Origin of the sequence: Streptomyces sp. NPDC051172, assembly GCF_040682555.1 — a bacterium.
Lineage (GTDB): Bacteria > Actinomycetota > Actinomycetes > Streptomycetales > Streptomycetaceae > Streptomyces.
On the sequence record NZ_JBFBBE010000058.1, the window covers coordinates 1 to 54986 of the forward strand.

56 protein-coding genes, 3 pseudogenes and 1 riboswitch (1 of these 60 running past the window's edge) are annotated in these 54986 nt (G+C 69.4%); of the genes and pseudogenes, 27 read left to right on the forward strand and 32 right to left on the reverse strand.

The window, feature by feature from the left end:
* Positions 1-190 precede the first annotated feature (190 nt).
* The 8 genes from AB0N07_RS29805 to AB0N07_RS29840 form a co-directional block, all read right to left on the reverse strand.
* On the reverse strand, positions 191-1204 hold the full coding sequence (locus AB0N07_RS29805) for a ribonucleotide-diphosphate reductase subunit beta (protein ID WP_365840270.1): 1014 nt from the start codon (positions 1202-1204) through the stop codon (positions 191-193).
* A complete protein-coding gene (locus tag AB0N07_RS29810) occupies positions 1204-3576 on the reverse strand; it encodes a ribonucleoside-diphosphate reductase subunit alpha (protein WP_365840272.1) in 2373 nt (790 codons plus the stop codon). The genes AB0N07_RS29805 and AB0N07_RS29810 overlap by 1 nt, the downstream gene beginning before the upstream one ends.
* A 146-nt stretch (positions 3577-3722) precedes the next feature.
* A riboswitch (cobalamin riboswitch) is annotated at positions 3723-3805 on the reverse strand.
* Positions 3806-3893: 88 nt separating this feature from the next.
* The gene (locus AB0N07_RS29815; RefSeq protein ID WP_365840274.1) at positions 3894-4394 is read right to left on the reverse strand and encodes a GNAT family N-acetyltransferase; all 501 of its coding nucleotides are present in this window, start codon (positions 4392-4394) and stop codon (positions 3894-3896) included.
* 74 nt (positions 4395-4468) lie between these two features.
* Positions 4469-6106: a monocarboxylate uptake permease MctP gene (mctP, locus tag AB0N07_RS29820; protein WP_365840276.1), complete on the reverse strand. Its 1638-nt coding sequence runs from the start codon at positions 6104-6106 to the stop codon at positions 4469-4471.
* The gene (locus tag AB0N07_RS29825; RefSeq protein ID WP_365840278.1) at positions 6103-6366 is read right to left on the reverse strand and encodes a DUF3311 domain-containing protein; all 264 of its coding nucleotides are present in this window, start codon (positions 6364-6366) and stop codon (positions 6103-6105) included. Before AB0N07_RS29825 ends, mctP begins: the two co-directional genes overlap by 4 nt.
* Before the next feature lie 124 nt (positions 6367-6490).
* Positions 6491-6697, reverse strand: a complete 207-nt coding sequence (locus AB0N07_RS29830) for a YbdD/YjiX family protein (protein ID WP_365840280.1) — start codon at positions 6695-6697, stop codon at positions 6491-6493.
* Complete coding sequence (locus AB0N07_RS29835) at positions 6663-8807, reverse strand: carbon starvation CstA family protein (RefSeq protein ID WP_365840282.1); 2145 nt, start codon at positions 8805-8807, stop codon at positions 6663-6665. The genes AB0N07_RS29830 and AB0N07_RS29835 overlap by 35 nt, the downstream gene beginning before the upstream one ends.
* A gap of 215 nt (positions 8808-9022) precedes the next feature.
* Positions 9023-9787 carry a GntR family transcriptional regulator gene (locus AB0N07_RS29840; protein ID WP_030929017.1) on the reverse strand — a complete coding sequence of 255 codons (765 nt, stop codon included), beginning with the start codon at positions 9785-9787 and terminating at the stop codon, positions 9023-9025.
* Positions 9788-10096: 309 nt separating this feature from the next.
* On the opposite strand from AB0N07_RS29840, the gene AB0N07_RS29845 reads away from it, so the two are divergent.
* From AB0N07_RS29845 to AB0N07_RS29860, 4 genes are all read left to right on the forward strand, one after another.
* Positions 10097-11380: an extracellular solute-binding protein gene (locus tag AB0N07_RS29845; RefSeq protein WP_365840284.1), complete on the forward strand. Its 1284-nt coding sequence runs from the start codon at positions 10097-10099 to the stop codon at positions 11378-11380.
* A 72-nt stretch (positions 11381-11452) separates the two neighbouring features.
* The gene (locus AB0N07_RS29850; protein WP_365840287.1) at positions 11453-12445 is read left to right on the forward strand and encodes a sugar ABC transporter permease; all 993 of its coding nucleotides are present in this window, start codon (positions 11453-11455) and stop codon (positions 12443-12445) included.
* On the forward strand, positions 12442-13305 hold the full coding sequence (locus AB0N07_RS29855; protein ID WP_365840289.1) for a carbohydrate ABC transporter permease: 864 nt from the start codon (positions 12442-12444) through the stop codon (positions 13303-13305). Before AB0N07_RS29850 ends, AB0N07_RS29855 begins: the two co-directional genes overlap by 4 nt.
* 9 nt (positions 13306-13314) lie before the next feature.
* Positions 13315-14802, forward strand: coding sequence for a glycoside hydrolase family 3 protein (locus AB0N07_RS29860; protein WP_365840291.1), 1488 nt, complete (start codon positions 13315-13317; stop codon positions 14800-14802).
* A 160-nt stretch (positions 14803-14962) separates the two neighbouring features.
* Here the strand turns inward: AB0N07_RS29860 and nagB are convergent, their stop codons facing one another.
* Entirely contained in the window at positions 14963-15748 is a 786-nt protein-coding gene (gene nagB / locus AB0N07_RS29865) for a glucosamine-6-phosphate deaminase (protein WP_365840293.1), read from the reverse strand.
* 226 nt (positions 15749-15974) lie between these two features.
* Between nagB and AB0N07_RS29870 the strand changes: the two genes are divergently transcribed.
* Complete coding sequence (locus AB0N07_RS29870) at positions 15975-17045, forward strand: SIS domain-containing protein (RefSeq protein WP_365840295.1); 1071 nt, start codon at positions 15975-15977, stop codon at positions 17043-17045.
* A 39-nt stretch (positions 17046-17084) separates the two neighbouring features.
* Here AB0N07_RS29870 and AB0N07_RS29875 read toward each other — a convergent pair whose 3' ends face one another.
* On the reverse strand, positions 17085-17837 hold the full coding sequence (locus AB0N07_RS29875; protein ID WP_365840297.1) for an SDR family oxidoreductase: 753 nt from the start codon (positions 17835-17837) through the stop codon (positions 17085-17087).
* A gap of 97 nt (positions 17838-17934) precedes the next feature.
* Between AB0N07_RS29875 and AB0N07_RS29880 the strand changes: the two genes are divergently transcribed.
* Both AB0N07_RS29880 and AB0N07_RS29885 read left to right on the forward strand, forming a co-directional pair.
* Positions 17935-18567 (forward strand): TetR/AcrR family transcriptional regulator, encoded by a 633-nt coding sequence (locus AB0N07_RS29880; RefSeq protein ID WP_365840299.1) that lies wholly within the window; start codon positions 17935-17937, stop codon positions 18565-18567.
* A 387-nt stretch (positions 18568-18954) separates the two neighbouring features.
* Complete coding sequence (locus AB0N07_RS29885) at positions 18955-20421, forward strand: PAS domain-containing sensor histidine kinase (RefSeq protein WP_115906007.1); 1467 nt, start codon at positions 18955-18957, stop codon at positions 20419-20421.
* A 208-nt stretch (positions 20422-20629) separates the two neighbouring features.
* Here AB0N07_RS29885 and AB0N07_RS29890 read toward each other — a convergent pair whose 3' ends face one another.
* Entirely contained in the window at positions 20630-20887 is a 258-nt protein-coding gene (locus tag AB0N07_RS29890; protein ID WP_016639615.1) for a WhiB family transcriptional regulator, read from the reverse strand.
* Positions 20888-21206: 319 nt separating this feature from the next.
* Positions 21207-22175 carry a diacylglycerol kinase family protein gene (locus AB0N07_RS29895; protein ID WP_365840301.1) on the reverse strand — a complete coding sequence of 323 codons (969 nt, stop codon included), beginning with the start codon at positions 22173-22175 and terminating at the stop codon, positions 21207-21209.
* A gap of 168 nt (positions 22176-22343) precedes the next feature.
* Here AB0N07_RS29895 and AB0N07_RS29900 point away from each other — a divergent pair, with 168 nt between their 5' ends.
* A complete protein-coding gene (locus tag AB0N07_RS29900) occupies positions 22344-22793 on the forward strand; it encodes a hypothetical protein (protein ID WP_365840303.1) in 450 nt (149 codons plus the stop codon).
* A 37-nt stretch (positions 22794-22830) separates the two neighbouring features.
* On the opposite strand, the gene AB0N07_RS29905 is transcribed toward AB0N07_RS29900, so the two are convergent.
* From AB0N07_RS29905 to AB0N07_RS29915, 3 genes are all read right to left on the reverse strand, one after another.
* Positions 22831-23976 (reverse strand): RNA polymerase sigma factor SigF, encoded by a 1146-nt coding sequence (locus AB0N07_RS29905; protein ID WP_365840305.1) that lies wholly within the window; start codon positions 23974-23976, stop codon positions 22831-22833.
* Positions 23973-24386, reverse strand: a complete 414-nt coding sequence (locus AB0N07_RS29910; RefSeq protein WP_003992877.1) for a hypothetical protein — start codon at positions 24384-24386, stop codon at positions 23973-23975. The genes AB0N07_RS29905 and AB0N07_RS29910 overlap by 4 nt, the downstream gene beginning before the upstream one ends.
* Positions 24387-24656: 270 nt before the next feature.
* Complete coding sequence (locus tag AB0N07_RS29915; protein ID WP_365840307.1) at positions 24657-24917, reverse strand: UBP-type zinc finger domain-containing protein; 261 nt, start codon at positions 24915-24917, stop codon at positions 24657-24659.
* A gap of 62 nt (positions 24918-24979) precedes the next feature.
* Between AB0N07_RS29915 and AB0N07_RS29920 the strand changes: the two genes are divergently transcribed.
* Positions 24980-26584 carry a Na+/H+ antiporter gene (locus tag AB0N07_RS29920; protein ID WP_365840309.1) on the forward strand — a complete coding sequence of 535 codons (1605 nt, stop codon included), beginning with the start codon at positions 24980-24982 and terminating at the stop codon, positions 26582-26584.
* Here the strand turns inward: AB0N07_RS29920 and AB0N07_RS29925 are convergent.
* Complete coding sequence (locus tag AB0N07_RS29925; RefSeq protein WP_365840311.1) at positions 26557-27489, reverse strand: pyridoxal-phosphate dependent enzyme; 933 nt, start codon at positions 27487-27489, stop codon at positions 26557-26559. The genes AB0N07_RS29920 and AB0N07_RS29925 overlap by 28 nt on opposite strands.
* A 61-nt stretch (positions 27490-27550) precedes the next feature.
* Positions 27551-28153, reverse strand: a complete 603-nt coding sequence (locus AB0N07_RS29930; RefSeq protein ID WP_365840313.1) for an N-acetylmuramoyl-L-alanine amidase — start codon at positions 28151-28153, stop codon at positions 27551-27553.
* 294 nt (positions 28154-28447) lie between these two features.
* Between AB0N07_RS29930 and AB0N07_RS29935 the strand changes: the two genes are divergently transcribed.
* The 3 genes from AB0N07_RS29935 (at position 28448) to AB0N07_RS29945 (ending at position 31912) form a co-directional block, all read left to right on the forward strand.
* On the forward strand, positions 28448-29854 hold the full coding sequence (locus tag AB0N07_RS29935) for a family 2B encapsulin nanocompartment shell protein (RefSeq protein ID WP_365840315.1): 1407 nt from the start codon (positions 28448-28450) through the stop codon (positions 29852-29854).
* Between the two features lie 113 nt (positions 29855-29967).
* Positions 29968-31053 (forward strand): family 2 encapsulin nanocompartment cargo protein polyprenyl transferase, encoded by a 1086-nt coding sequence (locus AB0N07_RS29940; RefSeq protein ID WP_365840317.1) that lies wholly within the window; start codon positions 29968-29970, stop codon positions 31051-31053.
* Positions 31054-31306: 253 nt separating this feature from the next.
* A complete protein-coding gene (locus AB0N07_RS29945; protein ID WP_365840318.1) occupies positions 31307-31912 on the forward strand; it encodes a GNAT family N-acetyltransferase in 606 nt (201 codons plus the stop codon).
* Positions 31913-31933: 21 nt separating this feature from the next.
* Here the strand turns inward: AB0N07_RS29945 and AB0N07_RS29950 are convergent, their stop codons facing one another.
* Entirely contained in the window at positions 31934-32428 is a 495-nt protein-coding gene (locus tag AB0N07_RS29950; protein ID WP_365840320.1) for a TetR family transcriptional regulator, read from the reverse strand.
* An 84-nt stretch (positions 32429-32512) separates the two neighbouring features.
* Between AB0N07_RS29950 and AB0N07_RS29955 the strand changes: the two genes are divergently transcribed.
* The 5 genes and pseudogenes from AB0N07_RS29955 to AB0N07_RS29975 all read left to right on the forward strand — a co-directional run bounded on the left by AB0N07_RS29955 (position 32513) and on the right by AB0N07_RS29975 (position 34323).
* Positions 32513-33094, forward strand: coding sequence for a dihydrofolate reductase family protein (locus tag AB0N07_RS29955; RefSeq protein ID WP_365840322.1), 582 nt, complete (start codon positions 32513-32515; stop codon positions 33092-33094).
* Between the two features lie 18 nt (positions 33095-33112).
* Positions 33113-33307: a hypothetical protein gene (locus tag AB0N07_RS29960; RefSeq protein WP_365840324.1), complete on the forward strand. Its 195-nt coding sequence runs from the start codon at positions 33113-33115 to the stop codon at positions 33305-33307.
* A gap of 84 nt (positions 33308-33391) precedes the next feature.
* Positions 33392-33805, forward strand: a pseudogene (locus AB0N07_RS29965) (YciI family protein).
* Between the two features lie 18 nt (positions 33806-33823).
* Positions 33824-34018, forward strand: a pseudogene (locus AB0N07_RS29970) (RNA polymerase sigma factor); the annotation flags it as partial.
* A gap of 59 nt (positions 34019-34077) precedes the next feature.
* Positions 34078-34323, forward strand: a complete 246-nt coding sequence (locus AB0N07_RS29975; protein WP_365840326.1) for a hypothetical protein — start codon at positions 34078-34080, stop codon at positions 34321-34323.
* On the opposite strand, the gene AB0N07_RS29980 is transcribed toward AB0N07_RS29975, so the two are convergent.
* The 3 genes from AB0N07_RS29980 to AB0N07_RS29990 are packed head-to-tail and all read right to left on the reverse strand — an operon-like array spanning position 34320 to position 35908.
* Positions 34320-35078, reverse strand: a complete 759-nt coding sequence (locus AB0N07_RS29980) for a VOC family protein (protein ID WP_365840328.1) — start codon at positions 35076-35078, stop codon at positions 34320-34322. The two genes, AB0N07_RS29975 and AB0N07_RS29980, sit on opposite strands and share 4 nt — an antisense overlap.
* Positions 35075-35488, reverse strand: coding sequence for a VOC family protein (locus AB0N07_RS29985; protein WP_365840330.1), 414 nt, complete (start codon positions 35486-35488; stop codon positions 35075-35077). The genes AB0N07_RS29980 and AB0N07_RS29985 overlap by 4 nt, the downstream gene beginning before the upstream one ends.
* 27 nt (positions 35489-35515) lie before the next feature.
* Positions 35516-35908: a helix-turn-helix transcriptional regulator gene (locus AB0N07_RS29990; protein ID WP_115913281.1), complete on the reverse strand. Its 393-nt coding sequence runs from the start codon at positions 35906-35908 to the stop codon at positions 35516-35518.
* 102 nt (positions 35909-36010) lie between these two features.
* Here AB0N07_RS29990 and AB0N07_RS29995 point away from each other — a divergent pair, with 102 nt between their 5' ends.
* From AB0N07_RS29995 to AB0N07_RS30015, 5 genes and pseudogenes are all read left to right on the forward strand, one after another.
* A complete protein-coding gene (locus AB0N07_RS29995) occupies positions 36011-37165 on the forward strand; it encodes an inorganic phosphate transporter (RefSeq protein ID WP_365840332.1) in 1155 nt (384 codons plus the stop codon).
* Positions 37166-37184: 19 nt separating this feature from the next.
* Positions 37185-37418, forward strand: coding sequence for a hypothetical protein (locus tag AB0N07_RS30000; protein ID WP_365840334.1), 234 nt, complete (start codon positions 37185-37187; stop codon positions 37416-37418).
* 19 nt (positions 37419-37437) lie between these two features.
* Complete coding sequence (gene ppk2, locus AB0N07_RS30005) at positions 37438-38343, forward strand: polyphosphate kinase 2 (RefSeq protein WP_365840336.1); 906 nt, start codon at positions 37438-37440, stop codon at positions 38341-38343.
* A gap of 19 nt (positions 38344-38362) precedes the next feature.
* Positions 38363-39181, forward strand: a pseudogene (locus AB0N07_RS30010) (methyltransferase domain-containing protein).
* Between the two features lie 432 nt (positions 39182-39613).
* The gene (locus tag AB0N07_RS30015; protein ID WP_365840338.1) at positions 39614-39805 is read left to right on the forward strand and encodes a hypothetical protein; all 192 of its coding nucleotides are present in this window, start codon (positions 39614-39616) and stop codon (positions 39803-39805) included.
* On the opposite strand, the gene AB0N07_RS30020 is transcribed toward AB0N07_RS30015, so the two are convergent.
* The 6 genes from AB0N07_RS30020 to AB0N07_RS30045 all read right to left on the reverse strand — a co-directional run bounded on the left by AB0N07_RS30020 (position 39795) and on the right by AB0N07_RS30045 (position 45792).
* Positions 39795-40256, reverse strand: a complete 462-nt coding sequence (locus tag AB0N07_RS30020) for a hypothetical protein (RefSeq protein ID WP_365840340.1) — start codon at positions 40254-40256, stop codon at positions 39795-39797. The genes AB0N07_RS30015 and AB0N07_RS30020 overlap by 11 nt on opposite strands.
* Entirely contained in the window at positions 40253-43132 is a 2880-nt protein-coding gene (locus AB0N07_RS30025; RefSeq protein WP_365840342.1) for a phosphotransferase, read from the reverse strand. The genes AB0N07_RS30020 and AB0N07_RS30025 overlap by 4 nt, the downstream gene beginning before the upstream one ends.
* 234 nt (positions 43133-43366) lie before the next feature.
* Complete coding sequence (locus tag AB0N07_RS30030; protein ID WP_365840344.1) at positions 43367-43720, reverse strand: ASCH domain-containing protein; 354 nt, start codon at positions 43718-43720, stop codon at positions 43367-43369.
* Positions 43717-44832: a hypothetical protein gene (locus tag AB0N07_RS30035; RefSeq protein ID WP_365840346.1), complete on the reverse strand. Its 1116-nt coding sequence runs from the start codon at positions 44830-44832 to the stop codon at positions 43717-43719. The genes AB0N07_RS30030 and AB0N07_RS30035 overlap by 4 nt, the downstream gene beginning before the upstream one ends.
* A 28-nt stretch (positions 44833-44860) precedes the next feature.
* Entirely contained in the window at positions 44861-45337 is a 477-nt protein-coding gene (locus tag AB0N07_RS30040; RefSeq protein ID WP_365840348.1) for a hypothetical protein, read from the reverse strand.
* A complete protein-coding gene (locus tag AB0N07_RS30045) occupies positions 45331-45792 on the reverse strand; it encodes an ATP-binding protein (RefSeq protein ID WP_365840350.1) in 462 nt (153 codons plus the stop codon). Before AB0N07_RS30045 ends, AB0N07_RS30040 begins: the two co-directional genes overlap by 7 nt.
* A gap of 103 nt (positions 45793-45895) precedes the next feature.
* Here AB0N07_RS30045 and AB0N07_RS30050 point away from each other — a divergent pair, with 103 nt between their 5' ends.
* Positions 45896-47236 carry a helix-turn-helix transcriptional regulator gene (locus AB0N07_RS30050; protein ID WP_365840352.1) on the forward strand — a complete coding sequence of 447 codons (1341 nt, stop codon included), beginning with the start codon at positions 45896-45898 and terminating at the stop codon, positions 47234-47236.
* Positions 47233-48051: a class I SAM-dependent methyltransferase gene (locus tag AB0N07_RS30055; protein ID WP_365840354.1), complete on the forward strand. Its 819-nt coding sequence runs from the start codon at positions 47233-47235 to the stop codon at positions 48049-48051. The genes AB0N07_RS30050 and AB0N07_RS30055 overlap by 4 nt, the downstream gene beginning before the upstream one ends.
* A 12-nt stretch (positions 48052-48063) precedes the next feature.
* Here the strand turns inward: AB0N07_RS30055 and AB0N07_RS30060 are convergent, their stop codons facing one another.
* From AB0N07_RS30060 to AB0N07_RS30075, 4 genes are all read right to left on the reverse strand, one after another.
* Complete coding sequence (locus tag AB0N07_RS30060) at positions 48064-49755, reverse strand: mobilization protein (RefSeq protein WP_365840356.1); 1692 nt, start codon at positions 49753-49755, stop codon at positions 48064-48066.
* The gene (locus AB0N07_RS30065; RefSeq protein WP_365840358.1) at positions 49745-50353 is read right to left on the reverse strand and encodes a hypothetical protein; all 609 of its coding nucleotides are present in this window, start codon (positions 50351-50353) and stop codon (positions 49745-49747) included. The genes AB0N07_RS30060 and AB0N07_RS30065 overlap by 11 nt, the downstream gene beginning before the upstream one ends.
* A gap of 318 nt (positions 50354-50671) precedes the next feature.
* Entirely contained in the window at positions 50672-51856 is a 1185-nt protein-coding gene (locus tag AB0N07_RS30070) for a DUF3631 domain-containing protein (protein ID WP_365840371.1), read from the reverse strand.
* A 574-nt stretch (positions 51857-52430) separates the two neighbouring features.
* On the reverse strand, positions 52431-52625 hold the full coding sequence (locus AB0N07_RS30075) for a helix-turn-helix domain-containing protein (RefSeq protein ID WP_126395012.1): 195 nt from the start codon (positions 52623-52625) through the stop codon (positions 52431-52433).
* A gap of 120 nt (positions 52626-52745) precedes the next feature.
* On the opposite strand from AB0N07_RS30075, the gene AB0N07_RS30080 reads away from it, so the two are divergent.
* Together AB0N07_RS30080 and AB0N07_RS30085 are read left to right on the forward strand one after the other, a co-directional pair.
* Positions 52746-53249: a helix-turn-helix transcriptional regulator gene (locus AB0N07_RS30080; protein ID WP_365840360.1), complete on the forward strand. Its 504-nt coding sequence runs from the start codon at positions 52746-52748 to the stop codon at positions 53247-53249.
* 21 nt (positions 53250-53270) lie between these two features.
* Complete coding sequence (locus AB0N07_RS30085) at positions 53271-54425, forward strand: site-specific integrase (RefSeq protein ID WP_365840362.1); 1155 nt, start codon at positions 53271-53273, stop codon at positions 54423-54425.
* 7 nt (positions 54426-54432) lie between these two features.
* Here AB0N07_RS30085 and sodN read toward each other — a convergent pair whose 3' ends face one another.
* The gene (gene sodN, locus AB0N07_RS30090; RefSeq protein ID WP_115905969.1) at positions 54433-54828 is read right to left on the reverse strand and encodes a superoxide dismutase, Ni; all 396 of its coding nucleotides are present in this window, start codon (positions 54826-54828) and stop codon (positions 54433-54435) included.
* A 145-nt stretch (positions 54829-54973) separates the two neighbouring features.
* On the opposite strand from sodN, the gene sodX reads away from it, so the two are divergent.
* Positions 54974-54986, forward strand: the beginning of a protein-coding gene (sodX, locus tag AB0N07_RS30095) for a nickel-type superoxide dismutase maturation protease (RefSeq protein ID WP_030928924.1). Its footprint extends 422 nt past the window's final position; 13 of the gene's 435 nt are visible here — the first part of the coding sequence; the start codon lies at positions 54974-54976; the stop codon falls past the right edge of the window.

The following is a 54986-nucleotide window of genomic DNA, read 5'->3' on the forward strand; positions in this document are numbered from 1 at the left end:
CGATCAATACGGCGGAGACCCCTTGCGGTGCTTAACCCCCCCACCTCATGGTTCCCTACCACCAACCCGCCCCGTAGATCCGCGAAGATCTCCCGGCCGAGATCGAGCTCGGCATCCTCGGCCCGCGGTCCGCTCCAGCACCTCGGTCAGGACGCTGTTGCGGGACAACGCCGAGCGCACGGAGTCGACTTCAGAAGTCCTCGTCCAGGTCGACCGTTCCCTCCACCGCCACCTGGTACGCCGAAGGGCGGCGCTCGAAGAAGTTGGTCAGTTCCTGGACGCCCTGCAACTCCATGAAGGAGAACGGGTTCTCGGAGCCGTACACCGGGGCGAAGCCGAGGCGGGTCAGACGCTGGTCGGCGACACACTCCAGGTACTGGCGCATCGACTCGGTGTTCATGCCGGGCAGACCGTCGCCGCACAGGTCGCGCCCGAACTGCAGCTCGGCCTCGACGGCTTCCCGCAGCATGTCCGTCACCTGCTGCTCGAGCCGGTCGTCGAAGAGCTCCGGCTCCTCCTTGCGGACGGTGTCGACCACGTCGAACGCGAAGGACATGTGCATCGTCTCGTCGCGGAACACCCAGTTGGTGCCGGTGGCCAGGCCGTGCAGCAGGCCCCGGCTGCGGAACCAGTAGACGTACGCGAAGGCCCCGTAGAAGAACAGGCCCTCGATACAGGCGGCGAAGCAGATCAGGTTGAGCAGGAAGCGGCGGCGGTCGGCCTTGGACTCCAGGCGGTCCAGGTTGTCCACCGAGTCCATCCACTTGAAGCAGAACTGGGCCTTCTCGCGGATGGAGGGGATGTTCTCGACGGCCGCGAAGGCGGCGGCGCGGTCCTCCGGGTCGGGGAGGTAGGTGTCCAGGAGGGTCAGATAGAACTGGACGTGCACCGCCTCCTCGAACAGCTGGCGGCTCAGATAGAGCCGTGCCTCAGGGGAGTTGATGTGCTTGTACAGGGTCAGGACCAGGTTGTTCGCCACGATCGAGTCGCCCGTCGCGAAGAACGCGACCAGGCGGCCGATCAGGTGCTGCTCGGCGGGCGTGAGCTTGGCGAGGTCGGCGACGTCCGAGTGGAGGTCGACCTCCTCCACGGTCCAGGTGTTCTTGATGGCGTCCCGGTAGCGCTCGTAGAAGTCCGGGTAGCGCATGGGGCGCAGGGTCAGTTCGAAGCCCGGGTCGAGCAGGTTCTGGTTACGGGTGGTCATTACTGGCAGGCCTCGCAGGACTCGGGGTTTTCCAGGGAGCAGGCGACCGCTTCGGGGTCGGCTGCTTGCTGCACGGGGACGGTCGCCTGTGCGGCTCGGGCGATGCGCGTCGCCGGGCGGGAGCGCAGGTAGTACGTCGTCTTCAGGCCCTGTTTCCAGGCGTACGCGTACATCGAGGAGAGCTTGCCGATGGTCGGCGTCTCCAGAAACAGGTTCAGGGACTGGGACTGGTCCAGGAACGGCGTGCGGGCCGCCGCCATGTCGATCAGTCCGCGCTGCGGGATCTCCCACGCCGTGCGGTACAGGGCCCGTACGTCGGCCGGGATCCAGCCGAAGTCCTGCACCGAGCCGTTCGCCTCGCGCAGGGCCTCGCGGGTGCGGGCGTCCCAGACGCCGAGCTCCTTGAGGTCCTTCACCAGGTAGGAGTTGACCTGGAGGAACTCCCCGGAGAGGGTCTCGCGCTTGAAGAGGTTGGAGACCTGCGGCTCGATGCACTCGTACACGCCCGCGATCGACGCGATGGTGGCGGTGGGGGCGATCGCGAGGAGGAGCGAGTTGCGCAGGCCGACGGTCGCGATGCGCTCCCGGAGGGCCGCCCAGCGCTCCGGCCAGGTGAGTTCGGTGGCGTAGTGGTCGGGGTGCAGGACGCCGCGGGCCGTGCGGGTCTTCTCCCAGGCCGGCAGCGGGCCGCTCCGTTCGGCCAGGTCGGCGGAGGCCTCGTACGCGGCGAGCATGATGCGCTCGGCGATCCGGGTGGACAGGGCCTTCGCCTCCGGGGAGTCGAAGGGCAGGCGCAGCTTGAAGAAGACGTCCTGGAGGCCCATCGCGCCCAGGCCCACGGGGCGCCAGCGGGCGTTCGAGCGGCCTGCCTGCTCGGTGGGGTAGAAGTTGATGTCGACCACGCGGTCCAGGAAGGTCACGGCCGTACGGACCGTCTCGTCCAGCCGCTCCCAGTCGATGTCCCCACCGGCCACGAACGCGCCGAGGTTGACCGACCCCAGGTTGCAGACCGCCGTCTCGCCGTCGTTCGTGACCTCCAGGATCTCCGTGCAGAGGTTGGAGGAGTGGACGACGTGGCCCGGCTCGGCCGTCTGGTTTGCGGTGCGGTTGGCGGCGTCCTTGAAGGTCATCCAGCCGTTGCCGGTCTGGGCGAGGGTGCGCATCATGCGGCCGTAGAGGTCGCGGGCCGGGATGGTCTTCCTCGCGAGCCCCGCCTCCTCCGCCCTGCGGTACGCGGCGTCGAACTCCTCGCCCCACAGGTCGACCAGCTCCGGCACGTCCGCCGGGGAGAACAGGGACCACTGCGCGTCGGCGTTCACGCGGCGCATGAACTCGTCCGGGACCCAGTGCGCGAGGTTCAGGTTGTGTGTACGGCGGGCGTCCTCACCGGTGTTGTCACGCAGCTCCAGGAACTCCTCGATGTCCAAGTGCCAGGTCTCCAGGTAGACGGCGGCAGCGCCCTTGCGGCGGCCGCCCTGGTTCACGGCGGCGACCGAGGCGTCGAGGGTCTTCAGGAACGGGACGATGCCGTTGGAGTGGCCGTTGGTGCCGCGGATGAGGGAGCCGCGGGCGCGGATGCGGCTGTACGACAGGCCGATGCCGCCGGCGTGCTTCGAGAGGCGGGCGACCTGGTGGTAGCGGTCGTAGATGGAGTCCAGCTCGTCGAGCGGGGAGTCGAGGAGGTAGCAGGACGACATCTGGGGGTGCCGGGTGCCGGAGTTGAAGAGGGTGGGGGAGGACGGCAGGTAGTCGAGGCGGCTCATCAGGCCGTAGAGCGCGGTGACTTCGTCCATCGACCGGCTCCCCGTCGTCGCATCGGACACGGCGTCCTCGGCAAGGCCGCTCGCCACCCGCAGCATGAAGTGCTGGGGCATCTCGATGACCTTGCGGGTGATGGGGTGCCGCAGGAGGTAGCGGCTGTGGAGCGTGCGCAGGCCGAAGTAGCCGAAACGGTCGTCGGCTTCGGGGTCGATCAGCGCGTCGAGGCGGTCGGCGTGGACCCGTACGAACTCGGCCGTGCGGTCGGCGATCAGCCCCTCCCGGTGGCCCACGGCGACGGACTCCGTGAACGACGTGACACCCTGCGAGGCGGCCTCCGCGGCGATGCCGATCGTCAGCAGCCTGGCTGCCAGCCTGCTGTACGCGGGGTCCTCCGAGATGAGGCCGGCGGCCGCCTCCGTGGCCAGTTCGCGCAGCTCCGTCTCGTCCGCACGGGCGGACCGGCCGCGCAGCGCGGCGGCGGCGACCCGGCCGGGGTCGGCGTCGGGGAGGTCGGCGGTCAGCTCGGTCAGGGTCCGCAGCAGCGCGGCTCCCAGGCCGTCGTCGGCCACGGCTGCGCTGGCTGAAACCGGGTCTGCTGGCGCGATGGTCACGTGAGGCTCTCCCTCGCTCGGCACGGGGGCCTTGCGGAGGGCAGGGGGGCAGTCACGAGCGCACACGGCGTCGCGTCCACCGACCCACTCCACGAGGCCCGGACGTCAAGGCACCCGGGCCGGATGGGCCGGGCGCACTGTCGGCAGGTCCTCGGACTGACGCCCATATGTGTGCGAACACGTATGGGTACACCGTTGCGGGACAGTTCCGGATTCGCACCGGATTCCCCTGCGGCGACAGCGAGCATGAGCATACATCTAGTGCCGGGTGAGGACAGCACCCCCATATGTTGTGTCGCCTCCGACTTCGGAGCGTGTCAGAGTGTCAACTCATAGGTGAGCAGTGTGAAGTCGTGGCCCGGGATCGGCTTCCAGTCGCGCTCGGGGGCGCGGACGAATCCGGCGCGTTCGTAGATGCGGTGGGCGGCGTGCATGAGCGGTTGGGTGCACAGGACGATGCCGGTGCGCTGCGCGGCTCTCGCCCGGTCGACACAGGCACGTACGAGGGCTTCTCCGGCGCCTCGGCCGCGGGCTGCCCGGTCGACGGCCAGCATGCGTATCTCGGCCTCTCCCGGGCCGGCCAGATCTGCCAGGGGGCCGCCGGACGGGACGTAGGTGACGCCGCCGACCGGCCGGCCGCCCAGCTCGGCCACCAGGACCTCGGCGGCGGCCGCTCGCCCTGCGACGTCCCTCAACTCGGCGAGATACCAGTCGCTTTCCCCGAAGGCGAGCAGGCCGTCCTGCTGATAGGCCTGAGCGGTGATCTCGCCGAGGGCCTCGTATTCATCCGGTTCCGCCTGCCTGATCACGATGTCCATGGCTCCGAGTCTGCCGGACGGGTACGACAACGGGCCGCCGGATTTCTCCGACGGCCCGCCGATCGCCGTAACCGCTAGTGGGCCGCGCCCGCGGTCGCCGGCGGCAGCTCCACCTGGACGCCGGGGTCGCCCGCGTCCGCCGTGTAGTCCTGCGGCTTCGTCTCGTCGACGCCCTCGGGAGCCTTCAGCGCCTTCAGGACGAAGGTGAGTACCACCGTCACCAGCACGTTCAGGACGAACGCCGTGAGGCCGATGTAGCCCATCTCGCCGAGGCCCGGGATGTTCGCGTTGGAGCCGCCGAAGTGCTTCTGGCCCGGGTTGGTCGGAGAGGCGACGCCGTACGCGGCGAGGGTGCCGTAGACCATGCCGACCGCCCAGCCGGCGAGCAGCGCCCAGCGGTGGAACCAGCGCGTGAACAGGCCGCCGACCAGGGCCGGGAAGGTCTGCAGGATCCAGATTCCGCCCAGCAGCTGGAAGTTGATCGCGACCGTCTTGTCCATGGTGAGGACGAAGACCAGGGCGCCCACCTTCACCAGCAGGGACACGAGCTTGGAGACCTTGGTCTCCTGCTGGGGCGTGGCGTCGGGCCTGATGAAGTCCTTGTAGATGTTGCGGGTGAAGAGGTTCGCGGCCGCGATCGACATGATGGCCGCCGGCACCAGCGCGCCGATACCGATCGCCGCGAAGGCCACGCCCGCGAACCAGCTCGGGAACATGTCCTCGAACAGCTGCGGGATCGCCAGCTGGCCGTTGGTGACCTTCACCCCGGCCGCGATCGCCATGAAGCCGAGCAGCGCGAGCAGGCCCAGCATCAGCGAGTACAGCGGAAGGATGGTGGTGTTGCGGCGGATCACGTCACGGCTCTTCGAGGACAGCGTCGCGGTGATCGAGTGCGGGTACATGAACAGCGCGAGCGCGGAGCCCAACGCCAGCGTGGCGTACGTCCACTGGTTCGCCTCGGCCGGAACCAGCGCCCCGCGCGGCTTCCCCGTCGCCGGGTTGGTCGCACTGAAGGCCTCGCCCGCCTTGGCGAAGATGTGGTCGAAGCCGCCCAGCTTGATCGGGATGTAGATGATCGCGACGGCGATGACGATGTAGATCAGCGCGTCCTTGACGAACGCGATCAGCGCGGGCGCGCGCAGACCCGACGAGTACGTGTACGCCGCCAGCACACCGAAGGCGATCAGCAGCGGCAGGTCCTTCACGAACCAGTTGGAGTCCGCGCTGCCGCCGACCCCCATGACGTCGAGGACTGCCTGGATGCCCACCAGCTGCAGCGCGATGTACGGCATCGTCGCCAGGATGCCGGTCACGGCCACCGCCAGCGACAGCCCCTTCGAGCCGAAGCGGCCGCGCACGAAGTCCGAGGTGGTCACGTACCCGTGGCGGTGCGAGACCGACCACAGGCGGGGCAGGAACGTGAAGATCAGCGGGTACACCAGGATCGTGTACGGCACGGCGAAGAAGCCCGCCGCGCCCGCCGCGTAGATCGCCGCGGGCACGGCGACGAAGGTGTACGCCGTGTACAGGTCGCCGCCCAGCAGGAACCAGGTGACCCAGGTGCCGAACGACCGGCCGCCCAGGCCCCATTCGTCGAGGCTCTGCTCGTTCTCGGCCTTGCGCCAGCGCGCGGCCAGGAAGCCCATGACCGTGACGGCCAGGAAGAAGAAGATGAAGACGCCGAGCGCGACGCCGTTCACACCGTGGCTCATTCCGACGCACCGCCCTTCTGTGCGGCGCGGGCGCGCTGGTCACGCTGCCACAGCTTGTACGCCGTCATGGTCAGCGCCGTGGAGATCAGCACCCACAGCATCTGGTACCAGTAGAAGAACGGGATGCCGCCGAGCGCCGGGTCCGTCTTGGCGTAGGAACCGACCCAGAGCATCGCCACGAAGGGCGCCACGAGACAGAGGGCGATGACCACGCGGACCGGTGTCACCACCGGTGGTCTCGCCTCGGACACATCTGACATACCGGCTCCGTCCCCTCGCTGATCACCTGTGTAATGCGCAGGCAATCTAGGTCACGGTGTTGCGGGAGCGGAAGACCTCGCCCGCATATCGGTATGTCGATTCCGTGAAAGCCCGACATCGCTGTCAGCAGCAGCGGAGACCCCGGCGTGGGTCCTCCTCCTGACGGTCCGTCCGCATCCGCTCGAACTCGCGCCGGGACGGTACCCGCGCCCCCGGACGGGTCTTGCGCAGATGCGCGACATAACGGTCGTACGCCGACTCGTCCGTCAGCTCCCGCACGTACCAGCGCACCCCCCTAATCGCCCGGCGCAGCAGTACCGACGGCCGCACGGCGCTCCTCCTCCTTCTCCTGGCGGGTCGGGATCAGCCCCGCCGGGGCGGTGATCCTCGACTCGACGTACGGCGACTCGCTCAGCGAGGAGAGCGCCGGCCGGCGGACGTGCCGGACGCAGACCCGCAGGGCGTCCGCGATCACCACGACGATCAGGACGGCCAGGACCGCCGAAAGGACACCGTCCACCGTGGAGTTGGTGACCACGGTGTGCATGTCGTCCATGCTCTTGGCGGGCGGCAGCACCTTCCCGGCGTCGATCGCGTCCTGGAACACCGACCGCTGCTCGAAGAAGCCGACCTTGGGGTCGCTGGAGAACGCCTTCTGGTAGCTGGCCGTCAACGTCACGGTCGCGTCCCAGGCCAGTGGAATGCCGGTGATCCAGGCCCACTTGAGGCGCCCCGACTTCACCAGCAGGGTCGTGCAGACGGCCAGCGCGACCGCGGCGAGCAGCTGGTTGGAGATGCCGAAGACCGGGAACAGCTGGTTGATGCCGCCGAGGGGCTCGTGGACGCCCACCCACAGGAAGTACCCCCACAGCGCGCACACGGCCGCGCTGGTGATGACCAGGCCCGGCTTCCAACTCACGTTCCTGAACGGCCGGACGACGTTGCCCAGCATGTCCTGCAGCATGAACCGGCCCACCCGCGTACCGGCGTCCAGCGCGGTCAGGATGAACAGCGCCTCGAACATGATCGCGAAGTGGTACCAGAAGGCCCTGAGGCTCCCGCCGGTGACCTTGGAGAAGATCTCCGAGACGCCGACGGCGAGCGTGGGCGCGCCGCCGGTGCGGGAGAGCAGGGTCGACTCCTCGACGCTCTTGGCGGCCTGCGCGAGGTCGGCCGGGGAGATGTGGTAGCCCCAACCGGTCACCACCTGCGAGGCGTTCTGCACGGTGGTGCCGATCGCGCCGGACGGTGCGTTCATCGCGAAGTACAGCCCAGGATCGATGATGCTCGCCGCGACCAGCGCCATGATCGCGACCGACGACTCCATCAGCATGGAGCCGTAGCCGATCATCCGGACCTGCGTCTCCTTCTGGATCATCTTCGGCGTCGTACCGGAGGAGATGAGCGAGTGGAAGCCCGACAGCGCCCCGCAGGCGATGGTGATGAAGACGAAGGGGAACAGGGACCCGGCGAAGACCGGGCCGTCGCCGCGCGAGGCGAAGTCCGTCACCGCGTCCATCTTCAGCGTCGGCAGCGCGACGACCACACCCAGCGCGAGCAGCGCGATCGTGCCGATCTTCATGAAGGTGGACAGGTAGTCGCGGGGCGCGAGCAGCATCCACACCGGCAGGATCGAGGCGATGAAGCCGTACCCCACCAGCCAGACGACCAGGGTCGAGGGCGCGAGGGTGAACGCGCCGGCCCACGAGGACTCGGCGACCCAGCGGCCCGCGACCAGCGCGAGCAGCAGCAGCGCCACACCGATCAGGGAGACCTCGGCGACCCGGCCGGGGCGAAGCACCCGCAGGTAAAAGCCCATCAGCAGGGCGATCGGGATGGTCATCGCGATGGAGAAGGTGCCCCACGGCGAGGCGGCGAGCGCGTTGACGACGACCAGCGCCAGCACACCCAGCAGGATGACCATGATGGCGAATGCGGCGATCAGCGCGGCCGCACCACCGAAGGGTCCGATCTCCTCGCGGGCCATCTGACCGAGCGAACGCCCGTCCCTGCGCGTGGAGAAGAACAGCACCACCATGTCCTGGACCGCGCCCGCGAAGACCACCCCGGCGATGATCCAGATCGTGCCGGGCAGATAGCCCATCTGCGCGGCCAGCACCGGCCCGACCAGGGGCCCGGCACCCGCGATCGCCGCGAAGTGGTGGCCCAGCAGGACGCGACGGTCGGTGGGGTGGAAGTCGATGCCGTTGTCGAGGCGTTCGGCCGGGGTGGCCCGGGTGCCGTCGACCTTGAGCACCTTGTACGCGATGAACTTCGCGTAGAAGCGGTAGGCGATCGCGTACGAGCCGAGGGCCGCCGCGACCATCCAGGCGGCCGAGACACTCTCACCCCGGGAGAGCGCGAGCACGGACCAGCCCGCCGCTCCGACCAGGGCGACGAGGGTCCAGATGACGATGGAGCGGACGTTCGCGGTACGCACGAGGCGGTCCTCCCGTCCAGACGGAGTCGGGAGGACCGTAGAACAGGAGTCGCGCGGGCGCTACACCGCGTGCAGTGACGCTCCGCTGGGGGGGGGGGGGCGCCGTGGAGTTGTTCTTTGTCCGCGGCGCCGTTGTGGCTGGTCGCGCCCACGCGGCGGAGCCGCATATCGGACACAGCCCCGCGCCCCCTTTGGGGGCGCTGCCCCGCCCCCGCTCAATCGGCAGGGCGCTTCAGCCTCGCCACGAACTTGTACCGGTCCCCCCGGTACACCGACCGCACCCACTCCACCGGCTCGCCCGTCTTGTCGTACGAGTGGCGGGAGAGCATCAGCATCGGCAGGCCCACGTCCGTGCCGAGCAGGCCCGCCTCGCGCGGGGTGGCCAGCGAGGTCTCGATGGTCTCCTCCGCCTCGGCGAGATGGACGTCGTAGACCTCGGCCAACGCCGTGTAGAGGGACGTGTACTTCACCAGCGAGCGGCGCAGCGCCGGGAAGCGCTTCGCGCTCAGGTGGGTCGTCTCGATGGCCATCGGCTCGGCGTTGGCCATGCGGAGGCGCTCGATACGGAGCACCCGGCCGCCGGCCGTGATGTCGAGGAGCTCGGCGAGGCGGTCGTCGGCGGTGATGTAGCCGATGTCCAGCAGCTGCGAGGTGGGTTCCAGTCCCTGGGCGCGCATGTCCTCGGTGTACGAGGTGAGTTGGAGCGCCTGGGAGACCTTCGGCTTGGCGACGAAGGTGCCCTTGCCCTGGATGCGTTCGAGGCGGCCCTCGACGACCAGCTCCTGCAGCGCCTGCCGCACCGTCGTGCGGGAGGTGTCGAACTCGGCGGCGAGGGTGCGCTCGGGCGGTACCGGAGTGCCGGGCGACTGCGTCTCCGTCATGTCGAGCAGATGTTTCTTCAGGCGGTAGTACTTGGGCACGCGCGCGGTACGGACACCTGCCCCGCCCTCGGTCTCCGCACTGCTGACGTCGCTGCTCATGCTCTGCCTTCCCGGCTCCGGATGCGGGTCACTTCGTGATCCCTTCTGTATACCGTCGCCAGCTCTTTTGGTCTAGTCCACGGAGGCCTAAGTGGTCTAGCGGACGAGAGTACTCCGGCACCGGTGATTTCGCTGCCTTCTTACTTAAAGGTTCTTGCATATGTAGCTCGTATAACGGCTGGTCAGGGCCGTTTCGAGCACTCTTGACAGGCCTCGTGGTCTGGTCCAAGCTCCCGGTACTGGTCTACACCATTGGTTCAGGTCCCGGCGCATGAGCGGGGAGGTGTGGGCATCCCTGAGGAGGGTGGCGTGAAGCGCAAGCTCATAGCCGCGATCGGTATCGCGGGCATGATGGTCTCCATCGCGGCGTGTGGCAGCAGCAACGGCAAGGGTTCTTCCAACAGCGGCGCGGACGCCAAGGAGCTGACTGTCTGGCTCACCGTCGACGCCCAGAACAACTGGCCGAACCTGGTGAAGGCCGCCGACGCGGCCGTCCAGAAGAAGCACCCCGGCATCAAGATCAACCACGAGTACTACGGCTGGCCGGACAAGAACACCAAGCTCGACGCGGTCCTCGCCACCGACAAGGCCCCCGACGTGGTCGAGATGGGCAACACCGAGATGCTCGGCTACATGGTCAAGGGCGCCTTCGCCCCCCTGGACCCGGCGAAGTTCAGCAACTCCGCCGCATGGCTCGACGGCCTCAAGGCCTCGGTGACGTACGGCGGCAAGACCTACGGCGTGCCCTACTACGCGGGCGGTCGGGTCGGCAACTGGCGCAAGGACGTCTTCGCCTCGGCGGGCGTCAAGTCCACGCCGAGGACCTACGCCGAACTCACCGCCGACCTCGACAAGGTGCAGGCGAAGGAGGGGAACAAGTTCTCCGCCTGGTACCAGCCCACCCGCGACTGGTACGCGGCCATGTCGTTCGTCTACGACGCCGGCGGCTCCATCGCCAAGGAGGAGGGCGGCCAGTGGAAGGCCAACCTCTCCTCGCCCGAGTCGGTCAAGGGCCTCACGGAGTTCAAGAACGTCATCGACAAGTACATGCACGGCGACAAGACCAAGGACGAGTCCGACCGTTACATCGTCTACGGCCAGGGCAAGTCCGGCATGATCTTCGGTGCCGCCTGGGAGGGCGCGACCTCCGCCGACCCGAAGAACGACAAGACCGGCAAGCTCAAGAACAACCTCGAGAACTTCGTGGTGCCGGGTCCGTCCGGCAAGAACCTCCCGGTCTTCCTGGGCGGCTCCGACCTCGCCGTCCCGGTCAAGTCCAAGGCGCAGGCCCTCGCCGCCGAGTGGATCGACGCGTTCACCGGCCCCGCCGGCCAGAAGGGCCTGATGGCCAAGGGCAATCTGCCCAACAACAAGACCGACCTCGCGACGCTGAAGAACGACCCCGCGACGGCGGTCCCGGCCACCGCCGCCGAGTCCAACTGGTTCGTCCCGATGGCACCCGGCTGGGGCCAGGTCGAGAAGGCGCAGGTCCTGCAGACCATGCTGCAGGACATCGGCACCGGCAAGAAGTCGGTCGAGGCCGCCCCCCCGCCCGCGCCCCCCGCCAACCAACCGCACATCACCCCCAAGTGACCTGCAAGCGGGGTTCCGCCCGGGCGGAACCCCGCTCTCCGTACGACCTGAGGGACCGCTGAGGAGCGCGCGATGAGTGCCGCAGACACGACCACCCCTGCCAAGGTGCCGCCGCCGCGGCAGGCGCCGCCGCCACCGCCGCCGGTCGCCAAGAACCCACGCAGAGCCCGGACGCCGGGCGGCGCGGCCACCCCTTGGCTGCTGCTCGCCCCCTGTCTGCTGATCCTGGCGCTGGTCCTCGGTTATCCGCTGGTCCGTCTGGTCACCCTGTCCTTCCAGAAGTTCGGACAGTCCCAGCTGTGGGGCTTCCTGCCGGCCCAGTGGGTCGGGTTCGACAACTTCACCGGAGTGCTGGGCGACGGCGAGTTCTGGCAGGTCGTGCTGCGCACGATCGTCTTCGCGGGCGGCTCGGTCGTCTTCACGATGGTGCTCGGCATGCTGATCGCCCTGCTTCTGCAGCGGGTCTCCGGCTGGATGAAGACGCTGGTCAACATCGTGCTGGTGGCCAGCTGGGGCATGCCCATCATCGTCGCCACCACCGTGTTCAAGTGGCTGTTCGACGCCGACTACGGCATCCTCAACGCCCTGCTCAGCAAGCTGCCCGGCGTGGATCTCATCGGCCACAACTGGTTCGCCAGCGGGCCGCAGGGCCTCGCCGTGATCATGCTGCTGGTGGTGTGGGGAGCGGTCCCGTTCGTCGTCATCACCCTATGCGCCGGCCTCACCCAGGTCCCGGCCGAACTGGAGGAGGCGGCCCGCCTCGACGGCGCGGGCTCCTGGGGAGTGTTCCGCTACGTCACCCTGCCCATCCTCAAGCCGATCATCGTGATGCTCACGACCCTGTCGGTCATCTGGGACATGGGTGTCTTCCCACAGGTCTTCGTGATGCGCAACGGCCATCCCGAGCAGGAGTTCCAGCTCCTGACCACCTACTCGTACGACCGTGCCTTCGTGGTCAACGACTATGCGCAGGGCTCCGCGATCGCCCTGATCACCGTGGTGCTGCTGCTCGGCGTGGTCGCCGTGTACATGCGCCAGATGCTGAAGATCGGAGAGGTCGAATGAGCGCGATCACCACCGGGGGGCCCGCGAGCACCACGGGGCAGCCCCGGAAGTCGAAGGCGGGCTGGAACCTCCTCGGCCTCCTGGTCTTCCTCACCGCCGGATTCCCCGTCTACTGGATGCTCAACACGGCCATCAAGCCGGCCAAGGACACCATCGACCCCGACCCGAGCCTGTTCCCGACCGGCTTCACCCTCGACAACTTCCGCCGGGCGCTGGCCATCGCGGACTTCTGGGGCCCGGTCGGCCGCAGCCTGATCGTCTCCCTCTCGGTCGTGGCGATCGGCATCGTCGTCGGCCTGCTGGCGGCGCTCGCCATCTCCCGGTTCGCCTTCCGCGGCCGCAAGATCGTGATCGTCGGCATCCTCGCGGTCCAGATGGTCCCGCTGGTCGCCATGATCATCCCGATCTTCCTGCTCCTCAACGACCTGGAGCAGTACGACAAGCTCTCGGGCCTGATCATCACGTACCTGACCTTCATCCTCCCCTTCACGGTGTGGACGCTGCGCGGCTTCATCGTCAACATCCCCAAGGAGCTGGAAGAGGCGGCGATGGTCGACGGCTGCAGCCGCACGGGCGCCTTCATCCGCGTCGTTTTCCCGCTCCTGGCCCCCGGCATGGTCGCGACCTCGGTCTACGGCTTCATCCAGGCCTGGAACGAATACCTCTACGCCCTGATGCTGCTCAGCCAGCAGCACCAGACCGCGACCGTCTGGCTCGGCAACTTCACCACCAAGCACGGCACCGAATACGCGCCGATGATGGCCGGAGCCACGATGATGGCCGTGCCGATCGTCGCCCTGTTCCTCCTCGTCCAGCGCAAGATGGCCGCGGGCCTGACCGCCGGCGCAGTGAAGGGATAACGCCACCCGATGACGACATTCGCCAGCGGCACCGACACTCTCACGCGCGACGCCCTCACCGTCCTCCAGCCCGGCTTCACCGGGACGACCGCCCCCGACTGGCTGCTGCGCCGCCTGGGCGAAGGCCTCGCCTCGGTCGGCCTCTTCGGTCGCAACATCGCCTCGCCCGAACAACTCGCCGCCCTCACCGCCCAGTTGCGCGCCGAACGTGACGACGTCCTCGTCGCCATCGACGAGGAGGGCGGCGACGTCACCCGCCTCGAGGTCCGCACCGGCTCCTCCTTTCCCGGCAACAACGCCCTGGGCGCGGTCGACGACGTCGACCTGACCCGGGACGTGGCCGCAGAACTCGGACGCCGCCTCGCCGCCTGCGGGGTGAACCTCAACTGGGCCCCGTCGGCCGACGTGAACTCCAACCCGTCCAACCCCGTGATCGGCGTACGCTCCTTCGGCGCCGACACCGACCTGGTCGCCCGGCACACGGCCGCCTATGTCACCGGCCTGCAGTCCGCCGGAGTCGCCGCCTGCACCAAGCACTTCCCGGGCCACGGCGACACGGCCGTCGACTCCCACCAGGCGCTCCCGCGCATCGACGTGGACACCTCGGTGCTCCAGTCCCGCGAACTGGCCCCGTTCCGCGCAGCGATCGCGGCCGGCACCCGCGCGGTGATGAGCGCACACATCCTGATTCCCGCCCTGGACCCGGACCGGCCGGCGACCCTCTCGCCGCGCGCGCTCACGGAGTTGCTCCGCGGCGAACTCGGCTACGACGGCCTCATCGTCACCGATGGCATGGAGATGCAGGCCATCGCCGGTACGTACGGCATCGAGCGCGGCAGCGTCCTCGCCGTGGCAGCCGGTGCCGACGCGATCTGCGTGGGCGGCGGCCTCGCCGACGACGAGACGGTACGGCGCCTGCGCGACGCCCTCGTCTCCGCGGTCCGCGCCGGCGAACTCCCCGAGGAACGCCTGGCGGACGCGGCGGAACGAGTCCGTGCACTGGCCCGCTGGACCGCCGCCGCGGCGGCAGCGGACACGGAACGCACCCCCGACGCCGAAGTGGGCCTCCGCGCAGCCCGCCGCGCCTTGAGGACGACCGCGGCGGGGCCCTTCACCCCGCTCACCGAACCGCCCTACGTCGCCGCACTCACCCCCGTCGCCAACATCGCGGTCGGCGATGAGACCCCCTGGGGCGTCGCGGCGGAACTCTTCCGCCTCCTGCCCGGCACGGAGACGGGCAGCTTCGCCGGTGAGAACGCGGCCGGCACCGCCCTGGCCGCGGCGGGCCCCCGCCGCATCGTGGCCGTGGTCCGTGACGAACACCGCCACCCCTGGATGGCATCCGCCCTCGACACCCTGCTGTCGGCCCGCCCCGACACCATCGTGGTCGAAATGGGCCTCCCCCAGGCGCCCCCCAGAGGCGCCCTCCACATCGCCACTCACGGCGCGGCCCGGGTGTGCGGGCGAGCGGCGGCGGAGGTCATTGCGGGGGTGTAGCGACTACGACGAGTCAGGCGCCGGTCCTTTCAAGGGACCGGCGCCTGCACGTTTTTCAGGGGCGCGGGGCTGTATCGATGTGCGGCTCCGCCGCGTGGGCGTGAGCAACCCACCACGACCCGCAGCCCGAAGATCACAGATCCCGGCAGACGAAACCGACCTAAATCCCCTGCCACTCCGGCTTGTTGACATACGTGTACCGGAAGTACTCCGCAAACTTCAGCTTGGAAGCCGCCCCCTCATCGACCACAACCGTCGCATGCGGATGCAACTGCAACGCCGAAGCAGGACACACCGCCGCCACCGGCCCCTCCACAGTGGCGGCAACCGCGTCGGCCTTCCCCTCCCCGGTAGCCAGCAGCACCAGATGCCGTGCCTCGAGAATCGTCCCGATCCCCTGAGTGATCACGTGATGCGGCACCTGACCGATGTCCCCGTCGAAGAACCGCGCGTTGTCCACCCGGGTCTGCTCGGTCAGCGTCTTGATCCGGGTCCGCGAGGCCAACGAGGAGCACGGCTCATTGAACCCGATGTGCCCGTCGGTCCCGATCCCGAGCAACTGCAGATCCACCCCGCCGGCCTCGGTCAACGCCCTGTCGTACGCGGCGCACGCCAACTGCACGTCCTCGGCCGTCCCGTCGGGCCCCATGAACGCGTCCATCCCGATCCCGAGCGGCTCCAGCACCTCGCGCGCGAGCACCGAACGGTACGACTCCGGATGCTCGGCCGGCAGCCCCACATACTCGTCGAGCTGCGCGATCCGCGCCCGCGAGGCGTCCACGGCACCGGAGCGCACCTTGGCCGCGAGCGCCTCGTAGACGGGCAGCGGGGTGGAGCCGGTGGCCACGCCGAGCAGCGCCGCGGGCTTGCGCCTCAGGAGTTGCGCCATGGCCTCGGCGATGAGCTCGCCGCCCGACTTGGCGTCCGGAACTATGACAACTTCCACGCTGGCCTGCCGATCTGAAGAAACGGTCCGAAGAGGGGGGCTCAACCGGTACCCGAAAGGGGCTATGTGGTTTAGACCAATCTAACAGAGCTGCCCCTTGTGGCCCAGGTGGAGTGGGGTCATCGTCTTTCCATGCGGAGGACAGGCGCCATTCGCCATGGGGGAGTGGAATGGGTGCGGCGCCGCCCCGCGCAGCACTCCGCACCCCACCCGCAGGGAGCCCACCATGACCTCCGAGACACCGGACCCCCGGAGCGACGTCCCGGGCCGGATCATGGCCCGTGAGATGGCCGAGCAGCCCGCCGTGCTGCGCCGCCTCCTGGAGGAGGGCGCCCCCGGCATCCGGCAGGTGGCCCAGGACATCGCCGCCCGCAAACCCCGCTTCGTCCTGCTGACCGCTCGCGGCACCTCGGACAACGCCGCCCTCTACGCCAAGTACCTCCTGGAGATCCGCCTCGGCCTGCCCTGCGGCCTCACCTCGATGTCCACCACCACCGCCTACGGCGCCCGCCCGGACCTCACCGACGTCCTCGTCGTCACCGTCAGCCAGTCCGGCGGCTCCCCGGACCTGGTGGCCTCCACCCGCGCCGCCCGCGAGGCCGGTGCGATCACCCTCGCCGTGACCAACAACCCGGGCTCACCGCTGGCCGGCGTCTCCGAGTATCACGTCGACATCATGGCCGGGCCGGAGAAGGCTCTCCCGGCGACCAAGACCTATACGGCCTCCCTCCTCGCCCTTTACCTCTTCGCCGAAGGCCTGCGAGGCGGCGACGGCGCCCCCGCGAAGGTACTGCCGGACCTCGCCGAGCAGTTGCTCGCCCGGCAGGACGAGGTCCGCGCCCTCGCCGCCCGCTACCGCTTCGCCGAACGCATGGTGATCACCTCCCGTGGCTACGGTTACCCCACGGCCAAGGAGGCCGCCCTCAAACTGATGGAGACCAGCTACATCCCCGCCCTCTCCTACTCCGGCGCCGACCTCCTGCACGGCCCCCTCGCCATGGTCGACAACGTCTCCCCGGTCATCGCAGTCGTCACCGACGGCAAGGGCGGCGAGGCCCTGCAGCCCGTCCTCGACCGGCTGCGCGGTCGCGGCGCCGACCTGTTCGTCGTCGGACCCAGGGACCAGGTCGAGCAGGCCTCCGCCGGCTTCGTCCTGCCCACCGAGGGCGTGGCCGAGGAGGTCCAGCCGATCCTGGAGATCATCCCGCTCCAGCTCCTGGCCCACGAGATCACCATCGCCCGCGGCCAGGACCCGGACGCACCGCGCGCGCTGGCCAAGGTGACCGAGACCCACTGAGCCTGCCTGCGGGCGGCCGCCACGGCCGCGCAGGAACCCTTACGTCAGTGAACCCCCTGTCGCATCCACCCAGCTCCCCGTCACCCACCGGCCGGCGTCCGACGCCAGGAACGCCACCACGTCGGCCACATCGGCCGCCTCGCCCACCCGTCCCAGCGCGGAGAGCCCCGCCCCCCACTCCCATGCGCCCGGGCTGCCGTGCAGCACCTCGTACGTGTTGTCCGTGTCGATGAGCCCCGGCGCCACCGAGTTCACGGTGATGCCCCGGGGACCCAGCACCTTGGACAGGTCGCGGGAGAGAACGTCCAGCGCGCCCTTCGTCATCGAGTACGCCATGTTGTCCGGCATCGCAGCGCTCCTGGCCAGCCCCGACGAGATGTTGACGACCCGGCCTCCGTCCCGCAGCCGCGTCGCGCCCTGTTTGACGATGAAGAACGGCGCCTTCACGTTCACCGCGAAGAGCTTGTCGTACTCCTCCTCGGCTATCTCCTCGATCGATCGCGACTTCCCGATCCCGGCGTTGTTCACGAGGATGTCCAGCCCGTCCGCATGCCGGTCGAACTCCTCCCACAGGGCATCCACGTCCCCCGGCCGCCCCAGCTCCACCCCGATCGGGAAAGCCGAGCCGCCGGCCTCCTCGATCGCGGCCACCGTCTCCTTCGCCGCCGCCCCGTTCCTCCCGTAGTGGACGGCGACCCGTGCGCCCTCGCGCCCCAGCCGCTCGGCGATTCCGCGCCCGATCCCCCTGCTCGCCCCCGTGACGAGTGCCGTCCTGCCTGCAAGCACGCCCATGTCGGCGCCCCCTTCGTGCAATATCTAGCGGTCGCTACAAAAAGACCGTACAGCAGTCCGCCGACATTTCTCTAGCGCCCCCTATACAATTCACTCCATGGTGGGCAGCGAGGGCATGAAGACGAACGCGCAGGCCGCACCCAAGCCCCGCGGTCGACCTCGTTCCTTCGATCGCGAGACCGCGCTGGAGAAGGCGGTCATGGCCTTCTGGGAGCACGGATACGAGGCGACCTCCGTCTCCGACCTGACCCGCGTCATGGGCATCGGAGCGCCGAGCCTGTACGCGGCCTTCGGCGACAAGCGCGCGCTGTTCGACGAGGTCGTGACCGTCTACGGCGCCCGCTACGGCTCCTTCGCCGACCGGGCCCTCGCCGAGGAGCCCACCGCCCGCGCCGCGGTGGAGCGGATGCTGCGGGAGGCCGCCGCCGAGTACACGGCACCCGGCCGACCGCACGGCTGCCTCGTCATCCATGCGGCCACGAACTGCACGAGCCCCGAGGTCGAGGCGTCCCTGCGCGAGCGGCGCAATGCCAACATCGCCGCCTTCGAGAGTCGTATGAAGGCCGACATCGCATCGGGGGAGCTGCCACCCGGCACCGATGCCGCCGCCCTCGCCCGCCACACAGGCGCGATCATCCAGGGCATGTCCCAGCAGGCGCGCGACGGCGCGAGCCGTGAGGAGTTGGAGGCGCTCGCGGAAATTGCCATGTCCATCTGGCCCCGCACATGAACCCACACGGGTTAGGCTGCGTGGTGGATGCCAGGGCGTCCAGCCGGTTGGAGACCGTCCGAGAAATAACAACAACGAACAGGCTCCAACGCATGGACACGGATAGTGGTCTAGTCCACAATTGAACTGATGAGACTTCCGTCTTCCCCGCACAGGAAGACGGACGGAGGATCCGGAGCTCTCTGCCCTGACTGCCCCGGCTCCTCATCCTTCGGCCATCCGGGACCGCACACCCCGCGGCCGATATTGCTCCGGGCTGCGGTGCCGGGAGGGTTGAGGGTCCCTCCCAGGCGCCGCGGCCCGCGGGTGTTCTCGGGGCCGGTGCGGCCCTCCGGTCGTATTTAGGACCAGCACATACCCCCAGGTACGCTCGCACACGTGCCCTCCATGAACGAACTGGTCCGCCAGCACACCGCCCTCGACGACTCCGACCTCGAGTGGCTCCATCTGCTGGTCTCGGAGTGGCAGCTGCTGTCCGACCTCTCCTTCGCCGACCTCGTCCTGTGGGTCCCCACCCGCGACGGCACGCGCTACGTCTCCGTCGCCCAGATGCGTCCCAACACCGGCCCCACCTCCTACCAGGACGACATGGTCGGTCACCTCGTCCCACGCGGCCGCCGCCCCATGCTGGACGCGGCCCTGGACGAGGGCCGGATCGTGCGCGAGGGCGATCCCGAGTGGCGCGAGGAGGTCCCCGTCCGGGTCGAGTCGATCCCCGTGAGACGGGACGGGCGGGTCCTCGGCGTCATCGCCCGCAACACCAACCTCCTGACCGTGCGCACCCCGAGCCGCCTTGAGCTGACGTATCTGCAGAGCGCCTCGGACCTGGCGCAGATGATCGCGGCCGGCTCCTTCCCGTTCGCGAACCAGCAGATGGACATGGATGCCGCGCCGCGCGTCGGCGACGGCCTGATCCGCCTCGATGCGGACGGCATCGTCCAGTACGCCTCCCCGAACGCCCTGTCGGCGTACCACCGCATGGGCCTCGCCTCCGACCTCGTCGGCCAGCACCTCGGCAGGACCACCGCCGAACTCGCCCCGACCCGCGGCCCGGTGGACGAGGCGCTGTCCAAGGTGGCCAGCGGCTGGGCGCCCCGCGAGTTCGAGATCGAGGCCAGGGACGGGGTCATCCAGTTCCGCGCGATCCCGCTCAAGCCCAAGGGCACCCGCATCGGTTCGTTGGTCCTGCTCCGTGACGTCACCGAACTGCGTCGCCGCGAGCGCGAGTTGATCACCAAGGACGCGACCATCCGGGAGATCCACCACCGGGTGAAGAACAACCTCCAGACGGTTGCCGCGCTGCTGCGCCTGCAGGCCCGGCGCATCGAGTCCGACCGCGGCCGGGAGGCCCTCGAAGAGGCCGTCCGCCGCGTCGGATCGATCGCAATCGTGCACGAGACGCTCTCCCAGAATCTGGACGAACGCGTGGAGTTCGACGAGATCGCCGACCGGGTGCTGGCCATGGTCGCGGAGATCTCGCCGGGTAAGGTCACCGGCCGGCGCAGCGGTCGCTTCGGCATCCTGGACGCCGAAGTGGCCACCCCGCTCTCCATGGTCCTGACGGAGATCCTGCAAAACGCGCTCGAACACGGCTTCCGCGAGGGCGACACCGGCACGGTCGAGGTCTCCGCGGTCCGCGGCGGGACCACAAAGGAGGCCCGCCTCCTGGTCACCGTCCAGGACGACGGCGTCGGACTGCCCGAGGGCTTCGACCCGCACACCGACGGCAATCTGGGTCTGCAGATCGTACGGACCCTGGTGGAGGGGGAGTTGGGCGGTACGTTCGACATGGTCCCGGCACCGGAGCGGGGGACCCGGGTGATCCTGGACGTGCCGGTGCGGGCGAACAAGTAGTGCTGTACCCAAGCAGGGCCTTACAACAGGCCCGTACCGCGGGACACCGTCCACAGCAAGAAGCCCCGGACCGTTCCCAGGTCCGGGGCTGAAATGCTCGTTGCCAGCTTGTGCTGCGCATCGGGGGTACTGCGCGCTGCGGCTCGGGGGCGGGAGATGCGTACTCGCTGTACGCGCCGCCAAGCTCAGGCTGTTGCGGGGCGGGTTGTCAGGCGGAGGCCTGACGGGCCCGGTTGCGGGCGGCACGGCGCTTCATGGCGCGACGCTCGTCCTCGCTGAGACCACCCCAGACGCCGGAGTCCTGGCCGGACTCGAGCGCCCACTGCAGGCACTGCTCCATGACGGGGCAGCGGCGGCAGACGGCCTTGGCTTCCTCGATCTGCAGCAGCGCAGGACCGGTGTTGCCGATGGGGAAGAAGAGCTCGGGGTCTTCCTCGCGGCAAACGGCGTTGTGACGCCAGTCCATGGCTGCTACCTCTCCTTGGTATTACATGCAGGTTGCTTGTGAATGTGAACGCTTTCACGAATCCCTCAACAAGTGAAGGGCCGAGCGCCAGGTTCCCTGGCGAGGTCCTGTGATTTGAAGAGGGGTTCCGGTGATCTGTGGAGGCCGGTGTTGCGGGCCGTCCCGATCGCCACATAGAGACTCGCAAACCTCGGCGGCGGATACAACCCCTTCCGGAAAGTTTTTTTTGATTCCTCGGTGTCGACTAGGTCACAGCCGTACTTCCATGGGGTGGATCCTGGCCTAAACGTTCGAGTGAAAGGACTTCGGCCCTTTCTGCTCACACAATCACACGCAGTGCACGGCGTACGCCTGTGAACGTCACGCTCGTACGCAGCCCGAGGTGGTCGCCGTCCATCTGGAGGGGCAGGGGCACCTTCGAATGCAAGGTGAACCGGTCCAGGTCGTGCAGGGACACCACGTGCTTGCCATGGGGGCCGCGCTCGGGGGACGAAGTGAGCAACTGCGTGGCATACCGGGCAGCCGAGACCATGGACATACGGCTGGGACCCAGCAGGTCGAGCCCGGTATCGAACGAGGCCTTAGGCGCCGCGTACACCGGACGATTGCCCAGATACGTCCACGGTGACGTATTGCAGATTATCGACATCACCAGCCCGGTCACCGGCTCCTCGCCGGGTCGCTCCAGAGTGATCGACCCGTGCAGCCGGTTGGGTTCCTGCAGGAACTGGCGTGCGACCTGGCGCAGATACAGGGCGTGGGTGGACTTCCGCCCCTGCTCGCGCTGCTGCTCCACCCGCCCGACCACGCCCGCGTCGAAGCCGAGCCCCGCGCAGAAGGTGAACCAGCGGGAGGGCACCGCCTCGTCCTCGGTGCCCGGCGTGCCTTCGGCGAGGCCCATGCCGACCATGCGTTCGCTGCCCTCGCGCAGCGCGTCCAGCAGTGCGCCGGTCGCCTCGACGGCGTCGTTGGGCAGGCCCAGCGCGCGGGCGAAGACATTGGTGGAGCCGCCGGGGACCACGGCGAGACGGGGGAGGCCCTCCGGGGCGGGGCCCGCGTACAGCAGGCCGTTGACCACCTCGTTGACCGTGCCGTCTCCGCCGAGCGCCACGACCAGGTCGATGTCGTCGCTCTCCGCCGCCTGCCGGCCGAGGTCGCGCGCGTGCCCCCGGTACTCGGTGGTGACCGTCTCGAGCTTCATCTCGCTCGCCAGGGCGTGGATCAGGACATCGCGCGTACGTGCGCTTGTGGTGGTTGCTGCCGGATTGGCCACGAGAAGTGCACGCATGGGTTGCAGCGTACCTACTGGGAAGTACCGGGCACAGTTCGAGGTAGGGATCAGGTAAGAGGCGGGGGCGTGAGGCTCACCACGGGGTTGTGTCTCAACCTCGACCTGGCCGTCCGCGTCCGCCGGGCTCGCCACGGAGGCGCACATCCCCAGGGCTACCCTTCAGTGGTGACCAGTGCGCAGACCCCCGCCACCGAGGAAAACAACGGCCCCCGCCCGCGCCGCCTGACGTATGCCGCGGGGCTCGCCGCGTTGGAGGGGTTCGCGCTGGCCGTCGGAGGCCTCTGGATGCTCGTGGAGGGCCTCACGGGCGCCCCGGACGACCGCCGGTCCGCCGTCACCGGCGGTATCACTCTGGTCGTCCTCGCCCTGCTGCCGCTGCTGGCCGCGCGAGGGCTGCTCAAGCAGAAGAGCTGGAGCCGGGGCCCGGCGGTGATCACGCAGATCATGGCGCTGCCGGTGGCCTACAACCTGCTCCAGGCCGACAGTGCGGCGATCCCGGCGGGCATCGCGCTCGCCGTCGTGGCCGTCGTCGCGCTGGTGCTGCTGGTCAATCCCGCGACGACCCAGGCCCTCGGGATCAAGGGTCCGGGCCGTGCGCAGGACGGCAAGCAGTAGTCGTACGGGGCCGCAGTCGCCGTAGGGCGACGGGGTCCTACTCCTCCACCAGCAGCTTCTCCCGCAGCTGGGCCAGTGTGCGGGCCAGCAGACGGGACACGTGCATCTGCGAGATGCCGACCTCCTGTGCGATCTGCGACTGGGTCATGTTGCCGAAGAAACGCAGCAGCAGGATCCGCTTCTCACGGGGCGGGAGGTCCTCCAGGAGCGGCTTGAGCGACTCGCGGTACTCGACGCCCTCCAGGGCCTCGTCCTCGGCGCCGAGGGTGTCGGCCACCGCCGGGGACTCGTCGTCCGTGTCCGGGACGTCCAGGGACAGCGTGGAGTACGCGTTGGCGGACTCCAGGCCCTCCAGGACCTCCTCCTCGGAGATCGCCAGTTTCTCGGCGAGCTCATGGACCGTGGGGGAGCGGCCGTGCTGCTGCGAGAGCTCCGCGGTCGCCGTGGTGAGCGCGAGGCGCAGCTCCTGCAGGCGCCGCGGCACGCGCACCGCCCAGCCCTTGTCACGGAAGTGGCGCTTGATCTCGCCGACGACCGTTGGGGTCGCATACGTCGAGAACTCGACGCCGCGCTCCGGGTCGAAACGGTCGACGGACTTGATCAGGCCGATGGTGGCGACCTGGGTGAGGTCGTCCAGCGGCTCGCCGCGGTTGCGGAAGCGGCGCGCGAGATGCTCGACGAGCGGCAGGTGCATACGGACCAGCTTGTTGCGCAGCTCCGCGTACTCCGGGCTGCCGTCCTTCAGGCTGCGCAGCTCGATGAACATCGCACGCGCCCCGCTGCGGTCCTGTACGCCGTGCTGCGTGGCCTGCTGCACGGTCGGCGCGGACTGCCCGTCGCCCTCGGCGTTTCGCTCGTGCTCGCTCATCGTCCCGCCCGTCGCCCTTCTCCGAGCCCTCGCCTCTGCTCGGACCGGGGTGACCCCGTTCCGTCCGTCCAGAGGCGTGCTCTGCACGGCACCTTCCCGATCCCGCCGCCCGTCGTCCGGGAAGCCGACCGTCGCTGCGCTGTCGGCTTCGTCCTCCGGATGCGGCCGGGCCTGCTCGGGGATGCCGTCGATGCCGTCGGCGCCGACGGTGCCGCCCACGGGGTCCCCGATGCGTCGGGACCCGTCTGCGCCCTCGGCCGGCAGCTCTCGTGTGCCGCGCTCTTCGTCACGCACCGGCCCGTCCCCTGTCCTCACGCCGGCCCGGGTCCCGCGCCGCGCTGTTTGTAGAGGCTGATCGAAACGGTTTTGTCCTTGTCCACGGCGGAGGAGACCTTGCCCGCGAGTGCGGACAGGACGGTCCAGGCGAAGGTGTCCCGCGAGGGGGCGTGGCCGTCCGTGGTCGGGGCCGAGACGGTGACCTCGAGCGAGTCGTCGACGAGCCGGAAGACGCAGCTCAGCACCGAGCCGGGCACGGCCTGCTGGAGCAGGATCGCGCAGGCCTCGTCCACCGCGATGCGAAGGTCCTCGATCTCGTCGAGGGTGAAGTCCAAACGGGCCGCGAGGCCGGCAGTCGCCGTACGCAGCACCGACAGGTAGGCACCCGCAGCCGGCAGCCGGACTTCCACGAAGTCCTGGGTCGCGGGCTCGCCTGCGATCTGGGACACCCTCACCTCCAAGGTGGTACAAGCTTCTCGGGGCCGAGGGTCGCCCCCCGGGATAACGCGATGTGTGGTTCAGCGGTGACGCTATCGCGCTCTCAAGTTTCCCGTCCCCGGGACCCCAACCCCTTGCCGTCACTCACAGTAAAACCGTGGACACGCTCCGTGTCTAGGGGGTTGCGGCTCCAATTGGGAAGAACGCGCGCCGGGTTGACGTACCCAGACGTCAGACGGTCGAACCGTCCGGATTCTGGGTCGTCCCCCGGCTGTCCAGGGTCACACGAGAACGTGGTCCACGAAGCACCAACGCCAGTTCTCGCCGGGCTCGAATGTGCGCATGATCGGGTGCCCGGAGTCCTTGTGGTGCTCCGTCGCATGCCGGCCGGGCGAGGAGTCGCAGCAGCCGATGTGGCCGCAGGTGAGGCACAGCCGCAGCTGTACCGGGTGGGTGCCCGCTGCCAGACACTCCGGGCATGTCTCGGTCACCGGACCGGGTTCCGGATCCGGCAGCGCGTCGGCGTGCGTGCACTGTTTCATGATTGCCAGATTACGACGGGCGTGCGGATGACCGCGCGGAAAAACGAGGGCGGGCGAGGACGATGGACGTGATGCCACTGCTGTTGCTGGTGGCGGGGAGCGCCGCGATCGCCGCGGCGGCCCGGCGCACTCCCGTGCCGGCCCCGCTGCTGCTCGTCGCGGTGGGGCTCGCCGTCTCGTACATCCCCGGGGTCCCGGACTACACGCTCGACCCGGACATCGTGCTGCCGCTGGTGCTGCCCCCGCTGCTGCACAAGGAGGCCGTCGAGAGCTCGTACCTCGATCTGCGGGCGACGATACGGCCGGTGGCGCTGCTGTCGGTGGGCTATGTGCTCTTCGCGACCTTCGTCGTCGGCTGGGTCGCCTACCTCGTCGTGCCCGGGCTGCCCCTGCCCGCGGCACTGGTGCTGGGTGCGGTGGTGGCGCCGACGGACGCGGTCGCCGCGGCGGCGGTCGCCCGCCGGGTGGGGCTGCCCTCCCGGATCACCACGATCCTGCAGGGCGAGTCCCTGCTGAACGACGCGACCGCGATCACCGCGTACCGGGTGGCCGTCGCGGCCGCCGTCGGCGAGGGTGCCTCCTGGATCGGCGGGATCGGCGAGTTCCTGCTGGCGGCGGTCGGCGGCGTGGTGGTCGGGCTGGTGCTGATGCTGCCGATCCACTGGCTGCGCACGCACGTCAAGGAGGCGCTGCTGCAGAACACCATGTCCCTGCTGATCCCGTTCGTCGCCTACGCCGTCGCCGAGCAGGTGCACGCCTCCGGTGTCCTCGCGGTCGTGGTCGTCGCCCTCTACCTCGGGCACCGCGCGTGGGAGGTCGACTTCGCCACCCGCCTCCAGGAGGAGGCGGTGTGGAAGGTGGTCGCGTTCGTCCTGGAGTCGGCGGTGTTCGCACTCATCGGCCTGCAGCTGCCCGTGGTCCTCAAGGGCCTCGGCGAGTACAAGGGCATGGACGCCGCCTGGTACGCGGTCGCGGTGTTCCTGGTGGTCGTCGTGGCCCGGTTCGTGTGGGTGTATCCGGGGACGTTCGTGCCCCGGATGCTGTCCGCGCGGATCAGGGAACGCGAGGACAACCCCACCTGGAGAGGGCCGATCGTCACCTCCTGGGCCGCGATGCGCGGTGTCGTCTCCCTCGCCATCGCCTTCTCGATCCCGCTCACCGTGCACGGCGGCGGACCCTTCCCACAGCGCAACCTCATCCTCTTCCTGACCTTCACGACGGTCATCGGGACCCTGGTCGTGCAGGGACTGACCCTGGCCCCGGTGATCCGCCTGCTGCAGTTCCCCGGCCGGGACGCACAGGCCGAGACCCTCGCCGAGGCCAACGCCCAGGCGCAGGCCTCCCGGGTCGCCGAGCATCGCCTGGACGAACTGCTCACCGATGAGCGCAACGCCCTCCCGCCGCCGCTGGCCGACCGTCTCCGGCAGGTCCTGGAGCGCCGCCGCAACGCCGTCTGGGAACGCCTCGGCCAGACCAACCCGGTCACCGGTGAATCCGTCGACGACACCTACCGCCGACTGTCCCGGGAGATGATCGGCGCCGAGCGTGCGATGTTCGTGAGGCTGCGGGACGGCCGCTACATCGACGACGAGATGCTGCGCACGCTGCTGCGCAGGCTGGACCTGGAGGAGGCCGCGGCCTACCGGGAGACGGTGGAAGGCTCCTGAGGAAAGGGGCGCCCGGTGACGACGGCCGCGACGGTCGTCCCGCGCGCGAACGCGCCCTCGTCGGCCAGGGCGACAAGTCCGTACAGCAACTTGGCGACATACAGACGCTCGACCGGCACCCCGTGACGGTCCTCGAAGTCCGCTGCGAAGGTGTCGAGTTCGCCAAGCACGCGCGCGTAGCCGCCGAAGTGGAAGCGGTCGTCGAGGGTCCATTCCCCGCACCGGCCGCCGAAGGCGCGCTCCTGCAGAGCCTGTATGTCGGCGGACAGGAAGCCCCCCTTGAGGACGGGTACGCCGAGTGCGCGCTGACCGGGGGCCAGCCCGGCAGCCAGCCCGGCCAGCGTTCCGCCCGTACCGCAGGCGAGGCCGACGACATCGGCCCGCCCGCGCAGTTCCTCGCCCAGGGACCGGCAGCCACGCACGGCTTCGGCATTGCTGCCGCCCTCCGGGACGACATACGCGTCCTGCGCGCCGACCGTGCGCAGCACGCGCGCGAGGACGTCCTTTTCGGTCTTGCGGCGGTACGTCGACCTGTCGACGAAGTGCAGCCGCATCCCGTCGGCCGCGCACCGGGCCAGGGAGGGGTTGAGGGGCCGGTCGGCCAGCTCCTGGCCGCGGACCACACCAATGGTCGGCAGCCCGAGGAGCCGGCCCGCGGCTGCCGTCGCCCGCAGATGGTTGGAGTACGCGCCGCCGAAGGTGACGACGGTGCGGTCGGCCGCGGCGGCGAGATTGGGCGCCAGCTTGCGCCACTTGTTGCCGATGAGCTCCGGGTGGATGAGGTCGTCCCGCTTGAGGAGGAGGCGGAGCCCCCGATGAGCGAAGCGGTCGTCCTCGACCTCCTGCAGGGGGGAGGGCAGCTGGGGGTGCAGTGCTGCAAGGTCGAGGTCGGCGGAGCTGCTCACGGCATCATTGTCACGCCGGTCGGCATCACTCGGCCCGTCCGGCGTTTGACGACGAGGCCGTTCAGGCCGAGGCAGGGGTCAGCCGCTCGCGGATGCGCCCCCGCAGCCAGTCCATCGTGAACCCCCGCGGATCCACCTTCCCCGGCTGCCACTCCAAGTGGCCGATCACCGACCGTTCCGTCCAGCCGTGGTGTCGGCACACCGCCGCCGCGGCCTTCTCGATGGCGTCCAGCTGGGCCTCGGGCCAGGGGTCCTCCCCGTCGCCGAGGTTCTCGCACTCGAAGCCGTAGAAGTGCCGGTTGCCGTCGGTGTTCGCCTCGTTGTCCGGCGGGAGCGCCCTCTCGGCGATCACGGCACGCAGCACGTCGTCGTCACCGAGACCGGCGTGGTTGGCGCGGCCGTAGCCCACCAGGTGGACCGTGCCGTCCTTGGTGATCACACCGTGGCAGAGAGGGCCGGGCAGGTCGGCGTAGCCGTCACGGCAGATCTCGACGGTGTGTTCGCTGCCGCTGGTGACGGTGTGGTGGATCATCACGCCGTACACGGGACCCCACGGTCCCTTGTGGTTGCGGTTGTGATGCACCCAGTCGCCCACCTCGACGACGGTGAGGCCCTCCGCCCTGAGGCCGTCGAGGAAACTGCCCGCGGACATGGGTGAGGCCATGACCGCCTCCTTCGTACCGTGCCGACGGCCGCCCGACGCGACCGTCCGTGAAGGAGCTTGTACCGAAAGTAATGGTGTCATCACACATCGTGTTCGGGCCGGGGGAGTGGATCCGGCCATTCCGCACGCGCTCGCCGCTGGACGGGATCCCCATTTGTGCCCAGCCGGCGGTGATCCATTCCCGCTCTTTCGGGTAATAGCACAGATACGTTCCGTGATGGAAGGCTTGACCGCGGAGATCGATGCAGCCGCGCACATCGGCGCGGGCTGTTGGAGCGGGAGGGCAATTCTCATATGTCGGTAGGCGAAGAGGTCCGTTCGGAGCAGGGCAAGCCGCAGCAGAGCCTCGGCACGGCCGCCGCGCGGAACCTGGCCACGACGACCAAGTCGGCACCCCAGATGCAGGAGATCAGCTCACGCTGGCTGCTGCGCACCCTGCCGTGGGTGAACGTCCAGGGTGGTACGTACCGGGTGAACCGGCGACTGACCTATGCAGTGGGGGACGGCCGCATCACGTTCGTGAAGACCGGCGACCGGGTCGAGGTCATCCCCGCGGAGCTGGGCGAACTTCCCGCGCTGCGGTCGTACGAGGACGAGGAGGTGCTCGCGGAGCTCGCCCAGCGGTGCCGGCAGCAGGAGTTCGCGCCCGGCAGCCTGATCGCCTCGTTCGGCAGCCGGACCGACGAGGTCCATCTGCTGGCGCACGGCAGGGTCGAGAAGATCGGCACGGGCCCGTACGGCGACGACGCGGTCCTCGGGGTGCTCGCCGACGGCGCCTACTTCGGCGACGCGGCGCTGCTCGACCCGGACGCCATCTGGGAGTACACGGCCCGCGCGGACACCGCGTGCACGGTGCTGACCCTGACCCGCCAGGACGTCGAACTGGTCGCGGAGCGCAGCGACTCCCTGCGCGAACACCTCCAGCAGTTGCGCACGATTCCGGAGCAGCGCACCAACAAGTACGGTGAGAAGGCCGTCGATCTCGCCGCCGGCCACAGCGGCGAGCCGGACATCCCGCACACCTTCGTGGACTACGAGGCCAGGCCCCGCGAGTACGAACTGAGCATCGCGCAGACCGTGCTGCGCATCCACTCGCGCGTGGCCGACCTCTACAACCAGCCCATGAACCAGACCGAGCAGCAACTCAGGCTCACCGTCGAGGCATTGAAGGAGCGCCAGGAGCACGAGCTGGTCAACAACCGTGAGTTCGGACTGCTGCACAACTGCGAGTACGACCAGCGGCTCCAGCCGCACGACGGTGTGCCCAGCCCCGACGACCTGGACGAACTGCTCAGCCGACGGCGCGGCACCAAGCTGCTGCTCGCCCACCCGCGAGCGATCTCCGCGATCGGCCGCGAGCTCAACAAGCGCGGCCTCGTCCCGGAGACGATCGAGGTGGCCGGCAACCGCATCCCGACCTGGCGCGGTGTGCCGATCTACCCGTGCAACAAGATCCCGGTCTCCGAGGCCCGTACGAGCTCGATCATCGCGATGCGTACCGGCGAGGCCGAGCAGGGCGTCATCGGACTGCAGCAGGCCGGCATCCCGGACGAGATCGAGCCGAGCCTGTCGGTGCGCTTCATGGGCATCAACGAACAGGCGATCATCAAGTACCTGGTGACGGCCTACTACTCGGCCGCGGTCCTGGTGCCGGACGCGCTCGGCGTGCTGGAGAACGTCGAGATCGGCCGGTGGCGGTGACGTTTCTGCACCTGGGAGCCGTGTCCCCGCCCTCCAGGGCGGGTACACCCCGGTCGTACGCGCCCAGCCACGGCGGAAGCGCCACCGTCCGCGGACTGACCGAGGGAGATCCCATGGCCGAGTTCATGACGGAGGCGAAGCAGCGTCCCACGGGGGCGCAGCCGCTGGACGGGCACGAGGCTGCCGCGATCCTGGAGCGCACCCGGTCCTGCGTCGACCCCGAACTGCGAGCCGCCATCGACTCGTTGCCCGGCTCCATGCGCCGGATCGCGCTCTACCACTTCGGCTGGGAGCACGCGGACGGCACCCCGGCGGCGGGCAACGCGGGCAAGGCGATCCGCCCCGCGCTCGTCCTCACCGCGGCCGCCGCGCTCGGTGGCCCGGGCGCGCGCGAGGCGGCCGGGCGGGCGGCCGCGGCAGTGGAGCTCGTGCACAACTTCACGTTGCTGCACGACGACGTGATGGACCGGGACACCACCCGCCGGCACCGGCCCACCGCGTGGACCGTGTTCGGCGACGCCGACGCGATCCTCGCCGGGGACGCGCTGCAGGCACTGGCCCTCGGGCTGCTCGCCGGGGACCCGCACCCTGCCTCCGGGCCGGCCGCGGCCCGGCTCACGGCCTGCGTCGTCGAGCTGTGCGCCGGCCAGCACGCGGACACGGAGATGGAGCGGCGCGGCCCCGGCGAGATCACCCTCGACGAGGCGCTGACCATGGCCGAGGCCAAGACGGGCGCGCTGCTCGGCTGTGCCTGCGCCCTGGGGGCGCTGTATGCGGGGGCATGCGACGAGGACGTCGAGGCGCTGGATGCGTTCGGCCGCCAGGCCGGGCTCGCCTTCCAGCTCATCGACGACGTCATCGGCATATGGGGCGACCCGCACCGCACCGGAAAACCGGTCGGCGCGGACCTGATGGCCCGCAAGAAGTCCCTGCCGGTGGTCGCCGCGCTCACCTCGGGCACCCCGGCGGCCGCGGCACTGGCCGAGCTGTACGAAGTGCCGTACGGAAAGGGGGACGAGGAGGAACTCGTGCAGACGGCGCTCGCCGTCGAGCAGGCCGGCGGGCGCGACTGGGCTCAGGTCCAGGCCGGCGACCGGATGGCCCGCGCCATGCAGGAGCTGGCCCGCGCGGTCCCCGACCCGGAGGCGGCAGGCGGTCTGCTCGCGCTGGCGGAGTTCGTGACGCGGCGCATCGGCTGACCACACCCCACACAGACCCCGGAGCCCACCGGGGCGGCCGCGCGGCTCCTGACCCCGCACAGCCGCCGAGGCTCCGGCCCGGCGGGTCCCGCACATCCCCACGGTGTGCGGGGCCCGCCCACCCTTTTTCGGGCTCGGTTCGCCCTCCGGGGTACCGCAGCCCCTGTCGCGCCCCTTGGGCACACTCGCCGGACAGTCCCCTATAGGCTCAACGGTCATAGGACAGACGGCGTTTGAGGTGAAAGGGCGGCACATGGGCGTGGCGATCCGGGCGGCGGACGAGGGCGACCGGGAGTTGGTCGTGCGGCTGCTGGACGAGGCCTTCCAGGACGATCCGGTCAGTGGCTGGGTCTTTCCCGGGGACGAGTACCGCCGTACGACCCACCACAGGCTGATGGCCGCCTTCACCGGGATCGTGCTCGACGAAGGCCGGATCGACGTCACGGAGGACGGCAGCGCATGCGCGTTGTGGCTGTCCGTGCCCGCGGGAGAGCACGAGGCCGCAGAGGACGCGGCCGACGACGGGGCCGCCCGGCTGCGGGCCGCCGTCGATCCCGGGAACGAGCGCATCGAGCTGATCGCCCGCCTGACCGCGGAGATCCACCCCGCCGGACGCGCCCACGAGTACCTCTGGATGGTCGGCGTGACTCCGGAGCACCAGGGCGAGGGAATCGGCAGCGCGCTCGTCCAGCACGTCCTGGACCGCTGCGACCGCGAAGGTCTTCCCGCGTATCTGGAGGCGAGCAGCGCCCGCAGCCGTGTGCTGTACGAGCGCCTCGGCTTCGAGCTCACCGGCCGCCCCCTCGACCTGCCGAACGGCCCGCAGATGTGGCCGATGTGGCGGGAGCCCCGCGGCTGACCTGCCGCTTCGGGGTGACCGCTACCTCTCCGGCACGACCGTCGCCACGATCCGCTCCACCAGCCCCTCCGGCACGCCGACCCCCGGCAGTCCCGCCGACCGGTGGAACTCCATGCCCTGCTCCAGGTCGGCGCGGACCGACTCGGTGTAGGAGGCGCGCAGTTCGGGGCGCCGGGCGGCTTCGAGACGCATCTCCAGCAGGGCCAGATAGCCGGTGCGGTCGCCGGTGACCCGGGTCATCAGGTCGTGCACCAGGGCCGTGACCAGGGCCCGGTCCTTCGGCGCCCGCATCAGCCCGGCGAGCACCTGGGGGTCGGGTGCGAGGCGCTGGTGCAGCCGGGTGTCGATCTGGCGGAGCAGTTCGTCGCGCGCGGTGAAGTAGTTCGACGCGGTGCCCACGGGCACCCCGGCCGCGGCGTCCACCGCGCGGAACGTCAGGCCTCGCGCCCCCTCGCGCGCGAGTACCTCGACGCCCGCGTCGACCAGGGCGGCTCGGCGCCCCGGGTTGCGTGCCATGGAAATCTCCTTGTAACCACTACAGATGAAGCACTATAACTGTAGTTGTTCAAGCGGTCTTGCCTCCTACGGAAAGAGATCGGCTTGCGAAAGCTCACCTACTTCGTCGCCTGCTCCATCGACGGGTTCATCGGGGACCCGGCCGGTGACGCGTCGTCGATGTTCGCGTTCCTGGACGAGGAGTTCCTCGGGTTCCTCGTCTCGACGTACCCGGAGACCGTCGCGGCCCACGCCCGCGAACCGCTCGGCATCAAGGGCGACAACCTCCGCTTCGACACCGTCATCCAGGGCCGGGCCAGCTACCGGCTCGCCCTCGACGCCGGAATCACCAGCCCGTATGCGCATCTGCGCGAGTACGTCGCCTCGCGCACCCTGAAGGAGTCTCCCGACCCGCATGTCGAGATCATCGCGGAGGACCTGGTCGGCAGGGTCCGTGAGCTGAAGGCCGAGGACGGCGGACCCGGCATCTGGCTGTGCGGCGGCTCGCAGGTGGCCGGTGAACTGCTCGACGAGATAGACGAGTTGGTCAGCAAGACCTACCCGCAGGTCTACGGCTCGGGCATGCCGATGTTCGGCGCCGGCTTCTCCGTCACCGACTTCACGCTGGAGTCGGTGCGCACCTTCGGCAACGGTGCCCTCGTCCGCACCTACGCGCGCTGCCGCTGACCGGCCTACGCTGAGGGCATGGACAGTTCAGAACACGTCTGTCCGGTCTGCGGACAGCCCGTGGAGACGGTCGTCAAACGCCACAAGACCCTGGGCGCGTGGGTCCCGGTATGGGTGCCGGGCCCTTGTCGCAACCCCGAGTGCGAGGCGTACGTCGTCGAAGGCGCCGTACCTGGCCAGGAGCCCGGAAGTCCCGCCGTGAAAAATTCCTGAGCCCCGTGTCGAGGAACCCGGCCCGCTCCGACGTCCCCGTGAGAGCCGCCCACCAAGGGCGCTGCGAGCCGAAGGAGCAGAGTCATGAGGTACCTGGCCATGGTGCAGTGCACCCAGGCGGACTACGAGGGCATCCAGGGCACGGCGAGCGCGACCTCCCCGGCCTGGAGCCAGGAGGACGTCCAGGCCATGTACGCGTTCATGGGCGCCCTCAACGACGAGTTGGCCGGGTCCGGCGAGATGATCGACGGACAGGGCCTGGCCGAGCCGGCGAGGACCCGGCTGGTGGGCCTCGGCGAGGACGGCAAGAGCGTGATCACCGACGGCCCGTACGGCGAGACCAAGGGCCTGCCGGCCGCCTACTGGTCCTGGACTGCGCGAGCCTGGAGCGCGCCACGGAGATCGCCGAGCGCATCGTCCGGTGCCCCCAGCCCGCCGGGGCCACCAAGTACCCCGTGGTGATCCCGACCCATCGGCAACGGCTCCGCGGACGTCTGAGCGTCCACGGGCACGACCATCGAGGTCGAGGACCTGCTGCGCCTGCACGCGCCGCAGGTCCTCGGCGCGCCGGTCAGGCGGTACGGGCACTTCGACGCCGCCGAGGACGCCGTACAGGAGGCGCTGCCGGCCGCAGCCGGGCAGTGGCCCTCGGCGGGCGCGCCGGACAACCCGCACGGCCGGCTGATCGAGGCGGCCTCACGGCGGCTGACCTGCCCGAACAGCCCTATCTGCCGGGGCGGGCGGCACGGCTGAGGGCGTAACGTGGCACCATGACAAGCGAGTTGGGGGAGTCGCGCCGTCGTGCTCGGCGGTGGGCCGTGGTGGTCTGGGCGGTGGCCGTGGCCGTCGGGGGAGGGCTCACCCTGTGGCTGCAGGACTCCGCGGAACCGCCGCCACCGGTCGGCTGGGAACAGGCAGATCCCTCCGAGGAGCCCGCCGCCCCGCTGCTGAAGGCCACCGAGTGCCCGCGTGACGAGGGGGCCACGGCCGTTGGGTGCGTCCATGCGTGGCCCTAGGAGCCCTGGGCCTCCTGCACGGGCAACCCGCCCGTCTCCGGATCCCGCTCCGTCAGGCAGTACGTGCCGCCCGCCGGGTCCTGCATCACCGTCCAGTGGGTGCCGCGGGCGAGCAGCCGCGCGCCCAGGCGTTCGTGGGCGGTGCGGGTCGTCTCGATGTCCGTACAGGCCAGGTCCAGGTGGGCGGTGGCGGGGCGGTCCTCGTCGAGGCGCTGGAGGAGGATGCGGACCGGAAGGCCTGTCGGCGGCCTGAGCACATGGAACTCCGGCAGCGCCCCGGGCCGTGACAGCCACTCCGGCAACAGGGCGCTCCAGAAGGCGACTTCGGCGTCGTATGCGGCAGGCGCGATGTCGATGCAGACCTGGTCGAGGCGGCTGCCCCGCACGACGGGAGGGCGCGTCGCCTGCGCGCGCCACGGCATGGTGCACAGCTGCTGTCCGGCGGGCGACCGCAGCACGGCCCACGTTCCGTGATCGGCGACCACCGCCGCCCCGAGAGCCACCGCAGACCGCATGAACTCCCGTTCGTCTGCCACCGGGAAGTCCAGATGCGCACCGCCGGGACCCGAGGTGACCCCTTGCACCTTGACGCATGCGTCGGCCCCGTCGTGCAGGAGAGTCGTGAACTCCTCGTTCTCGCCGCGGAGTTCGGAAAGGCGCGTACCCGTGACGGCCGTCCAGAACTCGCAGGCGGCTCCGAAGGACTCGATCGGCCGGTCCACGAAGGCGTAGGTCCACAGGACCTGTCGGCTCATCCCTTCCGCTCCATGAACCGCAGCATGTTCCCCGCCGGATCCCGGAACGCGCAGTCCCGGACCCCGTACGGCATGTCCGTCGGCTCCTGGAGCACCTCCGCACCGGATTCCTGGACGCGGGCGAAGAGGGTGTCGCAGTCCTCGGTGCTGAAGTTGACCCCGCGCAGCACGCCCTTGGCCAGCAGCTGCTCCATCGCGTCACGGTCGGCGGGGGAGAGGTCGGGGTTGGCCGCGGGCGGCTCCAGAACGATCGACACGTCCGGCTGCAGCGGCGACCCGACGGTCGTCCACCGCATCCCCTCGTACTTGACGTCGTTGCGGATCTCCAGGCCCAGGACGTCGCAGTAGAAGGCGATCGCCTTGTCGTGGTCGTCGACGGCGATGAAACAGGTGTGCAGTTTCAGGTCCATGGGGCCAACCTAAGGTCGATACCGGTGTTACGTCCTTCTGGGACGTGTGTACGCGCGCACCACGCACGGCGGGATCTCCGCGCTCTCCTCGTGCGAGCGGGCCCGGTAGGAGCTCGGCGTCTCGCCCACCAGTTCGGTGAAACGGGCGCTGAAGGACCCCAGTGAGGTACAGCCCACCGCCATGCAGACCTCCGTGACGGTGAGGTCGCCGCGCCGCAACAGGGTCTTGGCCCGTTCGATGCGGCGCGTCATGAGATAGCCGTACGGGGTCTCGCCGTACGCCTCGCGGAAGCTGCGCTGGAAGTGCCCCGGCGACATCAGGGCGGTGCCCGCGAGGGCGGCCACGTCGAGGGGCTCGGCGTACTCCCGGTCCATGCGGTCGCGGGCCTGTCGCAGGCGTACCAGATCCTCACGGTTCACCACGTCAGCATCGCACGACCCTCACCGGTCGGGCGCCGGGTTCTGGCGTGGGCTTTGCCTGCAGTTCGCCTGCCGTATGAAAGCGCTTGTTCCCCTGAGGGAATGGACCACATCACGTTTCTCGTGGCGGTCGTCATCGTCACGGCCCTGGCCTTCGACTTCACCAACGGATTCCACGACACCGCCAACGCGATGGCCACCTCCATCGCCACCGGCGCGCTCAAGCCGAGAACAGCGGTGCTCGTGAGCGGAGTCCTCAACATCGTCGGAGCCTTCCTGTCGACGGAGGTCGCGAAGACGATCTCCGGGGGAATCGTCGACGACACCCTCGTCAGTCCGGGAATGATCTTCGCCGGGCTGGTCGGGGCAATCCTGTGGAACCTGCTGACCTGGCTGGTCGGCCTGCCGTCCAGTTCCTCGCACGCCCTGTTCGGCGGGCTGATCGGCGCCGTGTGGGTCGGCGCGGGATCCCACGGCGTGCACTTCGACAAGGTTGTCGAGAAGGTGCTGATCCCCGCCGTGGCCTCGCCGGTCGTGGCGGGAGTAGCGGCCCTGATCGCCACCTACCTCGCCTACAAGCTCACCGCCCGCGGCCGCAAGGACTCCGTCACCAAGGGCTTCCGCCTCGGCCAGATCGCCTCGGCCTCGCTGGTCTCGCTCGCCCACGGCACCAACGACGCGCAGAAGACCATGGGCATCATCACGCTGACCCTGATCTCCGCGGGCGCCCTCGGCCACGACGCCGGCCCGCCGGTCTGGGTGATCGCCTCCGCCGGTCTCGCCATCGGCCTCGGCACCTATCTGGGCGGCTGGCGGATCATCCGCACCATGGGCAAGGGCCTGACGGAGATCCAGTCCCCGCAGGGCTTCGCCGCCGAGACGGCCTCCACGACCGTCATCCTCACCTCCGCCCACCTCGGCTTCGCCCTGTCCACCACACAGGTCGCCTCGGGCTCCATCCTCGGTGCGGGCCTCGGCCGGCGCCTCGCGGAGGTCCGCTGGGGCGTCGCGGGCCGCATGGTCGCCGCCTGGCTGATCACGCTGCCCTCGGCCGCGCTGGTCGGCGGCCTCTCCGCGGCAGCGGTCAAGCACGGCGGCAACTTCGGCACGGTCGTCGTCGCCCTGGTCGGCGCCGCCGTCGCCGCCGGCATCGTCCTCGTCTCGCGCCGCAACCCGGTGCACGCCAACAATGTCAACGACGCCCACGAAGTCACCATCCGCACCGAACCGCCGGCCCGCGTCGGCACGGCCGCCTGAAACACGGGGAGTTCGCAGCATGACACTCGACTGGAGTGCACTCGGCCAGGTCACCGCGGTGAGCATCGGCGTCACCGTCGCCGTGGTCGTCGTCTTCGCCCTCGGCGTACTCGGCGTCGCCCGCTTCGAAGGAGCACGCGAGGACGGCGGCGGGACCTCGTCCCTCGGCCTCGCCCAGGCGGGCCTGTGCTTCCTCGCCTGCACGGCGGTGGTGGCGTACGGGATCTATCTGATCGTGCCGCAGTTCCACTGAGACCCAAAAGGACATCCGGATGACGACGCCACCCCTGTCGGCCGACCTGAAGGTCGACTACACCGACCCCGACGACCCGGTGCTCATCCGCCCGGACGGCAGCCCGATCGACACCTGGCGGGAGAACTACCCGTACGGGCACCGCATGGAGCGCAAGGAGTACGACTGGCACAAGCGGCTGCAGCAGATCGAACTGCTGAAGCTGCAGAGCTGGATCAAGGAGACCGGGCGCCGGCTCGTCATCGTCTTCGAGGGACGGGACGCGGCCGGCAAGGGCGGTACCATCAAACGGTTCACCGAGCACCTCAACCCGCGCGGCGCCCGGGTGGTGGCGCTGGAGAAGCCGACCGAACGCGAGCGCGGGCAGTGGTACTTCCAGCGCTACGTCGAACACCTGCCGACCGCGGGCGAGATCGTGCTGTTCGACCGCTCCTGGTACAACCGGGCGGGCGTCGAGCGGGTCATGGGCTTCTGCTCGGACGACGAGTACCGGCGCTTCATGCGGCAGGCGCCCGCATTCGAGCGGATGCTCGTGGACGACGGCGTCGACCTGATCAAGTTCTGGTTCTCGGTCTCCCAGGGCGAACAGCGCACCCGCTTCACCATCCGTCAGGTCGACCCCGTACGGCAGTGGAAGCTCAGCCCCATGGACCTGGCCTCCCTGGACCGCTGGGACGACTACACCGCCGCGAAGGTCGCCATGTTCCGCGAGACGGACACGGAGCACGCGCCCTGGACGGTGGTCAAGAGCAACGACAAGAAACGGGCCCGCGTCGAGGCCATGCGCAGCGTGCTCGCCCGCTTCGACTACACCGGCAAGGACGAGGAGGTCGTCGGCAGTCCCGACCCGCGGATCGTGGGGGCGGCAGCGGGCCTGCTGGAGGTGGGGGAGGACGACGACGGCGGTCTGGTAGGCAGCCGGTAGCCATGTCACCGTTCCCGAGATCACCGAACTGTCCGCCGCACACGCTGCCGCCGTCACCGACCGGTTCCGCCTCGCCCAGCACGCCTACGGCAGCGACCGCGCCCTCGCCGCACGCCAGGCGCTCTACGAGTGGAAGACGCCCCGCTACGACCTGCCCGGCATCGTCGCCGAGCAGTTGAGCGAGGTGCGCGGACACGTCGTCGAGGCCGGCTGCGGCAACGGCGGATACGTCCGCCGACTGCGCCGGGACCGTCCCGACTTGGCGGTTCTGGGCTTGGACCTCGCTCCCGGCATCCTCGCCGGGGTCCCCGGCCCGGTCGCCGTGGCGGACGTCGCCCGCCTGCCGCCGGCGACCGGGGGCGTGGGCGCCGCCCTGGCGATGCACATGCTGTACCACGTCCCCGACATCGCCCGCGCGGTCGCGGAGCTGTCCCGTGTCGTGGCCCGGGACGGGCTGCTGGTCGTCTCCACCAACAGCGCGCGCGACAAGCCCGAACTCGACGACCTGTGGCAGCGGGCCGCCGGCGACGTCCTCGGCACCGGCCGTGGCCCGGCCCGTATCTCGCTCAGCGCCCGCTTCCCCCTGGAACAGGCACCGGCCCACCTGGGCGAGGAGTTCGGGCGCCTGGAGACGATCGAGCTGCCCGGCACCATCGCCGTCCGCGGTCCCGGTCCGGTGGTCGCCCACATGGCTTCGTAGCGGGCCTGGGCGGACCAGCACGATGTCCCGTTCGCCGCGACCATCGACCGCGCCCGCGTCCTCCTCACGGACCACATCGCCCGGCGAGGGGCGTTCGAGATCAGCTGCAGGAGCGGCATCCTGCTCTGCCGTCGCTGAGACCGCCTCACGGCAGAAGCGGAAGGGGCCCGGCCGGTTTCCGGCCGGGCCCCTTCGGAATGCCCGTGGACCTGCGATGGTGCACCGATCGCGGGTCCACACGAACGGGGCGTTCGTCAGGCCTTCTTGGTCTCCTAGTAATGGGCCGGGTCGGTGACCTGCGGGGATCTTTCCTGTGGGGCGCTGACCTGGCCTTTTACTGTTGGCTGGCGATGGGGTGCGACGGTCCTGATCGGGTGTCCTGCGGACTGTGTGCGGACTGGCCGGGGACCCAACACGAGCGACCCTGTGTTCAAGCTGGCCTGGGTGGGTGCTGCGTGGTGGCCCGCTGGGGTTCCTCTTGCTGAAGGTCGCGTTCCCCAGCTGACGCGTCCGAGGCGCTGCGAACCGAGTACGCCACCTATGGCGGCTGCCCTGACGTACAGGCATAACGTGGAGCAGCCCGGCCGCCCTGACATCGCCCACCTGACGCACGGTCAGGTCGTCAAGACGCTGGTGGCCAACCGGCTGACCGCGCCCGCCCTGCTGTGGAGGGTGGACGACTGGGCGCGTGAGTGGGCGGTGGAAGAGGTCTTCGGCGTGGAACCGGAGCAGCTCGCCGGGACGGGCGAGATCACACGTTAGTCTGGCCACGCCGCATCTGCAGGACGCGCTCTTGCCTCCCGTTCCCGTCTTGCCAGCGCAAGTGCACGGTGAAGCGTCGGGTGCCGCGGTGCGCGTCCGACACTGGCAGCCACGGAACCGGATAACGGGCGCCCCGATCGAGCCGCATGAGCGGAAACTCGTCCGGCGGCGAGTCCGCCAGCTCAACCGACCCGCCCTCGACGTCCTTCACCGTCAGGTGTACCTGCTTGGCCGAGGCGGGGCCCTGGTTCCAGATCACCAGGTGGTAGCCGGCCTGACGGATCGTGCCGTCGGGAAGTTTGATCTTGGCGAAGTCGGACGTACGGTGGAAGTAGGCAGTCACCTCGGCGGCCAGCGTCTCACGTTTGCGGGCGCGGTGCTGCACGTGCGCCGTTATGGCCGACAGGACGAGCGCGCAGAGCGCGATGACGGTGCCGATCCAAGCACTCACGAGTCATTCCCCCCTTTCCGCAGTCGTGCGTCCCACCGGTGCCACAGTGCGGAGGTGATCACTGTACTGAGCGTGAGAGCGAACTGCCGCTGCGCCCTCCGAAGCGTGGAGTAGCGCACCATGGGCAACAGCGCGCCGACGAGGGCGAGATGGTACTCGTCGATCCTGATCGGCCAGTGTCCCTGTCCGCAGCCGACGGCGATCTCGCGGACCCGCTGGGTGACCTGCAGGACGAGGCGTTCCCGATCGGTGAGGTCGCCCATCTCCTCCGGATCGGGCACTCCGGGCAAGAGGTCGCCCTCGTTGCGGAATCGGTCGCCCGTTCCGGCCAGCACGCCAGCAATCCAGGACGCCACCCGTGCCGCGGATGCTTCGTCGTCCCAGGTGAACACTTGGCATAGCAGGCTCGCCTCGATCCGGGCGAAGTCCTTGCACACATGGCCTTCGTGCGCGCTCTCAAAGTCGATGAGCACGGGTGTGGGCTGGGAGCTGCTATGTGTGCACAGCACGTTGTCCAGGTGCAGGTCGCCGTGGGTGATCGCCAGAGTGGTGTCGAAGTCCACGAGGTCGATGTCGAAGGAGTTGATGATCCGCTCGAAGTCGCCCTGGCCGGTCTCGGACAACTCGGCGGCGAACCAGAGCGGGTTCACCGTTGCGACCTCGCGGAGCCGCGCCATCGCGCTGGCCAGGCCGGGGGTGGACGCGCTCCACTCTGTGTCGTCCTTCTTGGTGCTGGATGGCATGTCGAAGTTGGCCTCGGCTGCCCCCCTCAGCAGAGACTGCAGCTCCGTCCGGGCCCAGTTGCCGGGCAACTGCTTCTTCGGGGCGGGGGCGGGGCGGAACACGGGGTACTCCGCCCTGATGTCGATGCGGTCGCGGCGGCTGTGCGCGAGCCAGGGCCGCATGTTGGTGAGAAGCAGCCTGTTGAAGATTGTTACTGCCTCGTCGGCGGTCGCGGTGCTGAGCCACTGGGTTAGGGTGCGCGGAGCCTCGCCCTGCTCGAACGCGTAGGCCGTTTCGATGGCGCGTAGGGAGTCGCCGTTGTCGCCGAGGTACATCTCCATGGCGCTCGCATGGCATTCGCTCGGCCGGTTGTTGGGGTGCAGCCGCTTCGCATATTTCCGGAAATTGTCTCCCTCCCGTTGAACCTTGTCCCGCCGGTCGATCTTCAGGATGGAGCGTGGACCGTAGCGGGTGGTCAGCAGGTACGTGGGCATACGGCGCCCCTCGAAGAGTTTGCCGCGGACGGTCACGACCTCGTCTGGGTCGAGGCCCTGTGCGACCGCAGCGCGTAGCACGGGCGTCGGGATGCGTACGGCGCCACCGGCGCTGGTGAGGAGGGAGGTGCCGCGGGGGTTCGCCTTGCCGTCGCTCTCCCACGGGTTGCTCGCGACGCGCACTTTGCTCGCTGCCTCCATCAGGGAGCTGACGCCCTGCTTCCACAGGTCGCGCTCCCCTGTCGCATCGAAATCCGCCGCCCGGTCGAAGATCGTGTCGACGATCCAGTGCGCCCGGGCCTCGTCCCATCCGGCGACGCAGGCGAGTGCGAAGCAGGCCCCATGTCGGCTGTCCTCGGACAGCCACTCGCGGAGCAGCAACTCCGGCCAGACGGATCTGCTCACCGACCCGTGCGTGAGCACGCGTCGGTCACGGGTGCTCTCCTGCGGCAGGGCGGGGTTCGGCCCGGCGAGCAGGAGGTGCGTGCCGACTGCGGAGAGCATGTGGTGGCGCAGCGTCGGGTACCGATCAAGGAACACCGGCGGGACCTCGTGCGCAACGCACACGAGGATCTCGGCGCAGTCGAGGATCAGGTCGCGGGCCGAGTCCATGAACTTCAGGTTGCTACCGAGGAAGGACCGCAGATACCCCATGAGGTCGCGCAGCACGTGCGGTCGGTTCGTGGGCAGGCCGTTGTCGACCTTCCACATCCAGTGGTTGGCGGTGGCAGAGATTAGCCAGCGCAGTCGGGCCTCCTCCGGCTGCTGTGCCCTGTCGGCCCGGACTGCGAAGGTCCTCATGGCGCGCGCGAGGGACCCCAGATCCTTTGGGTCGGCTGGCATGTTGCCGTCGTGGAAGCAGTCCACAAGCGCCCGTACGTCCTGATCGACGTGGGCCGCCAGCTCGCGGTCGGCGAGCGCGCCGTGGTTCCCGCTCATCTCCTCGAAGTACTTCAGCAGCGCCGCAGTGCGCTCGCCGGCGGGGGCCCGGTCGGGCGACCAGCGTACGGCGAGCTCCGCCACCAGCTCGCGGGCGGTGGTCGCGTCGGTCTGCAAGGAACCGAACCCAGTTTGTTCCTGCACCTCCGGGTCGTCCGTCTCGTCGTCCTCGGGGCGGTCCGGCTCATCCTCGGTCTCGTCGCTCTCGTCCGTCACACCAGTCTCGTCGATCACAACGATGCCGGACGGCCCGGCGGCGACGGTTACCTGGGGCGTCGGGCCAGCGGAGCCGCCCGGGGCAAAGATCTCTTCGAGGCCCCAGATCGGCGCGTTCAGAAGCTCAGGAAGCTCCGTGAGTAGCGGCACTCCGAGCGTGCGCAGCCTGGCGCCGCACTTGTCGCGCTCCCGCACGAAGTTGTCGCGGTTGCCTGGGTTGTCGGGCTCTTCGGTAAGAACGAGGCAGGAGACCTGCAGGGCCTGTGCGGCGTCCTTGGCCAGTCCGCGGCGATCGAGTTCGTCACTGAGCCCCTTGAGGCCGAAGAAGAGCTTGAGCCGCACGTCGTCGACGGTCTTTCCGCCGTGGTGCAGGGTATAGGCGACGGCCAGCGTCCGCGCCGCCTGTGACGCCGAGGTGGTGCAGTCCTGCCAGTCGGGGTATTGAGTCCCGGGCGGGAACGGAAACATCGACTGCGCCCATGCGATGTGCGGGGAGACGTCCAACTCGCCCTACCTCCGTGCCGGATGACTTCTAGGTCTCAGGGGCCCTACACATTAGGAGGCTGCCTGGGGGCGCCGTCGGAATCCGGCCATCTGGCAGCTGGTTGATCAAGGCTTGCAGGCGAGAGGCAGGAGCTGGATTGGGTTTGAGTGGTGCCGCCGGGGTGGCTTCGATGGGCGATGCCGTTCCGGTTGAGGATGACGTCGAGTACCTGATCTTGTAAGAGCGGGAATCGGTCAGGTCAAGCGCTTCATCTCGATAGCGAGGGCGCCGAGGATCTCCTTCTCCGGGCCGTAGATGGTCCGGATGTTGGTGAGTTGCTGGTCCCGGGTAGCGGTCGGGTTGACGTTGGATGGGCCCTCGCCGTCGAGAAGGGCCTCGAAGTTGGGGTACTCGGCAACCCGCTTCACCTTGACTTCGCAGGTCTCGTCGGTGCCCTTGATACGGAAGCGGATGATGTCGCCTGCGGCGAGGCCGGCGAGGTGCGGGTACTTCACCCGCACCTCGATCGTTTTGGTGCCCGCCGCGACGAGGTCGAAGTACTGGCGGTAGAGATTGAGCTCGTGGACGCGGGCGGTGGTGTCGGTCATGGGGCGGAAACGCTCCTGGTGGCTGGTGCGGTCATCATGCGGCCGATCTCGGCGGCCGAGTACGAGCGGAAGAAGTGTCGGGGGTCGGACAGCAACGTATCGGTCATGGTCAGCAGTTGCTCGGCATACTCCGCGACGGTGCCGGGCCACTGTCGGGTGTCGAGCATCCAGTCGTCTGCACCCTCGGGCAACGGAGCGCGGCCCTCGCGGATCAGCGACTTGGACAGTTTGGCGCCGGTGTCGGTGACGACCTGCGGGCAAAACAGGCGGGCGGGGAGCTGGGCGCGGGTGAGGCCGACGGCATGGAGCGCTTCGTCGACCAGGTGGGAGCCGAAGACCCAGTCGCCGCCCTTGACCATGACGTGGAGTGTGCCGTGAGGGTTGGACAGGGAGAGCTCCTTGACCGTATTGCGGTACAGGGTGGCCAGGTCGAGGTAGGCGCCTCCGGTTGGCGCGATGGTCGCCTGGTAGGGGCCGTCGTGAAGGCAGACGGCGGTGACGTGCGCGGTTTCGCTGTCGATGAGATGGACTCGGGTACGTTCGGCGTGTTTCTCGGCCCAGCCGCAGCCGGGTTGCGGGCAGGGGATGCGCAAGTGCGGCGTGCCGGTGGAGGGGGCGAGCCACCAGCGGGCGGCGTCGAGGCGGGGCAGGAGGCGGAGCCAGGTGCGGCGGAAGTGTGCGCCGGCCTGCTGCTGGCTGTAGTTCTCGATCCGGTGAGGGATGCCCAGGCGCTGAGAGAGCGCGGTGAAGAGGGGTTGGTAGAGGGCGGTGACCAGGTCGGTCAGGGCCTGGTCACCGAGGGCTTGAGCGTAGGCGCGCTGGTAGCGGTGGCCGCTGAGTGGGTCGGTGGTCAGCTCGTAGGGGGCGTTGTCGAGGGCGTTGAAGAGGACCTCGGTGGGGATGCCGAAGCGGTCGCGCAGGCGGGCGGCCATGGCGAAGGCGAGGGACTGGACGAGCGAGGTGCCAATGTGTGGGGCGCCGTTGATCTGGGTGCCGACGGTCAGCACGATCCGTTCGGGTGGGGTGGCCAGGATGCGCGGGGTCAGGACGTCCTCGGCGTGGTGGAGGGCGTTGGCCAGGACGGTGTTCGGTGAGACAGGGTGGGGCGTCACGGGATGTCCCCCTGGGGTGGGTTGGGGCTCACTCAGATCGGGTGTGGCCGAAGAGGAGGCGCTGGCGGAGCGTGGCGCGGTCGAGGTAGGTGTCGATCTCTGCTGGTGTGGCGCTGCGGGAGAGCGGGTCGAGGCCCAGGACGAGGGCTACCGGAGTTCCTTGGGTGAGTAGCAGGGTCCAGGCGCGGCCTGCGGGGATGCGCTTGCGATACGGGGTGCCGTCGAAGCTCAGGGCCACCTCGGTCGGGCTGAGTAGGCGCAGACGTGGCCCGATGTCCGGCGGGGGAACGGTGCCCTGACCCAGGCGCAGGGTTTCACCGACTGCACGCATGCGCTGCTCGATGACGGCTGGCGTCTCGTAGACACTGCGCGGAGGTCGGGGCACCAGCAGGAGGCAGCACAGCGCAGCGCCGGTTGGGGTGGCATCCAGCCATGTGGTGGTGGCCAGGGAGGCGATCAGACCGGTGGACGGCATGAAGGACTCGGTGCGAGCGGGCGTCAGCATGCGGGCACCACCCCGTGGTGGAAGGAGGCCCAGACGCATTTGCCGGGGCCTGGGCGTTCCTCCACACCCCAGTGATCGGCGATAGCGGATACGAGCAGCAGGCCGCGGCCGTCGGCCGTTGTCTCCCGGGCTTCCCGCTTTTCAGGTCTGGCGTTGCCGCCGTCGTGCACTTCGATGCGCAGCACGGTGGCGTGCAGTTCGACGCGTACGAGGACCTGACTGCCTGGAGGGGCTCCGTGCATGACGGCGTTGGTGGCCAGTTCGGAGGTGCACAGCCGGATGTCGTCGAGGCGTTCCGTTCGGCCCCACTGGGTAAGGGTCTCGGCGACGAAGGAGCGGGCGGCGCTTGGAGTGGTCCGGCGCCGGTCGAAGAGCTTCGTTTCGTGCTCGACGGCGCCGTCAAGGGCTTGGCCCGGTGCGAGGGTGTCCGGCTCGTCGGGCAGTGTGCTGGGCATGGCCAACAGCCAACCGCTGTCGCTCGTTTGGGTCGGGAGCCAGCGTGGGGGCCATGCAGGGGGCCACTATGGGGGCCAGAGTTCGCATGCTCCGGGGAGCGGGATGGGTGACACGGGGATCGGCGCGTTGCTCATTCGGCTGCGTACTGTGCGCGGTTGGACCCAGCAGCGGGTGGCCGACGAGTACAACGCCCTGGAGGGGCGCTCCGCCAAGACCGGTAAGGAGATCGGGCGTTACGAGCGCGAGGTGCGTATCCCGGTTCCGTACACCCGCAAGTACCTGGCACAGGTGTTCGGTGTCGATGTGGCGGTGCTCGACCGGGCGGTGGCGGTCAGCAAGAGCCTCGTGGCGGAAGAGCACAGCGCGGCAGGGGCCGTGCAGGAGCGGTCACTGGGGCCCGCCGTGCCTTCACGCTCCGGGGTGGGTGCCGTATCGGCCGACGCGGTGATGTCGGCCGACTTCGCTCGGTTTATCGCGCAACGCAACGCCGACGAGTTCGTCGTCGAGCAGTTGGAGGCCGATGTCGCCCGGCTCGCCCGCGCCTACGTCAGCCATCCGTTGCTGGAGCTGTACGTCGAGATCAAGCGGCTGCGGAACGGGGCGTTTGAGCTGCTGCGCGGGCGTCAACATCCCCGGCAGACCGCTGACCTGTACGTCGCGGCCTCACGGCTGTGCGGCCTGTCCGCCCACGTCTGCTTGGACCTGGGCGACTACGACTCGGCTGCCACGCACGCCCGTACTGCTCGGGCGTGTGCCCAGGTGGTCGGGCACGAAGGGATGCTGGCTTGGGTAAGAGCCGTCGAATCCCTGATCGCCTATTGGACCGGGCGGTACGGGCAGGCGGCCCGGCTTGCACAGGTCGGCCGCCACCACCGGGCGCACGGCAGCATCGGAGCCCGGCTGGCCAGTCTGGAGGCGCGGGCGTTGGCCATAGTCGGAGACCGGGCGGGCGCGGTGGCTGCTCTGGCGGACGCTGAGCGCTCACGCGAGGCAATGCCCGGCCATGACGACGTACCGGGGATCTTCGCCTTTCCGATCGCCAAGCAGTTCGCCTACGCCGGGACGACCAACCTGGCCCTGGGTGGGCGGGAGCACGTCCAGCAGGCCATCGTCAGTGCGGACACCGCGATCCGGCTCTACCGCAGCGCCGAGGACGACGATCAGTCGGTCGGGGACTTGTTCGCCGCCCATGTCGATCTCGCCCGTGGCCATCTGCTTCTGGGCGACTTGGACGGCACCGAGGCGATGCTCGGATTCGTGCTCGCCTCCCCGCCCGAGCGCATGTCGGCCAGCATCGTGCGCCGGCTCACTGCTCTGGGTCGCGAGCTGAGCGGGCCGCAGTACGGTGGAGCCGCGCAGGCCGCACACCTACGCGAACGACTTCAGCACACGGCCGTCCTCGCGGCCTCACCCGCCGCCCACCCACCGGAGCTGCCGACGTGACCGAACTGTCCGCCGCACACGACGCCGCCGTCACCGACCGGGACCGCCTCGCTGGGAGTGCCTACAGGAGTGACCGGGACCTGGCCGCCCGCCAGTCTCTCTACCAGTGGCAGACGCCCCGTTACGACCTGCCCGGCATCGTCGCCGAGCAGCTGAGCGGCGTACGCGGGCATGTGGTCGATGTCGGCTGCGGCAACGGCAAGTTCATTCAGCGGCTTCGCGATGATCGGCCTGATCTGGCCCTGCTCGGCTTGGACATCGCTCCCGGCATCCTCGGCGGCGTGCCCGGGCCCGTCGCCGTGGCGGACGCCACCCGCCTGCCGCTGGCAACGGCCAGCGCCAACGCCTCCCTCGCGCTGCACATGCTCTACCACGTCGCCGACATTCCCCAGGCGGTCAGGGAACTGTCCCGCGTCCTCGCCCGTGACGGGCTGGTGATCGCCTCCACCAACAGCGACCAGGACAAAGCCGAACTCGACGACCTGTGGCAGCGGGCGGCGGGCGATGTCCTCGGTACCGGACGCGGCCCGGCCCGCATCTCGCTCAGCGCCCGCTTCTCCCTGGAGAAAGCCCCGGCCTTCCTGAGCGAGGAGTTCGGCCGCGTGGAGACGATCGCACTGCCCGGCACCATCACGGTCCAGGACCCCGAGCCTGTCATCGCGCACATGGCCTCGTACCAGGCGTGGGCAGACCAGCACGACGTGCCTTTCGAGGCCACGATCGAGCGGGCCCGAGCGATCCTCGTCGATCACATTGCCCGACACGGGGCCTTCGAGGTCACGTGTCTGGGCGGCATCCTCGTCTGCCGTCGCTGAGGGCCGACTTGGCTATCGCCGTCGGCCGCGTTCCGTAGACCGTTCGCCCACTGACCTGGACGTGGGCTGGGGTGTGGGCGTCACGGCTGCGGTGATGCGAGTGCTCCGCGTGCGAGCTGCCTGGGCTCGCCTGTTCGGTTGAACGGTGATGCGCCAGTTGAGGACCTCGGCGGGACGCTCGGCACTGTCGAGTTCTCGCCGCGCGGCGATTTCAGTCAAGAGGTGCCGGATGTTGTGGCCGGCGGTCTCGGAACGGGCGAGGGTCGTAGTCAGGGCCGGCCAGGTGGGATCGGCGAGGACGCGGTCGGCGTGGTCGGGGAGGACTGCGCGCAGATCCTGCTCGAAGCGGCTGGCGGTTGTGGGGCGCGGTGCGCGACGGGCGAGATCCGCCAAGACCGGCTGGGCGGCCTGCTGGTAGCTGGCCTGCAGGTGGCGGAGCGCTTCTTCGGCTGCTGCGGCCTGCTGCTCGTGGCCGCGCTGCTCATGCCACTTGGCGGCGGCGCGCGCCACGTGGAGCGCGGCGAAGATCAGGGCGGTGGCGAGTCCGCCCGGAGCGTGTGGGGCGTAGGCGAGTTCCTTGGCGGCTTCCCGCAGGGCGGTGGCTGCCTGGTGGTCGGCCCGGGTCGCCGAGCGGCGTGCGCGGTTGAACGCCCTTGCTGCTGCTTGCAGTTCGGTCCGGTGCCTGCCCTTGGTGGTGAGGGCCAGGTTGTGGAGGGCGTCGCCGAAGGCATCCAGGTGCCCCTGGGCCACCGCGTCGTCGCCCGAGTCGAGGACTGCCTGGGCGTCGCGGATGGCGGTCTCGGCGCGGTGCCACGGTTCGGCCGGGTCCGCCATCTGCTGAGGGCGGTCGGCCAGGTCCTGGGTGGGGAGACGTTCGCAGAGGCGGTTGTAGGACAGGTCGGGGGCGAGCTTTGAGCCGCCGTACCAGACCGGCTCGCCTTGGGCGGTGTCGCCGGGCGCGGCCAGGCTGTAGCCGGTCACCTCGCCGGTCTCGGGGCCGATGCGCGGCCTGACCTGGATGCCGAGGGAGCACAGCACGGTGAAGTACTCGTCGATGCTGCGTACGGCGGCGGCGACCGCGTACGCCTGCTCGCGCAGCCACTCGCGCGCGGTCTCGCCCCGGCCTTGGCGCTCGGCCTTCGCGCGCTCGGCGCCCGTGGGCGTGCGCGGGGCTGTGAGGTCGCCGGACTTCAGGCGGCGCAGCCCGAACTCGGCCTCGATCTTGCGGCATTCCCGCTGTGCCCGCCAGCCGTCCCGGTTCGTGCGGGGACGGCGGCCGTCGGCGCGGACGGTGGTGGCCATGATGTGGATGTGGTCCTCGGCGTGCCGGACCGCGATCCATCGGCACGCCTGCTCGTCGCCCTCGGGGGCGATGCCTGTGGCGGAGACGACGCGGCGGGCGACCTCGGCCCACTCGGAGTCGGTGAGGTAGCGGTCGCCGGGCGCGGTACGCACGGGGCAGTGCCACACGTGCTGCGGCGGCTGCTTTCCGCCGATCTCCCGGGTGCGCAGGTCGACGTGGTGGTCCAGGCGGCGGGCGAGTTGGGTGTAGGTGGCGGCGGGGTCACGGCCGGGGTCGGGGGCGCCGGCCATGTCCCAGGCAGCCACGATGTGGGGGTCGGTGTGCTCGTCGCGCCGCCCTTTGCCGAAGAGGTAGTTGATCAGGCCGAGCGTGCTGGAGCCGGTGGAGACGTCAGGTACCATGACCGGCCCCTTCCGTCAGGAGCCGGTCCATGAGTGCATAACTGGCTTGGGCGGCCTGCTCGATACGGTCGAGGACGGCCTCGGCGCGCTCGGGTATCGCGCCGGAGTGGATGGCTGCCGTGACCTGGTTGAGGTTGGTGCCGATCCGGTTCAGCGCCTTGGTGTGCGCTTCGATGACCTCCACCAGCGGGCGGATGGGGTCGTCCTCCGGGCTGCCGACCATCCCCGCCTTGCCGAGCGCGACGGCGAGGGCGGCGTCACCGACGAAGCCGGCGAACTTCTGACGGCGCCGCCTGGCCTCGGCGTCGATGAGGTGGACCGCAGTCGGGGTGAATCGGATCTTCTTCTCCTGGTCGCGCTTCTCGGTGGTGCGCTTGCGGTTCATCCGCGCGGGCAGCACCGGGGCGTCGGGCTCACGCCATGAGGGTTGCTCAACGGTGGCGGGAGCTTGCGGATTGGCGGACGGCTCGGCGTGAGGGGTGACGGAGTCGGCGATGGGCTGCTGGGCGCCGTCGGCGGCAGACGTGGTGCGGGGCTCGCTCACCCCCTCCTCAGGCTCGGGCGCCCGCTGGCGCCCGGCCCCCTCTTCCTCCGCCACCCCAGGGGCGGGGGCAAGCGCGGACGAAGCCCCATTAGGGGCTCGTTCGCTCCAGCTTGCTGCTGTTCGTCGGTCCCGGCTGAACCAACCCCAGCGGCGGGAAGAAGAGGGGTTCGTGTCGTTCTCAGTGTCCATGGTGGTGCTCCGGTGCAGAAGGGGATGGGGCTGTGTCACGTCCGTCGCATCCGTCGCACGCCTGGTCAGCACAGGTACGGACACGCGGGCAGGGACGGAGAACTCCGTCCCGGCGAGAGAGTCCGTCCCCGCACTGACCTGCGCGGGGACGGATGCGACGCAGTGATACGGACCCCGGTGGGGTCAGAGAGTGAGTTTGGGCCCGGCGGGGCCACCGGGCGGGCCGACAGGCAGCGCCCCCGCCGGAGCGGCGGGCGGCCTGCTCTGCGCCATGCGGGCAGGGGCGGCGCCGTGTTCGGGCTCGGGCGCCGCCTCGACGAGGTCAGGGCAGTTGCGGGCCCAGGCGTCCAGGAACCGATTGCGCATGTACGCCTTGGCTTGCCTGCCCTTGTCGAAGCGGTAGTTGGCCGGGCTGATGTTGAAGTCCCTCAGCAGATTGCTCAGGTGGTAGGCGTTCAGCCCTTTGGTGCCGTGATCCGCCCACGGGGCCTCGGCGTCCTGGAGCAGAGCGGCGACCAGATCCTGGGTGGCCAGGGCCTCGGGGTTGTCCGCCTGCGCGAAGATGCGGTGGATGTCGCGCAGCAGCCGCGTCTTCAGGCTGCTCTGCTCGTCCTGGACCGCCTCGTGGCGGGTCATGGCCAGGCAGGCGGCACGGGCCTGGGCGGGCCAGTGGCCGCCGGCCAGGTCGGCGATGATGACCAGTGGCTCCCAGGTGTCCGCCGCCCGGTCCTCCACCGGCATCTGCGGCACCATGCGGGCAGCCTGCCCGCGCAGCGGACCCAGCCAGGCGGTCAGCCGGTCACGCAGCGCGTGGAGTTCCGGCACTGAATACCGGGAGCGGAAAGGGGTGACCTTCTCGCCCGGCTTGCGCTTCTGCATCCGCAGCACCACCGCCCGGTCCATGACCGTGTCCGGCAGGTCGCCGATACCCGCGATGGCGGCCATGGCGAAGGTGGGGAACGGAGTCGGCTTGTGCTCCGGACCGGAGATCCGCCAGGCGGGCCGGTTGCGCTGGTGCCCGGCATTCAACAGGCCCCGAAGGATCTCACTGTCACCGCTCGCCTTGGGGCCGAAGATGGTGTCCGCCTCGTCCACCAGCAGGGTGGGCGGGTTCTTGCCGATGACGCGGAAGATGACCGCCGGGGAAGTGTTCACCGTCATCATCGGCTGGTGCACGGTCTCGTGGAGTACGTCGAGGACCCGGGACTTGCCACAGCCCTTCGTCGGGCTCACCACCGCCAGACGTGGCGCGTGCTGCAGAGCCGTCTGGATGTGCGTGGCCGCCACCCACAAGGTGACAGCGGTCAGCGCCTCCTCGCTGGGCAGCACCACGTACTTGCCGATCGCTGCCCGCAACTCGTCCAGCAGCGCGACCCCGTCAGCGGCTACCTGAGCACTGGCGCCTTCATGGCCGCCGGCGCGTGTCCCGCCATCGGTGGCTGCGATCTCTTGCTGCTCGGCCCGCTCCACGGGGACGTCGGTCCCCGGCGACAGGTGACGGCCGCTGTCCCGGTCCCCACTGCGGTCCCCTGGTGCAACTCCAGAGTCTTGGGGACCGGTCCCCGTTGGCGCGCCAATGCCGCTGACCTGCACGTCTCCAACGGATGTGGGTATGGGGACCGTAGCTCGCGCCGACAGCGGAGCGGATGTATCGAGGGGACGGTCCCCTGATACCGCAGCAGCAGAATGCTCGTCCCCGCGGCGTCCGGGGACGCCTTGGCCGGGGACCGCGACCTCGGGCCAGCTGACCTTGGGGACCGTGTTCGGGTTGGTGGGGGACGTAGAGTCCTCCATAGACGTTCCTCTCAGACGAGGGGCAGGACGGGCAAGGTCCAGCCCCTCGTCGGCTTGTTCGTTCAGGGATAGGCGGTGTGCGGGGAACTCTCCGGCCTTCGGCGTTGGCGCGCTGAGGGCCGTTTCCGTGTCCGGGGCTCCGAACGGCTCAGGAGGCCAGACCCCACTCGTCTCGGCCGTCGATCAGCGCCCGCTCGTACCGCAGCAGCTCGGCCTCGGGGTACAGCACCCGCTTGCCGATCTTGATGCCGCGCGGGCCCTTCTCGATCTGGCGCCAGTAGCGGACGGTGCTCTCCGCTGTGCGGTAGCGCTCGGCGACCTCCGCGGTGGTCAGGTATCGCATGCATTCCCAATCGACTAGGTAGCAATCCGGTCTGCATAGGTTGTACTCGACGATCGCCGGTCAGCCAAATCGGCAAGCATGTGTTTCAATTGGGAAAGCAACGGTCGGGATGGAGGTTCGATGGCAGGCGACAAGGCCGGCGACGGTGAGGTGCCGCTGCTCTACAGCGAGGGCAACATCGCCGCGCGGGTGGCGCTGGAGCGCGAAGTCAGGGGATGGAGCACGATCGAGTTGGCGGATCGGGTGTCCAAGGCCGGCGTCAAGATGAACCAGACCGGGGTCTGGCGTATCGAGAACGGCACCCCGCGCCGCCGCATCAACGTCGACGAGGCGCTCGCCTTCGCTCGCGTCTTCGAGCTGCCTCTCGAAGAGCTGATGTCTCCGCCGCTAGAGGGGCTGGACCTCGACAGCAGACGGCTCGTCCAGGAAGCCGTCGAGGCGTACTACGAGACGCGCGATGCCGAGGACCGCCTGCACCACGCCGTCGTCGGCATCGCCGAGTACATCCAGGCCCATCCGGACAGCTCACGGGCCATCCACGAACAGTGCCTTCGCCTCATGGGCGACGAGCGCGACGCCCGCACCCTCACCGAGCACATCGAGGGCGGCGGCTACCACCGATAACCAACCCAAGGGAGAAGCCACTTGGCGAACATCCAGAAGCGCCCCAACGGCAAATGGCGGGCCCGCTACCGTGACCTTGACGGCAAGGAGCACGCCCGCCACTTCGACCGCAAACTCGACGCCCAGCGCTGGCTCGACGAGGTCACGGCCAGCATCGTCACGGGCCAGTACGTCGATCCGCAGGCCGGACGGATCACCTTCGAGAAGTACGCGAAGAAGTGGGAGGAGTCGCTCATCGCCAGCGAGGCGGGTGAGCGCATCACCGACAACGCGCTCCGGCTCCACCTCGTCCCGGCGCTCGGCTCCCGCGCCATGGCGGCCATACGCCGCAATGATCTCCAGGTGCTCTTCAAGAGCCTGTCGGAGCTTCTCAGCCCCGGCAGTGTGCGCAACGTCTACGATGTCCTCGTACGCCTCATGACCGCGGCCGTCGAGGACAAGGTCATCGCTTCCAGTCCGTGCCGCCGGATCAACCTCCCGCCCATGCAGGACGAGGAGGTCACCCCACCCACGGTGGCGCAGGTCGAGGCCATGGCGCGCACGATGCCGCCGTACATCCGCGCGGCCATCGTCACGCTTGCCGGATCAGGCTTGCGTATAGGCGAGTTGCTCGGCCTCAAGCTCTCGGACGTCGACTTCAAGGCTGGCGCTATCCGCGTCGAGCGCCAGCGCCTCCAGTCCGGGAAGATCGGCCCGCCGAAGACCGCCAAGTCCCGGCGTACTGTCCCAGTCGGGGAGGTCGTGACCGACGCACTCCTCACGCACCTTGCCGCACGCCCCTCCAAGGAGTGGCTGTTCACGATGGAGGAAGGCGAGCCCCTCAACTACCGTCGCTGGAAGACGGAGTGGAACTGCGCCCGCAGGGCGCTCCAAGCGGCGGAGAACGAGGCGGCCGAGCGCGAAGGCCGCAAGCCCGTCGAGCTCCCGCACATGGTGACCCACGACCTGCGCCACTTCTACGCCTCCGCCCTCATCGCCGGCGGAGCGAGCGTCAAGCAGGTCCAGCTCGTCCTCGGCCACGCGTCCGCCGTCATCACGCTGCGGATCTATGCGCACCTGTGGCCGGGCGAAGAAGACCGCACCCGGACCGTCATGGACGCCGTTCTCGGCGGCCTGCGGACCGGGTGCGGACAGGTAGACCTGGCAACCAAGGAAATTGCAGGTCAAACGGCCTGATCAAAGATCAAGCCTTCTTGGTCTCCCAGAAGATCTTGTCGATCTGGGCGATGTAGTCCAGAGCCTTCTGGCCCGTGGCCGGGTCGGTCGAGCCCTTGGCGGCCGAGAGGGCCTTCAGGGTGTCGTTGACCAGCTGGTGCAGCTCCGGGTACTTCTCGAAGTGCGGGGGCTTGAAGTAGTCGCTCCAGAGCACGGAGACGTGGTGCTTCGCGAGCTCGGCGCGCTGCTCCTTGATGACGGTGGCGCGAGCCTGGAAGTGCGGGTCGTCGTTACCGGCAATCTTTTCCTGGATGGCCTTGACCGACTCCGCCTCGATGCGGGCCTGGGCCGGGTCGTACACACCGCAGGGCAGGTCGCAGTGTGCGCTGACCTTGACCTTGGGGGCAAACAGGCGGGAAAGCATGGAGCATTCCTTCCTCGTGATCGTCTTCTCAGGTGGGACATTACTCCCTGGGGGAGGGGATTTCGCGGGTGCCCCCATGGGCTTAGGACAAAAGTCCGGGGTCAGACTGAGACTGGTGGAGGAACGTACCGGGGAGGTGCCGGGCATGCCGGAGCTGT

Excerpts from the sequence above, each read along its gene's own strand:
- AB0N07_RS29805 (WP_365840270.1), bottom strand. The coding sequence starts at position 1,204 with ATGACCACCCGTAACCAGAACCTGCTCGACCCGGGCTTCGAACTGACC.
- AB0N07_RS29815 (WP_365840274.1), bottom strand. The coding sequence starts at position 4,394 with ATGGACATCGTGATCAGGCAGGCGGAACCGGATGAATACGAGGCCCTC.
- mctP (WP_365840276.1), bottom strand. The coding sequence starts at position 6,106 with ATGAGCCACGGTGTGAACGGCGTCGCGCTCGGCGTCTTCATCTTCTTC.
- AB0N07_RS29825 (WP_365840278.1), bottom strand. The coding sequence starts at position 6,366 with ATGTCAGATGTGTCCGAGGCGAGACCACCGGTGGTGACACCGGTCCGC.
- AB0N07_RS29840 (WP_030929017.1), bottom strand. The coding sequence starts at position 9,787 with ATGAGCAGCGACGTCAGCAGTGCGGAGACCGAGGGCGGGGCAGGTGTC.
- AB0N07_RS29850 (WP_365840287.1), top strand. The coding sequence starts at position 11,453 with ATGAGTGCCGCAGACACGACCACCCCTGCCAAGGTGCCGCCGCCGCGG.
- AB0N07_RS29855 (WP_365840289.1), top strand. The coding sequence starts at position 12,442 with ATGAGCGCGATCACCACCGGGGGGCCCGCGAGCACCACGGGGCAGCCC.
- AB0N07_RS29860 (WP_365840291.1), top strand. The coding sequence starts at position 13,315 with ATGACGACATTCGCCAGCGGCACCGACACTCTCACGCGCGACGCCCTC.
- AB0N07_RS29870 (WP_365840295.1), top strand. The coding sequence starts at position 15,975 with ATGACCTCCGAGACACCGGACCCCCGGAGCGACGTCCCGGGCCGGATC.
- AB0N07_RS29875 (WP_365840297.1), bottom strand. The coding sequence starts at position 17,837 with ATGGGCGTGCTTGCAGGCAGGACGGCACTCGTCACGGGGGCGAGCAGG.
- AB0N07_RS29880 (WP_365840299.1), top strand. The coding sequence starts at position 17,935 with ATGGTGGGCAGCGAGGGCATGAAGACGAACGCGCAGGCCGCACCCAAG.
- AB0N07_RS29885 (WP_115906007.1), top strand. The coding sequence starts at position 18,955 with ATGAACGAACTGGTCCGCCAGCACACCGCCCTCGACGACTCCGACCTC.
- AB0N07_RS29890 (WP_016639615.1), bottom strand. The coding sequence starts at position 20,887 with ATGGACTGGCGTCACAACGCCGTTTGCCGCGAGGAAGACCCCGAGCTC.
- AB0N07_RS29895 (WP_365840301.1), bottom strand. The coding sequence starts at position 22,175 with ATGCGTGCACTTCTCGTGGCCAATCCGGCAGCAACCACCACAAGCGCA.
- AB0N07_RS29915 (WP_365840307.1), bottom strand. The coding sequence starts at position 24,917 with ATGAAACAGTGCACGCACGCCGACGCGCTGCCGGATCCGGAACCCGGT.
- AB0N07_RS29920 (WP_365840309.1), top strand. The coding sequence starts at position 24,980 with ATGGACGTGATGCCACTGCTGTTGCTGGTGGCGGGGAGCGCCGCGATC.
- AB0N07_RS29930 (WP_365840313.1), bottom strand. The coding sequence starts at position 28,153 with ATGGCCTCACCCATGTCCGCGGGCAGTTTCCTCGACGGCCTCAGGGCG.
- AB0N07_RS29935 (WP_365840315.1), top strand. The coding sequence starts at position 28,448 with ATGTCGGTAGGCGAAGAGGTCCGTTCGGAGCAGGGCAAGCCGCAGCAG.
- AB0N07_RS29940 (WP_365840317.1), top strand. The coding sequence starts at position 29,968 with ATGGCCGAGTTCATGACGGAGGCGAAGCAGCGTCCCACGGGGGCGCAG.
- AB0N07_RS29945 (WP_365840318.1), top strand. The coding sequence starts at position 31,307 with ATGGGCGTGGCGATCCGGGCGGCGGACGAGGGCGACCGGGAGTTGGTC.
- AB0N07_RS29950 (WP_365840320.1), bottom strand. The coding sequence starts at position 32,428 with ATGGCACGCAACCCGGGGCGCCGAGCCGCCCTGGTCGACGCGGGCGTC.
- AB0N07_RS29960 (WP_365840324.1), top strand. The coding sequence starts at position 33,113 with ATGGACAGTTCAGAACACGTCTGTCCGGTCTGCGGACAGCCCGTGGAG.
- AB0N07_RS29975 (WP_365840326.1), top strand. The coding sequence starts at position 34,078 with ATGACAAGCGAGTTGGGGGAGTCGCGCCGTCGTGCTCGGCGGTGGGCC.
- AB0N07_RS29980 (WP_365840328.1), bottom strand. The coding sequence starts at position 35,078 with ATGAGCCGACAGGTCCTGTGGACCTACGCCTTCGTGGACCGGCCGATC.
- AB0N07_RS29985 (WP_365840330.1), bottom strand. The coding sequence starts at position 35,488 with ATGGACCTGAAACTGCACACCTGTTTCATCGCCGTCGACGACCACGAC.
- AB0N07_RS29995 (WP_365840332.1), top strand. The coding sequence starts at position 36,011 with ATGGACCACATCACGTTTCTCGTGGCGGTCGTCATCGTCACGGCCCTG.
- AB0N07_RS30000 (WP_365840334.1), top strand. The coding sequence starts at position 37,185 with ATGACACTCGACTGGAGTGCACTCGGCCAGGTCACCGCGGTGAGCATC.
- ppk2 (WP_365840336.1), top strand. The coding sequence starts at position 37,438 with ATGACGACGCCACCCCTGTCGGCCGACCTGAAGGTCGACTACACCGAC.
- AB0N07_RS30030 (WP_365840344.1), bottom strand. The coding sequence starts at position 43,720 with ATGACCGACACCACCGCCCGCGTCCACGAGCTCAATCTCTACCGCCAG.
- AB0N07_RS30040 (WP_365840348.1), bottom strand. The coding sequence starts at position 45,337 with ATGCTGACGCCCGCTCGCACCGAGTCCTTCATGCCGTCCACCGGTCTG.
- AB0N07_RS30045 (WP_365840350.1), bottom strand. The coding sequence starts at position 45,792 with ATGCCCAGCACACTGCCCGACGAGCCGGACACCCTCGCACCGGGCCAA.
- AB0N07_RS30050 (WP_365840352.1), top strand. The coding sequence starts at position 45,896 with ATGGGTGACACGGGGATCGGCGCGTTGCTCATTCGGCTGCGTACTGTG.
- AB0N07_RS30060 (WP_365840356.1), bottom strand. The coding sequence starts at position 49,755 with ATGGTACCTGACGTCTCCACCGGCTCCAGCACGCTCGGCCTGATCAAC.
- AB0N07_RS30075 (WP_126395012.1), bottom strand. The coding sequence starts at position 52,625 with ATGCGATACCTGACCACCGCGGAGGTCGCCGAGCGCTACCGCACAGCG.
- AB0N07_RS30080 (WP_365840360.1), top strand. The coding sequence starts at position 52,746 with ATGGCAGGCGACAAGGCCGGCGACGGTGAGGTGCCGCTGCTCTACAGC.
- sodN (WP_115905969.1), bottom strand. The coding sequence starts at position 54,828 with ATGCTTTCCCGCCTGTTTGCCCCCAAGGTCAAGGTCAGCGCACACTGC.